The 57671-nt window shown below is 37.9% G+C and carries 50 protein-coding genes (1 of these 50 only partly in view); 44 read left to right on the forward strand and 6 right to left on the reverse strand.

Going from position 1 to position 57671, the window contains the following annotated elements; all coding sequences use genetic code 11:
- Positions 1-4 precede the first annotated feature (4 nt).
- Positions 5-583: a lytic polysaccharide monooxygenase auxiliary activity family 9 protein gene (locus IGJ11_RS03955; RefSeq protein WP_010719701.1), complete on the forward strand. Its 579-nt coding sequence runs from the start codon at positions 5-7 to the stop codon at positions 581-583.
- Between the two features lie 386 nt (positions 584-969).
- Entirely contained in the window at positions 970-1650 is a 681-nt protein-coding gene (locus tag IGJ11_RS03960) for a YcjF family protein (RefSeq protein ID WP_207433213.1), read from the forward strand.
- 163 nt (positions 1651-1813) lie between these two features.
- On the opposite strand, the gene rlmD is transcribed toward IGJ11_RS03960, so the two are convergent.
- Complete coding sequence (rlmD, locus tag IGJ11_RS03965) at positions 1814-3211, reverse strand: 23S rRNA (uracil(1939)-C(5))-methyltransferase RlmD (protein ID WP_010719699.1); 1398 nt, start codon at positions 3209-3211, stop codon at positions 1814-1816.
- A 107-nt stretch (positions 3212-3318) separates the two neighbouring features.
- Between rlmD and recX the strand changes: the two genes are divergently transcribed.
- The 3 genes from recX to ntdP all read left to right on the forward strand — a co-directional run bounded on the left by recX (position 3319) and on the right by ntdP (position 5917).
- Positions 3319-4116, forward strand: coding sequence for a recombination regulator RecX (gene recX, locus IGJ11_RS03970; RefSeq protein ID WP_207433179.1), 798 nt, complete (start codon positions 3319-3321; stop codon positions 4114-4116).
- On the forward strand, positions 4109-5290 hold the full coding sequence (gene mutY / locus IGJ11_RS03975; protein ID WP_207433181.1) for an A/G-specific adenine glycosylase: 1182 nt from the start codon (positions 4109-4111) through the stop codon (positions 5288-5290). The genes recX and mutY overlap by 8 nt, the downstream gene beginning before the upstream one ends.
- Before the next feature lie 93 nt (positions 5291-5383).
- Positions 5384-5917, forward strand: a complete 534-nt coding sequence (ntdP, locus tag IGJ11_RS03980; RefSeq protein WP_010719696.1) for a nucleoside tri-diphosphate phosphatase — start codon at positions 5384-5386, stop codon at positions 5915-5917.
- A gap of 128 nt (positions 5918-6045) precedes the next feature.
- On the opposite strand, the gene IGJ11_RS03985 is transcribed toward ntdP, so the two are convergent.
- Positions 6046-6480, reverse strand: a complete 435-nt coding sequence (locus IGJ11_RS03985) for a GNAT family N-acetyltransferase (protein ID WP_010719695.1) — start codon at positions 6478-6480, stop codon at positions 6046-6048.
- A 142-nt stretch (positions 6481-6622) separates the two neighbouring features.
- On the opposite strand from IGJ11_RS03985, the gene IGJ11_RS03990 reads away from it, so the two are divergent.
- The 6 genes from IGJ11_RS03990 to IGJ11_RS04015 all read left to right on the forward strand — a co-directional run bounded on the left by IGJ11_RS03990 (position 6623) and on the right by IGJ11_RS04015 (position 17621).
- Entirely contained in the window at positions 6623-7744 is a 1122-nt protein-coding gene (locus tag IGJ11_RS03990; protein WP_063626813.1) for an AI-2E family transporter, read from the forward strand.
- A gap of 151 nt (positions 7745-7895) precedes the next feature.
- Positions 7896-9272, forward strand: coding sequence for a hemolysin family protein (locus IGJ11_RS03995; RefSeq protein WP_010738146.1), 1377 nt, complete (start codon positions 7896-7898; stop codon positions 9270-9272).
- A gap of 634 nt (positions 9273-9906) precedes the next feature.
- Positions 9907-14250 carry a polysaccharide lyase family 8 super-sandwich domain-containing protein gene (locus IGJ11_RS04000; RefSeq protein ID WP_207433191.1) on the forward strand — a complete coding sequence of 1448 codons (4344 nt, stop codon included), beginning with the start codon at positions 9907-9909 and terminating at the stop codon, positions 14248-14250.
- A gap of 331 nt (positions 14251-14581) precedes the next feature.
- Positions 14582-16162: a peptide chain release factor 3 gene (locus IGJ11_RS04005; protein WP_010738143.1), complete on the forward strand. Its 1581-nt coding sequence runs from the start codon at positions 14582-14584 to the stop codon at positions 16160-16162.
- Positions 16163-16242: 80 nt separating this feature from the next.
- On the forward strand, positions 16243-17343 hold the full coding sequence (gene wecB / locus IGJ11_RS04010) for a non-hydrolyzing UDP-N-acetylglucosamine 2-epimerase (protein WP_010738142.1): 1101 nt from the start codon (positions 16243-16245) through the stop codon (positions 17341-17343).
- A gap of 104 nt (positions 17344-17447) precedes the next feature.
- A complete protein-coding gene (locus IGJ11_RS04015; protein WP_207433193.1) occupies positions 17448-17621 on the forward strand; it encodes a hypothetical protein in 174 nt (57 codons plus the stop codon).
- A gap of 98 nt (positions 17622-17719) precedes the next feature.
- Here IGJ11_RS04015 and IGJ11_RS04020 read toward each other — a convergent pair whose 3' ends face one another.
- Together IGJ11_RS04020 and IGJ11_RS04025 are read right to left on the reverse strand one after the other, a co-directional pair.
- Positions 17720-18040, reverse strand: coding sequence for a DUF1827 family protein (locus tag IGJ11_RS04020; RefSeq protein ID WP_010719687.1), 321 nt, complete (start codon positions 18038-18040; stop codon positions 17720-17722).
- Between the two features lie 203 nt (positions 18041-18243).
- Positions 18244-20481 (reverse strand): ATP-dependent Clp protease ATP-binding subunit, encoded by a 2238-nt coding sequence (locus tag IGJ11_RS04025; RefSeq protein ID WP_176581720.1) that lies wholly within the window; start codon positions 20479-20481, stop codon positions 18244-18246.
- A 553-nt stretch (positions 20482-21034) separates the two neighbouring features.
- On the opposite strand from IGJ11_RS04025, the gene IGJ11_RS04030 reads away from it, so the two are divergent.
- The 6 genes from IGJ11_RS04030 (at position 21035) to IGJ11_RS04055 (ending at position 26780) form a co-directional block, all read left to right on the forward strand.
- Positions 21035-21301 (forward strand): phosphocarrier protein HPr, encoded by a 267-nt coding sequence (locus IGJ11_RS04030; RefSeq protein WP_010719685.1) that lies wholly within the window; start codon positions 21035-21037, stop codon positions 21299-21301.
- Positions 21301-23028 carry a phosphoenolpyruvate--protein phosphotransferase gene (ptsP, locus tag IGJ11_RS04035; protein ID WP_010719684.1) on the forward strand — a complete coding sequence of 576 codons (1728 nt, stop codon included), beginning with the start codon at positions 21301-21303 and terminating at the stop codon, positions 23026-23028. The genes IGJ11_RS04030 and ptsP overlap by 1 nt, the downstream gene beginning before the upstream one ends.
- 173 nt (positions 23029-23201) lie before the next feature.
- The gene (locus IGJ11_RS04040) at positions 23202-24245 is read left to right on the forward strand and encodes a glycosyltransferase (RefSeq protein ID WP_014834761.1); all 1044 of its coding nucleotides are present in this window, start codon (positions 23202-23204) and stop codon (positions 24243-24245) included.
- A 17-nt stretch (positions 24246-24262) separates the two neighbouring features.
- Positions 24263-25486 carry a glycosyltransferase family 4 protein gene (locus IGJ11_RS04045; RefSeq protein WP_207433195.1) on the forward strand — a complete coding sequence of 408 codons (1224 nt, stop codon included), beginning with the start codon at positions 24263-24265 and terminating at the stop codon, positions 25484-25486.
- 89 nt (positions 25487-25575) lie between these two features.
- On the forward strand, positions 25576-26463 hold the full coding sequence (locus IGJ11_RS04050; RefSeq protein WP_088775583.1) for an NAD(P)-dependent oxidoreductase: 888 nt from the start codon (positions 25576-25578) through the stop codon (positions 26461-26463).
- A gap of 86 nt (positions 26464-26549) precedes the next feature.
- Positions 26550-26780 (forward strand): YkuJ family protein, encoded by a 231-nt coding sequence (locus IGJ11_RS04055; protein ID WP_010719680.1) that lies wholly within the window; start codon positions 26550-26552, stop codon positions 26778-26780.
- Positions 26781-27122: 342 nt separating this feature from the next.
- Here IGJ11_RS04055 and IGJ11_RS04060 read toward each other — a convergent pair whose 3' ends face one another.
- Positions 27123-27995 (reverse strand): GIY-YIG nuclease family protein, encoded by an 873-nt coding sequence (locus tag IGJ11_RS04060; RefSeq protein WP_088766128.1) that lies wholly within the window; start codon positions 27993-27995, stop codon positions 27123-27125.
- A 345-nt stretch (positions 27996-28340) separates the two neighbouring features.
- On the opposite strand from IGJ11_RS04060, the gene fabT reads away from it, so the two are divergent.
- The 25 genes from fabT to IGJ11_RS04185 all read left to right on the forward strand — a co-directional run bounded on the left by fabT (position 28341) and on the right by IGJ11_RS04185 (position 53044).
- A complete protein-coding gene (gene fabT, locus IGJ11_RS04065) occupies positions 28341-28781 on the forward strand; it encodes a fatty acid biosynthesis transcriptional regulator FabT (protein WP_010719678.1) in 441 nt (146 codons plus the stop codon).
- 9 nt (positions 28782-28790) lie between these two features.
- Positions 28791-29753: a beta-ketoacyl-ACP synthase III gene (locus IGJ11_RS04070; RefSeq protein ID WP_010738138.1), complete on the forward strand. Its 963-nt coding sequence runs from the start codon at positions 28791-28793 to the stop codon at positions 29751-29753.
- A 46-nt stretch (positions 29754-29799) separates the two neighbouring features.
- On the forward strand, positions 29800-30024 hold the full coding sequence (locus tag IGJ11_RS04075) for an acyl carrier protein (RefSeq protein WP_005876288.1): 225 nt from the start codon (positions 29800-29802) through the stop codon (positions 30022-30024).
- Positions 30025-30134: 110 nt separating this feature from the next.
- Positions 30135-31070, forward strand: a complete 936-nt coding sequence (gene fabD / locus IGJ11_RS04080; RefSeq protein ID WP_181914875.1) for an ACP S-malonyltransferase — start codon at positions 30135-30137, stop codon at positions 31068-31070.
- Positions 31061-31798 (forward strand): 3-oxoacyl-[acyl-carrier-protein] reductase, encoded by a 738-nt coding sequence (gene fabG, locus IGJ11_RS04085; RefSeq protein ID WP_010719675.1) that lies wholly within the window; start codon positions 31061-31063, stop codon positions 31796-31798. The genes fabD and fabG overlap by 10 nt, the downstream gene beginning before the upstream one ends.
- 17 nt (positions 31799-31815) lie before the next feature.
- On the forward strand, positions 31816-33051 hold the full coding sequence (fabF, locus tag IGJ11_RS04090) for a beta-ketoacyl-ACP synthase II (protein ID WP_010719674.1): 1236 nt from the start codon (positions 31816-31818) through the stop codon (positions 33049-33051).
- Between the two features lie 2 nt (positions 33052-33053).
- Positions 33054-33548: an acetyl-CoA carboxylase biotin carboxyl carrier protein gene (gene accB, locus IGJ11_RS04095; protein ID WP_010738136.1), complete on the forward strand. Its 495-nt coding sequence runs from the start codon at positions 33054-33056 to the stop codon at positions 33546-33548.
- A gap of 23 nt (positions 33549-33571) precedes the next feature.
- Positions 33572-33991 carry a 3-hydroxyacyl-ACP dehydratase FabZ gene (gene fabZ, locus IGJ11_RS04100; protein WP_010719672.1) on the forward strand — a complete coding sequence of 140 codons (420 nt, stop codon included), beginning with the start codon at positions 33572-33574 and terminating at the stop codon, positions 33989-33991.
- A 7-nt stretch (positions 33992-33998) separates the two neighbouring features.
- On the forward strand, positions 33999-35378 hold the full coding sequence (locus IGJ11_RS04105) for an acetyl-CoA carboxylase biotin carboxylase subunit (protein ID WP_094940947.1): 1380 nt from the start codon (positions 33999-34001) through the stop codon (positions 35376-35378).
- Complete coding sequence (gene accD, locus IGJ11_RS04110; RefSeq protein ID WP_010719670.1) at positions 35379-36248, forward strand: acetyl-CoA carboxylase, carboxyltransferase subunit beta; 870 nt, start codon at positions 35379-35381, stop codon at positions 36246-36248.
- Positions 36241-37026 carry an acetyl-CoA carboxylase carboxyl transferase subunit alpha gene (locus IGJ11_RS04115; RefSeq protein ID WP_010738133.1) on the forward strand — a complete coding sequence of 262 codons (786 nt, stop codon included), beginning with the start codon at positions 36241-36243 and terminating at the stop codon, positions 37024-37026. The genes accD and IGJ11_RS04115 overlap by 8 nt, the downstream gene beginning before the upstream one ends.
- Before the next feature lie 1030 nt (positions 37027-38056).
- On the forward strand, positions 38057-41725 hold the full coding sequence (locus IGJ11_RS04120; protein ID WP_438772353.1) for an immunoglobulin-like domain-containing protein: 3669 nt from the start codon (positions 38057-38059) through the stop codon (positions 41723-41725).
- Between the two features lie 981 nt (positions 41726-42706).
- Positions 42707-43534: a transporter substrate-binding domain-containing protein gene (locus tag IGJ11_RS04125; RefSeq protein WP_207433199.1), complete on the forward strand. Its 828-nt coding sequence runs from the start codon at positions 42707-42709 to the stop codon at positions 43532-43534.
- A 12-nt stretch (positions 43535-43546) separates the two neighbouring features.
- Positions 43547-44236: an amino acid ABC transporter permease gene (locus IGJ11_RS04130; RefSeq protein ID WP_010719664.1), complete on the forward strand. Its 690-nt coding sequence runs from the start codon at positions 43547-43549 to the stop codon at positions 44234-44236.
- A gap of 13 nt (positions 44237-44249) precedes the next feature.
- The gene (locus IGJ11_RS04135; protein WP_278250439.1) at positions 44250-44984 is read left to right on the forward strand and encodes an amino acid ABC transporter ATP-binding protein; all 735 of its coding nucleotides are present in this window, start codon (positions 44250-44252) and stop codon (positions 44982-44984) included.
- 276 nt (positions 44985-45260) lie between these two features.
- Complete coding sequence (locus IGJ11_RS04140; protein WP_010719662.1) at positions 45261-45788, forward strand: YqeG family HAD IIIA-type phosphatase; 528 nt, start codon at positions 45261-45263, stop codon at positions 45786-45788.
- Positions 45785-46894, forward strand: coding sequence for a ribosome biogenesis GTPase YqeH (gene yqeH / locus IGJ11_RS04145; protein ID WP_207433201.1), 1110 nt, complete (start codon positions 45785-45787; stop codon positions 46892-46894). The genes IGJ11_RS04140 and yqeH overlap by 4 nt, the downstream gene beginning before the upstream one ends.
- A 15-nt stretch (positions 46895-46909) precedes the next feature.
- Positions 46910-47221 (forward strand): ribosome assembly RNA-binding protein YhbY, encoded by a 312-nt coding sequence (gene yhbY / locus IGJ11_RS04150; RefSeq protein ID WP_010719660.1) that lies wholly within the window; start codon positions 46910-46912, stop codon positions 47219-47221.
- Positions 47222-47233: 12 nt separating this feature from the next.
- On the forward strand, positions 47234-47881 hold the full coding sequence (locus IGJ11_RS04155) for a nicotinate-nucleotide adenylyltransferase (protein ID WP_126344383.1): 648 nt from the start codon (positions 47234-47236) through the stop codon (positions 47879-47881).
- Positions 47871-48458, forward strand: coding sequence for a bis(5'-nucleosyl)-tetraphosphatase (symmetrical) YqeK (yqeK, locus tag IGJ11_RS04160; protein WP_096709466.1), 588 nt, complete (start codon positions 47871-47873; stop codon positions 48456-48458). Before IGJ11_RS04155 ends, yqeK begins: the two co-directional genes overlap by 11 nt.
- A 56-nt stretch (positions 48459-48514) precedes the next feature.
- A complete protein-coding gene (gene rsfS, locus IGJ11_RS04165) occupies positions 48515-48838 on the forward strand; it encodes a ribosome silencing factor (protein WP_010719657.1) in 324 nt (107 codons plus the stop codon).
- 1 nt (position 48839) lies between these two features.
- Positions 48840-49580, forward strand: coding sequence for a class I SAM-dependent DNA methyltransferase (locus IGJ11_RS04170; protein WP_010719656.1), 741 nt, complete (start codon positions 48840-48842; stop codon positions 49578-49580).
- A 373-nt stretch (positions 49581-49953) separates the two neighbouring features.
- Complete coding sequence (locus IGJ11_RS04175) at positions 49954-51108, forward strand: nucleotidyltransferase (protein ID WP_207433203.1); 1155 nt, start codon at positions 49954-49956, stop codon at positions 51106-51108.
- A 282-nt stretch (positions 51109-51390) separates the two neighbouring features.
- Positions 51391-52110 carry a YebC/PmpR family DNA-binding transcriptional regulator gene (locus IGJ11_RS04180; protein WP_063626840.1) on the forward strand — a complete coding sequence of 240 codons (720 nt, stop codon included), beginning with the start codon at positions 51391-51393 and terminating at the stop codon, positions 52108-52110.
- Positions 52111-52405: 295 nt separating this feature from the next.
- The gene (locus tag IGJ11_RS04185) at positions 52406-53044 is read left to right on the forward strand and encodes a hypothetical protein (protein ID WP_010719653.1); all 639 of its coding nucleotides are present in this window, start codon (positions 52406-52408) and stop codon (positions 53042-53044) included.
- A gap of 111 nt (positions 53045-53155) precedes the next feature.
- Here IGJ11_RS04185 and helD read toward each other — a convergent pair whose 3' ends face one another.
- Positions 53156-55435: an RNA polymerase recycling motor HelD gene (helD, locus tag IGJ11_RS04190; RefSeq protein ID WP_438772357.1), complete on the reverse strand. Its 2280-nt coding sequence runs from the start codon at positions 55433-55435 to the stop codon at positions 53156-53158.
- Positions 55436-55633: 198 nt separating this feature from the next.
- Between helD and IGJ11_RS04195 the strand changes: the two genes are divergently transcribed.
- The gene (locus IGJ11_RS04195) at positions 55634-57427 is read left to right on the forward strand and encodes a heavy metal translocating P-type ATPase (RefSeq protein WP_207433207.1); all 1794 of its coding nucleotides are present in this window, start codon (positions 55634-55636) and stop codon (positions 57425-57427) included.
- A 113-nt stretch (positions 57428-57540) separates the two neighbouring features.
- Positions 57541-57671, forward strand: the 5' portion of a protein-coding gene (locus IGJ11_RS04200) for a 2-hydroxymuconate tautomerase (RefSeq protein ID WP_002287649.1). Its footprint extends 49 nt past the window's final position; the window shows 131 of its 180 coding nt (coding positions 1-131); it begins with the start codon at positions 57541-57543; the stop codon falls past the right edge of the window.

Below are 57671 nucleotides of genomic sequence, written 5' to 3' on the forward strand. Positions count from 1 at the left end.
CATCATGAAAAAGGTTAATATCTTAATGTTTGTTGGCGTTGTTATGTTAGGTTTGTTTGGATTCGGTGCATCTGGCTATGCTCATGGCTATATTACCTCACCTGGAAGTCGTGCTTATTTCGGAACTGCAGCAGCTGGTAATTTGAACCAAAATGTTGGACGAGCAGAGTGGGAGCCACAAAGTATTGAAGCACCAAAAAATACCTTTATTGATGGGAAAATAGCAAGTGCTGGGGTTACTGGATTTGAGCCACTAGATGAGCAAACAGCAACTAGATGGCATAAAAATATCATCAATACTGGCAACTTGAATATTACTTGGTTTTTAACTGCGCAGCATAGTACAAGTACTTGGGATTACTATATCACTAAAACTGGTTGGAATCCTAATGCACCATTGAAAATCAGTGATTTTGAATTGATATCAAAAATTGATGACAAAGGTGCAAGACCGCCACAAACTGTCAAACAAACAATCAATATTCCAAAAGATCGCAAAGGCTATCACGTGATCTTGGCTGTATGGAATATTAGTGATACAACCAATGCTTTTTATCAAGTAATTGATGCGAATATTCAATAATAAAACATAAGAATCTTTTGGGTTCAATTTCAGCGAATATGTGCTAGAAATACCAATTATTCAAAGACAAGTGTAGGAGACTGAGGCAAAACTTGCTTCAGTCTCTTTATTTCTAAAAATGTGTAAATGGTGTTCAATCATCAGCTCCTCGAAATAAGCCTGAATTTTTCAAAACATGAGAAGCTGTTTCGAGATTTTCATCTTTAAATTTGAGAAGCAGTTTTCGGAAATTCGTTCTAAATTCTTGATGCTAAACATTGTTGTTTCAACCTTCTTTTGTTCATGAGTGAATGATTTTGGTTAAGGAAAGGTTTAATGTATGATAGAGCTACAACAATGCTTCATTAAATGGAGTATTGGTAGTTTTTAGTAGGGGGAAAAGTATGATGAGATTTTTTAAGAAGAATACGCAAGATACAAGCGATGAAACTAATCATGTTGCACCACTTGCTAAAGAAACACTTGACCAGCAAGAGTTCGACTCTTTCTTTGCTGAAGTGTTAAAAAAAATGCCACAAAAATCAGCTAGAGTGATCCTTAATGCTTATGACCAATCGAAAATCGTAGCAGAAAAAATCCTTGCAAAAAATCAAGCAAAATTTGATCATGTATTTAAAGATTTCTTAAAAGGAGTCGATGAAACGACACGCAAAAAAAGTCATAGGATCATTCACGCGGCTTCGTTAACAGCTGCAATCATCGGTTGCTCTCCAATCCCTTTTTCAGATGCGTTTTTATTAGTTCCAGTTCAATTGACTATGATGGCTCGGCTACATAAACTTTTTGGACAACCTTGGTCAGAAAGTTTAGGGAAAAGTGTTTCTAAAGAACTTGTAGTAGTCAGTTTAGGAAGAAGTGCTGTCGGAAATATTGTCAAATTTGTACCAGCAGTTGGAACTGTTACAGGGGCAGCGATCAATGCCACTGTTGCAAGTGCCATCACCGAATCACTAGGGTGGACCACCGTAAAGATGCTGAATGATGGGGAAGATATATTTGAACAAGTCATGTCATTCAAAGGACAATCCCAGACATTGTTTCGTGCATTAAAAAGTATCAAAAAGTAAATATTTAGTGGATAAATTGAATTAGTAAGAATTAAAAAAGTGGACAATCATGAACTATTGCATAACAAAAACATCCAAAACACAGAGCTGTGTTTTGGATGTTTTTTATTTACTTAGGTTGGGTTAAGTCAGACGAGCAGAAAAAGTACCGAAAAAAGTTCAGCTAATTTTTGCTGGTAACACTTGATCTTCTAGTCAATTTTACAACGACTTCACATCGAGCCGTTTGGGGAAACATATCCACTGACTGCAAATATTCCACTTTGAATTTCTTACTTAATTGTCCCAGATCTCGTGCTAAGGTTGAGACGTTGCAGGAAATATATACTAATTTCGTTGGCGGATAGTTGAGGATCGATTGAATCAACTGGGGATCAAGCCCTGTACGAGGGGGATCGACAATGATCCCATCTGGTTCAAATCCTTCTTCAAGCCATTTTGGTAATAATTCTTCAGCAGTTCCAACTTCATAATGGGTATTAGTATACCCTAAACGTTGAGCGTTTTTACGTGCATCATCAATAGCCTGAGGAATCACATCCATTCCACGGATTTCTTTCGCTTGTTTTGCTACACTTAAACCAATCGTTCCCACACCACAGTAAGCATCTACGATCGTTTCATTTGGTTGGATCGCGAGTGCTTTGATTCCTTCATTATAAAGGACTTCTGTTTGTTGCGGATTCAACTGGAAAAAAGCTCGTGGTGAGAGATCAAAAGTAACTTCATTGAGATGTTCTTCAATAGCATCTTTTCCCCAAAGGTGGATTGTTTCATCGCCCATTACGAGAGAAGTTTTAGCAGGTTGAACATTTTGCATGATTGAAACAACCTCTGGCAATTGTTGGTTAATGTCACGGATGATTGCATTTTTTTGTGGAAATTTTTGACTGCGAGTAATAAATACAACTTGTAATTCACCCGTTTTTATTCCAACACGTACCATGATCGTCCGAAAAATGCCACTATTGCTCCGTTCATCATAGATAGGAAGGTCATACTTATTCAATAACTCGACGACCGTATTCATCACTTTCTGTGTCTGTGGTTCTTGAACTAAGCAATCGATTAATGGCACAAGTTCATGGGAATTTGCTTGATATAGCCCAGCTTCGATTTGTTGTGTTTTCTTATTTTTTCTTAATTGGAATTGTGCTTTGTTTCGGTAATGCCATGGTTCTTCCATGCCAATCGTTGGACGTAATTCGTAAGAACGAAAGCCAGCCGGTTTGAATTTTTCTAGCGCTTGCATAAGCAAATCTTTTTTGAAATCAAGTTGTGCCTGATATGCTAAATGTTGAAGCTGACAGCCACCACATTCATAATACACTGGACAAGGCGCCACCACTCGATCCTTGCTTTGCTTTTTGACTTTGATTAACTGAGCTTCCGCATAGCGAGGTGTTGCTTTCGTGATCTTGACAAGGACTTCTTCTTTGGGCAGTGCATAAGGGACAAAGATGATCAAACGTTTGAAATAACCGATCCCTTCACCGTTGATACCCAGTCGTTTGATTTTTAAAGGGATGGTTTGGCCGTTTTTGACAATGGTTTCTGTCATAAGTATCTTCCTTTTTTCTAATAGTGTGGTTTTATTCTAACATATTATTAATAGCGATGGGGATTTTCTATGTTATGATAAGAATATACGTTCGAGGAGGTAACTCAATGATAACAGTTACTAGGATCAGTAAAGGCAAAGGTCCATTTTATCAAGTCGAATTATCTGAAGGAGATTCTTTGAAGGTTTCAGAAGATATCTTGGTGCGTTACCGCTTGTTAAAGGGACAAGAATTAACAGAAGAAACAGTTGAGGAAATCAAGAAAAGTAGTGGGTTTGACTTTGGTCTCCAACAAGCGCTCAATTATCTAAGTTATCAATTGCGTTCGGAAAAAGAAATTAGAACTTATTTGAAAGAAAAAGAGATTGAACTAGCTGACCGTAATAAGATCGTGGATCGTTTAAAGGAATTAGATTTGATCAATGACCTCGTCTATGGTGAAAGCTACGTGCGGACAAATGTACGACTAAGTGACAAAGGACCAAAAAAAATAGCTCAGCAATTACAACAAAAAGGTTTGAAACCGGAAATCATCGAGCAGGCGCTGTTGCAATATCCAGAAGAAGAACAAATAGTGATAGCATCGCAAACGGCAGAAAAATTATTCAATAAAAATCATGGGAAAAGTCATAAAGAACTTTTTAGAAAAATTCAACAAAACTTGATGACAAAGGGATTCACCCAAGAGGCGATCCAACAAGCCATCGCCCATTTACCACAAGAAACGGATGAAGACGCTGAATATGAAGCATTAGTTTCACAAGGGGATAAGTTATGGCGTAAAAATGAGAGATTTGAACCGAAAAAACGTAATTTAAAAATCAAACAAAGCTTATATCAAAAAGGATTTGATTTAGAAATGATCCAACGATTTATCGTAGAAAAGGAAGAAGCAAGTGAATAAAGAATGGGAAAAATGGACGGAAGAGGAAAACGCACAGTTTCAAACGCAATTTGTTGGCTGGTACGAAAAAGAAAAACGCAATCTACCTTGGCGCTATGATCGTGATCCTTATCGTATCTGGATTTCTGAAATCATGCTTCAACAAACCCGTGTAGATACGGTAATTGCTTATTTTTATCGCTTTATGGAATGGTTTCCGACGATTGAAGCGTTAGCTGCGGCACCAGAAGAAAAACTTTTAAAGGCTTGGGAAGGATTGGGGTATTATTCTCGCGTTCGAAATATCCAAGCTGCTGCCCAACAGATCATGACAGAATTTGATGGACGTATGCCACAAACACCAGAAGAAATCAGTTCATTGAAAGGGATTGGCCCTTATACTACAGGCGCTATTTCAAGTATTGCTTTTGGTTTGCCAGAACCAGCAATCGACGGGAATGTCATGAGAGTCGTGAGTCGCTTATTTTGTATTGAAGCTGACATCGCCAAAGCTTCTAGTCGGAAAATTTTTGATGAGGCGATGCGTAAGATCATTGATGAAAAGCATCCTGGTGAGTTTAACCAAGCAATGATGGATCTAGGATCGGCCATTTGTACACCTACTTCACCTAATTGTGAATCATGTCCGATCCAATCATTTTGCTTAGCTTACAAAAAAAATGAGCAAACCTCGTTTCCAGTAAAAACAAAGAAAGCCAAACCGAAAGATGTCTATTATGTGTGTGCAGCGATTCAAAATGAGGCGGGAGCCTATTATTTTGAGGAACGACATACGCAAAGGTTATTAGCAAACATGTGGACGTTCCCGATGGTCGAAGTCACAAAAGAGAAATACGAATGGTTGCAGGCTGAATGGGCTCAATCTCATGAACCAAGCTTATTCGATCAAGACAAAGTTGCAGAAGAAGAAACGGAGCTACCCTTTCATTTTAAAGAACAATTGATTTGGCAAAAGCGGCATTTGGGAGAGGTAACGCATATCTTTAGCCATTTGAAATGGCACGTATTACTATTTTACGGTCGAATACCTTCTCAATCAAATGACAAATTTCCTAAAACTGAAATAACACAATGGTTATTACCAGAAGACTTCGATAACGTGGCTTTTCCAAAAGTACAGGTCAAATTAAACGAACAATTAGAGAAAAATCGAAACAATAGTAATCCTTTCTAGGCAAAGCTCTTTTTTATTGATATAATAATTACGATGTCGGTGTAATGAACACCCAAACACAAAGCATGAGATGCTGCGTAAGGAAGGGTTGCTATGGGAGTCCCAAAAGAAGGTGAGTTTGTAACGATCCAAAGTTACAAACATGACGGCAAATTGCATCGAACGTGGCGTGATACCATGGTATTAAAAACAAGTGAGCATTCGATGATCGGTGTCAATGATCATACTCTAGTTACAGAGTCTGATGGACGTCGTTGGGTGACTCGAGAACCAGCAATTGTGTATTTTCACAAAAAATACTGGTTCAATGTAATAGCAATGATTCGAGAAAAGGGGGTTTCCTATTATTGTAATCTAGCTTCACCTTTTTTGCTGGACGATGAGGCATTGAAGTATATTGATTATGATTTAGATATCAAAGTTTTTCCTGATGGAGAGAAACGATTACTAGATGTCGATGAATATGAGATGCATAGCCAAATGATGAATTATCCGAATGATATCGACTTCATCCTAAAAGAAAACGTGAAGATCTTGGTTGACTGGATCAATAATGGTGAGGGCCCTTTCTCCGAAGGCTATATTGATATTTGGTATAACCGTTACAAGCAATTGTCGCGCAAGTAAACAAAAAAAAGCAGTAAGCGCAAAAGTTTTGCGCTTACTGCTTTTTTGCTATGGGTTCTTCAACATAGACACTGATGATGGAAGAAAAAGGACAAGGGATGATCCTTGCTTTGATAGCCTGTCAATAATTAAAAGACTTTTTTCATTGCGATATGAGCAATACCAGCATCTTCAAATGGTTCTCCATAAGCAGTGAATCCTAATTTTTTATAGAAATTCTCAGCTGTTGCTTGGGCGCCTAGCAAAATCGTATTATATCCTTGACTTTTGGCGAAAGCTTCAGCTTCAGCTACTAAAATTTGACCTAATCCTTGATGACGATAATCTGCAAGAATCGCCATTCGTTGTAACTTCATTTTTCCATTTTCTAATGGTAAAAGCCGAACGGTCCCACAAGGTAGATTTTGGTCTGAATAAAGAACAAAGTGGATGCAATGTGCTTCATTTTGATCAATTTCTCTAGTTATAGGAACGCCTTGTTCTTTGACAAAAACTTGGTTTCTAATACGAACGGCATCAAGGTAAATATCACTTAATGTATCTTTTGTTTGAACGACTTTCATCCGAAACCCACCTTTCATTCGTTTAGTATACTGTAAAGAAAATAAAATGAAAAGTGGATAAAAAAACAAATATCAGTAAGAATAAAAGAAATTTTCACACAAATAATATATACTAGTAAAAAAGACGAAAGGAGGAAGTATATTGTTTGAAAAATTGAAACAATCAAAATTGATGTTTTGGTCTTGCGAATTACTCATTATCGCCACGTTGATCTTGGTTTCTTCAAAAATCAATTTTATCTTTCAACCAATTGGAACGTTTTTCTCAACATTATTCGCACCAGTCTTGATTGCTGGATTTTTGTATTATTTGTTGAATCCTATTGTCAAACTATTGATGAAGATCAAAATCAAACGCATTTGGGCGGTAGCAATCGTATTACTTTTGCTTGTCGCAGCGATCATCTGGATTTTGCTCAGCGTGATTCCTAGCTTGATCCAACAAATTTCATCCATCGCATCGAATATTCCTGACTTTATTAGTCGTGTAGAGACTTGGTTAAATAATATGGCCCAACTACCGATCTTCAAAGAGGTAGATATCAATCATTATTTGAATCAATTAGATATTTCTTATGCTAAGATTATCCAACAGTTCCTCAGCGGGATTTCAAACAGCTTAGGATCGCTTGTCGGTACGATCGCTTCTGCTACAATCGTGATCATCACAGCTCCATTTATTTTGTTTTATATGTTGAAAGATGGAGAAAAAATGGTTCCGACAGTCAAGAAATTCTTTCCTGAAAAGAGAAGAGATCAAATTGTTGAATTACTTGGTCAATTGAACAAAACATTAGCTAACTACATTAGTGGTCAAGCGATTGAATGTCTTTTTGTCGGAACATTTACTTTTTTGGGGTATCTGATTATAGGGGTCAATTATGCCTTTTTATTTGGCGTCATCGCTGGTTTGACTAATTTGATTCCTTATCTAGGTCCTTACCTAGGCTTAGCTCCAGCATTTTTAGTGACAGTATTCAATGATCCTGTTAAAGCATTGCTTTGTTGTGTCGTTGTCTTGATCGTTCAACAATTGGATGGAAATGTGATTTATCCAAATGTCATCGGAAAATCATTAAAAATCCATCCGCTAACGATCATTATTGTGTTATTAGTAGCTGGAAACATTGCTGGTTTGATCGGTATTTTCTTAGGTGTACCGTTTTATGCCATTTGTAAGACGATTATTTCTTATGTCATCAAAATTGTTAAAGAAGACCAGCAAAATGAAAAAAAGAAAAAAATTGCAACAACATTGGAATAACGTATCAGCAATTCCGACTAATTGCTTCATAGTTGTTTTTATTGCAAAGAAAAATTCTTTGTGATAACATTTTAGCGTGGCTATCTTTATAGTCACGCTTTTTTTCTATCGTAAACAAAAAAATTAAAAAATATAAGGAGAGAATGCGATTATGAATGCTGACCCTGAGAGTCAGTCGCTGTTAGCGCAAATTTTATTACTGATCATTTTAACTTTGATCAATGCTTTTTTAGCTGCTTCCGAGATTGCTGTTGTTTCGATCAACAAAAATCGAGTCGAGCAAAAAGCGGAAGAAGGAGATGTTAAATCTCAAAAGCTTTTAAAAATATTGCAGAACCCAAATAACTTTCTGTCAACGATCCAGGTAGGAATCACGTTAGTCAATATCCTATCCGGTGCTTCGTTAGCCAATACATTATCAGAAAAATTAGCACCATTATTAGGTGGTAGTGTAGCAGCAAGAAATATTGCCAATATTATTGTTTTAGCTATTTTGACCTACGTATCGATTGTTTTTGGTGAATTGTATCCTAAACGAATCGCCTTGAACAAATCAGAAGAAGTAGCCAACTTTACTTCAGGAATCATCCGTCTGATCGGTGTGGTTGCCAAACCTTTCGTCTGGTTATTATCTGCATCGACTAGTTTACTAGCTCGTGTCACACCAATGACTTTTGATGATGAAGATTCAAAAATGACGAGAGATGAAATGCGGTATATGTTGGAAACTGAAGGTGTACTTGATAATGAAGAGTTAGAAATGCTGCAAGGTGTTTTTTCTTTAGATACCAAAGTAGCTAGGGAAGTAATGGTTCCTCGAACAGATGCTTTTATGATCGATATCAATGACTCCGTTGAAGAGAATGTCAATGAAGTTTTATCAGAAAATTATTCAAGGATTCCGGTCTATAATGAAGACAAAGACAAAGTTGTTGGGATTCTTCATACGAAAAACTTATTGAAAGCTGCTCATAAATTTGGCTTTGAACATTTAAATATTCAAAAAATCATGCAAGAACCTTTATTTGTACCAGAGACAATATTCATTGATGATCTCTTGTACGAAATGAAAAAAACTCAAAACCAGATGGCTATTTTACTGGATGAATATGGTGGAGTCGTTGGTTTAGCGACTTTAGAAGATTTACTAGAAGAAATCGTCGGTGAAATTGATGATGAATCAGATGAAGTCGAAAAATTATATGAAAAGGTTGCTGAACATGAATACGTGATCCAAGGACGAATGTTGATCGATGAGTTCAACGAAGTATTTGACAGTAACTTACACATGAGCGATGTTGACACGATGGCAGGCTATTTAATCACTGCTTTGGGCATGATCCCTGATGAGGGAGAAAAATTATCGTTTGATGTAGACAACATTACCTTGACTTCTGAAGAAATGGAAGGTTCTAGAATTTTAAAAATTCGCGTGGTGTTCCATGATCCTAAAGAAGAAATTGTGGAACCAGATGAGGACCGTCGTTTATTTTATAAAGATTTTGATGAAAATGAGCCGAGAAGATAAGATATGTTTCATCCTTGCACAGAAGAGATTTTGTGCAAGGATGTTTTTTTCTTTTTTTCAAAGTTGATACGTAAATCAGTGTGGTTCCCTAAGTTGAGGGGTAGTCAGAAGCAAGAGAGGCAGAGCTTTACCCTTTTGTAAAGATTACTAAAACATACAATAAGATCCTATGCTCCCAGTTAACTTATACATAATATAACCAGTATATTTAAATGTTTTGTTGGTTGACAATAAATTTTTGCTAGAGTATTATGAAAACGCAAACACAAGTTTCATGTGACTAGGTTATACTAGGCATGGAAAACACGTACGGAGTCTTCCGTCGTTTTTTCATGCCTATTTTTTTATATGTTTAAGTGAATCAGTGAGGAGGTGGGGAAAATGTAAAGTAGTGTTTTTAGTAGAAAGACAGATTTTAAATATTTTACGAATAAGCAGATATGAGCGATTCTTCCAATGATTTATCACAATTGAAACTAAAAAACTAAGAACGAATATTAGGTAGTTCTCTCAAGTAAAAGTAGTATGTACAAAAGTTGCAAAGAATGGATAAAAAATTGATGATCATTCATTTTGCCTCACGACTTAAAATTTTTTATCGACTATTCTATTTAACTAAAGGAGGAATTTTTTAATGAAGAAGGCAATCATTTTTGCTTTAACAGGATTGGCGCTTGTTGTTACATCTTTTTACAGTCCAATCGTTTGTGCTGAAGATACTGAAGATTTTTTGTTTCAAAAGAATGTTACCTACTCAGGAGTAGAAGGTGGGAAACAAGGAGATAATTGGAAATATCCGCAATTTGTAGGTGAAAAAGCGGTTGATGGGGATATATCGACGAGATGGTCAGCGGATAAAACAGATAATCAGTGGCTGACTGTTGATATTGGAGAAGAAAAAACAATTGGTCAGGTGGTTTTACACTTTCATGCGGAGAGTCCAGAATATGAGGTATTAGTTTCTAACGACAATCAAAATTATCAATCCATCTATAAGGAGGAGCGTGGAAGTGGCGGGAAAGAAGCAAAAAAATATATTGAAGTAGCGAATGTAACAGCTCGATATATTAAATACCAACAACTAAAAATGTGGAAGCACACGAATGGTCAATATTATGGTTCGAGCATTATTTCAATGGAAGCTTATCGTCAAGCACGTTTACCTGATGGGATAAAGTTTTCGATTGATTCAGCCGAAATCAGCGAGAAAAGATCTAAACAATTAACTTACATATTAACACCAACAGGCGTCCAAGTTCCTGAAAAACAAATTGAGTGGAGCAGTAGTGATCCTAGTATTGTCAATGTAGACAGTCAAGGAAGAATGAAAGCACTCAAAACCGGAGAAGCAAAGGTGACTGTGAGAATCAAAAATACGGATTTAAGTGATACGATTCCAGTTACGGTTATTCAAGAAAAAGCAGAGTATCGTGAAATGCGTGAGAGATGGAAAGCACGCTTGCTAGGATCTAAAGAAGATCATGAAGAATTTGATCAGGATTCGGACGTAAAAAAATATCGAGCGAGAATAGCCAAAGATAGTTTAGAATTATGGCAAACACTTAATAAGTCAGAAAATAGAACTTATTTGTGGGAGAAAAAAAGTTCAGACACATTATCAGCAGACTACACCACTCAATTTACCAACATCAAAAAATTGACATTAGGTTATTATGATCCTTCGAGTTCATTACATAAGAATCAAGAGGTTTTTACGCAAATTTTGAAAGCAATTGATTTTATGATTGAAACCAAAAACTACAATGGAACTTACTGGAGTGGGAATTGGTGGGATTGGCAAATTGGATCAGCACAACCATTAACAGACACACTGATTTTATTACATGATGATTTAATCGAAAAAGATGATGCAATCTTAACTAAATTTGTTGAACCTTTAAACCACTATGCGCAAGATCCTAAAGTTCAATGGCCTAGCTATACGGCTACAGGAGCGAACTTAACAGATATATCTATTACCGTCTTAGGAACAGCCATTTTATTAGAAAATGATTCCCGAGTAGAGGCAGTTCAAAGCGCTGTTCCATCCGTTTTAAAAATGGTGACAGGAGGAGATGGCTTATATTCAGACGGCTCATTAATCCAACATAGTCATTTCCCATATAACGGAAGTTATGGGAATGAATTGCTGAAAGGCTTTGGACGGGTTCAAACGATTTTGCAAGGGACACATTGGGAAATCAAAGATGACAATATAAATAACTTGTTTCAAGTAACCGATAAAGGTTATTTACAATTGATGGTAAATGGAAAAATGCCCTCAATGGTATCAGGACGAAGTATTTCTAGAGCTCCTGGGACGAATCCCTTTACCTCTGAATTTGAATCTGGAAAGGAAACAATCGCCAATCTTACATTAGTAGCGAAATTTTCGCCAGAAATTTTACGCAAGAAAATTGATTCGTCTATTAAAGCATGGCTTGAGCATAGTAGTTATTTTTATGATTTTTTTGAAAACCCAAGAGACTTTGAAGCGTTGATTGATCTTAAGAAAATCATGAATGAGCCTTCGATAACTAGTAAAGAAGAACGAAATCTCGTGAATGTTTATGGTTCAATGGATCGGGTGTTTCAAAAAAACGAGAGTTATAGTCTCGGAATAAGTATGTACTCTAGTCGTATTGGAAATTATGAATATGGAAATACTGAAAATAAAAAAGGATGGCATACGGCTGATGGGATGGTTTATCTTTATAACGGTGACCTCGCTCAATTTGATGAAGGTTATTGGGTCACTATTGATTCTTATCGCTTACCAGGTACCACTATAGACACAAAAGTGTTAGCAGAAGGTGCTTCTACTGGTAAAAAGAGTCCTCAGTCTTGGGTGGGAGGATCGAATAATGGCAAAGTAGCTGCAGTCGGAATGTTTTTAGATAAGAAAAATGAAAATATGGATTTGGTAGCAAAGAAATCATGGTTTTTGTTAGAAGATAAATTGATTAATTTAGGCAGTGGAATCAGCGGAACAACGAATGCGACAATTGAGACGATCCTTGATAATCGAATGATGGATTCAAGTAACATGCAAATTATCCAAAAGAAAACAGCTGATTCTACTTGGATCAATCTTACTTCGACAAATCCACTCAATAATTTAGGTTACATTTTTCCAAATACCATGTCGAACGTTGACGTTCAAAAAGAAATTCGATCTGGCAAATATTTGGATATCAACGAATATTTTGTCAATAATCAATCATATACAAAAGAATTTGTAAAAATCATCAAAAATCATGGAAGTAACGCTCAAAATGATACTTATGAGTATTTGACTGTTGCTGGAAAGACAGCAGAAGAAATGGCAGAAATGGCGCAACATAAAAGCTATAATGTGTTAGCAAACACACCAGAAATCCAAGCGATTGAGACAAAAGACTATCTCATGTTGAATGCTTGGAGTGGAAATCAACAGGCAGCTTTTGTTCACGTATCTGAACCTGCATCCATTATTGCAGAAAAATTGAGTAATGATACTTATCGACTGTCAATTTCGAATCCTGTTCAAAATAATAAGGTGATTGAATTTTCGATTGAGAAAGAGATCATTGAGGTTATCGAAAAAGAGTCCGAAATTACCATGGATTCAGGAGCATTTCTATTTGATAGCAAAGGGCTAAAAGGAAGTTCGAGATCAATTACTATCAAAGTTCCTTCAGAAGTAGATAAAACGGCATTAGAAAAAATAGTCGAAGAAAATCAAAACCGAAACGAAAGCGACTATACAAAAGAAAGTTGGAAAGTCTTCACTAAGGCAATGGAATTAGCCCAAGCGGTGTTAACAGATCCAAAAGCAACGCAAGCTGAAGTAGACGAAGCAATCCAAGCAGTGAATAAAGCCATCGAGCAACTGCAAGAAGTAACTAAGGTAGACAAAACAGCATTAGAAAAATTGGTCGAAGAAAACCAAAACCGAAACGAAAGCGACTATACAAAAGAAAGTTGGAAAGTCTTCACTAAGGCAATGGAATTAGCCCAAGCGGTGTTAACAGATCCAAAAGCAACGAAAAGCGAAGTAGACGAAGCAATCCAAGCAGTGAGTAAAGCCGTCGAGCAACTGCAAGAAGTAACTAAAGTAGACAAAACAGCATTAAAAAAATTGGTCGAAGAAAACCAAAACCGAGTTGCAAGTGGTTATACAGCGGAAAGTTGGCAAGTGTTCCGCAAAGCGCTGGAAGCAGCGCAAGCAGTGTTAGCTGATTCAAATACTACGCAAGCCGAAGTAGACGAAGCAATCCAAGCAGTGAGTAAAGCCATCGAGCAACTGCAAGAAGTAACTAAAGTAGACAAAACAGCATTAAAAAAATTGGTCGAAGAAAATCAAAGCCGAGTTGCAAGTGGTTATACGGCAGAAAGTTGGCAAGTGTTCCGCAAAGCGTTGGAAGCAGCGCAAGCAGTGTTAGCTGATTTAAATACTACGCAAGCTGAAGTAGACGAATCAATCCAAGCAGTGAATAAAGCCATCGAACAACTGCAAGAAGTAACTAAAGTAGACAAAACAGCATTAAAAAAATTGGTCGAAGAAAACCAAAGCCGAGTTGCAAGTAGTTATACAGCGGAAAGTTGGCAAGTGTTCCGTAAAGCTCTGGAAGCAGCACAAGCAGTGTTAACTGATCCAAATACTACGCAAGCCGAAGTCGAACTAGTGATGAACGATTTGGTGCAGGCCATCGAACAATTAGAGAATAAAGAAACTGCATCATCCTCTGAGGAAGATAAAAACATCAATAATAAAGCAGAGCAAGGTAAAAATACACAAGAGGGCAACAATGAAATAGGTAAATCTTCTATTAGTGAAGAGACTGGTAAGGAAGGTTTATTACCAAAAACAGGTGAAAAAAATAACCAAGTTATTCAAAAATTAGGATATACAATTTTATTAGTGGTATTCGTTAGCTTGTTCCTATTTAAAGGTAGAAAGGAATCTAAGAGGAGTCAAAATAAATTAGGCAAGTAATCTGATGAAAAACACAAGGTAAAATAAATAATCGTTTGTCTGTAGATGATTGAAATAGACAGTTGAACTTGGAACAAAAGCCTGTTCCAAGTTCAACTTTTTTCGTTTAATCTGTTTTCAGTTGTTATAGTAGCAGGAAAAGCTTTATTTTCTCTTATTGAAAAAGTCGTTTATATGATATTCAACAGAGAAAGAGAGAAGACTCATAACAAGTGTTTATTTTTTGATAGTTTCCATGATATACTTGGTAAGTTGAGATAGCTAGTTCGATCATTCCCTCGAACAGGATGACGAATAAGATGATAATGATGTAACAGAAATGGAGTAAAACATGAATAACCCTAACTTAAAACAACAAGTAGATAACCGACGCACGTTTGCGATTATTTCCCATCCGGATGCTGGTAAAACAACGATTACTGAACAATTACTTTTATTTGGTGGCGCAATACGTCAGGCAGGAACTGTCAAAGGGAAAAAGACTGGTAACTTTGCAAAATCTGACTGGATGGAAATTGAGAAGCAACGTGGAATCTCAGTTACCAGTTCTGTGATGCAGTTTGATTATCATGGTAAAAGAGTCAATATCTTAGATACCCCAGGGCATGAAGATTTTTCTGAAGATACGTATCGGACATTGATGGCTGTCGATAGTGCGGTTATGGTCATCGATAGTGCCAAAGGGATTGAAGCTCAAACAAAAAAATTATTCCAAGTCGTTAAAAAAAGAGGAATCCCTATTTTTACCTTTATCAATAAATTAGATCGAGATGGTCGCGAACCATTAGAACTTTTAGAAGAATTGGAAGAGTTGCTCGATATCGAGTCTTATCCAATGAATTGGCCGATTGGTATGGGGAAAGGCTTAGAAGGACTCTATGATATCCACCATAATCGTATTGAGTTTTATCGTCCAGAAAACTATAATGATGAGCGCCTTGTTGCCTTGGATGAAGAAGGATTGCTGCCAGAAGGCCATCCTTTGACGGAAAATTCATTGTATGAACAAGTTCTTGAAGAAGTAGAATTGTTGAAAGAAGCAGGAGATTCTTTTAATGAAGAAAAAATTGCTCGGGGAGATCAGACACCGGTCTTCTTTGGTTCAGCGTTAACAAATTTTGGTGTGCAAACATTTTTAGAAACCTTCGTGGAATTAGCCCCTTCACCTTACGGACATCAAACACAATCAGGACAAGAAGTTAGTCCTTATGAAGAAGAATTTTCAGGTTTTGTCTTTAAGATCCAAGCCAATATGAATCCAGCTCACCGAGATCGGATTGCTTTTGTGCGAATCTGTTCTGGAACTTTTGAACGTGGGATGGATGTTCAATTAGAACGAACAGGTAAAAAATTGAAGTTAAGTAATGTGACGCAGTTTATGGCTGACTCAAGAGAGAATGTCGAGAATGCTGTAGCAGGGGATATTATCGGGGTCTATGATACAGGAAATTATCAAATTGGCGATACTCTTTATGAAGGAAAATTGAAGGTGGCGTATGAAGAGTTACCATCCTTTACTCCGGAATTATTTATGAAAGTCACTGCTAAAAATGTGATGAAACAAAAATCATTCCATAAAGGTATCTATCAGTTAGTCCAAGAAGGTGCGATCCAACTCTATAAAACTTATTTGACGGAAGAATACATCATTGGCGCAGTTGGACAACTTCAATTTGAAGTATTCCAATACCGGATGCTAAATGAATACAATGCAGAAGTGATCATGTCACCTATGGGTCATAAGATTGCCCGTTGGATCGAACCAGAAGATTTAGATGAGAAGATGAGTTCTAGTCGTAATATCTTGGCACGTGACCGTTTTGATCAGCCATTATTCTTGTTCGAAAACCAATTTGCTGAACGTTGGTTTGCTGACAAGTACCCAAATGTCAAATTAAAAAGTTTAATGTAAAGCGCTCATCACATGGTGGTGCTTTGGGAGTACTATGAAAATAGCCGGGAGAGAATAACTAAATAATCCGGAGGAATTTAATGATGATTAAAGTAATGTCGATCTTTGGAACACGTCCAGAAGCAATAAAAATGGCACCTTTGATCAAAGCGCTGGAAAAAGATGAGCGCTTTGAATCAATCGTGACGGTTACAGGCCAGCACCGTGAAATGTTAGACCAAGTGTTAGAAGTGTTTGAAATTACTCCTGATCACGATCTAGATGTGATGAGTGTCAATCAAACACTCACCGCTATTACAACGAAAGTTCTTTTATCATTAGAACCAATCTTACAAGCAGAACAGCCTGATATCGTCTTAGTTCATGGAGATACGACCACAACATTTGCTGCAGCAACCGCAGCATTTTATCAACAAATTAAAGTCGGACATGTCGAAGCAGGATTACGAACTTGGAACAAATGGTCACCGTTTCCTGAAGAAATCAATCGGCAAGCCACAGATGTTTTAGCGGATCTCTACTTTGCGCCAACCAATGAAAGTGCTGATAATCTTAGAAGAGAGCACCACGATGAAGCAAACATCTTCGTTACTGGCAATACGGCGATCGATGCGATGAGGTACACCATCGTGGCGGATCAAAAAAGCGATCATCTTTCGAGCAGCTCTACTAAACAATTATTAGTAACAATGCATCGACGTGAGAACCTAGGCGAGCCAATGGCGAACGTTTTTCAAGCATTAGGAAGGATTGCTGAAGAATTTTCTGATGTATCCATTATTTTTCCGATGCATAAAAATCCTAAAGTACGAGAATTAGCTGATACTATTTTAGGACAATATGAGAATGTTCAGCTGATCGAACCATTAGATGTCATTGATTTTCACAATTGTGCAGCCAAAAGTTATCTTATATTAACTGATTCAGGCGGAGTTCAAGAAGAGGCACCTTCTTTAGGTGTTCCGGTTCTTGTCTTACGCGATACCACTGAACGACCGGAAGGTGTAAAAGCCGGAACTTTAAAACTCGTTGGTACAGACGAAGAGACAGTTTATGACGAGACAAAACAATTGTTAACTGATGTAAAGGCTTATGAAAAGATGGCACAAGCAAAAAATCCTTATGGAGATGGTTACGCAAGTCAACGAATCTTAGAGGCTATCGCAGCCTCATTTCATTGATTACAGGTTACCAAAAAAGCAAAAAAAAAAATTGGTAAATTCTTTGAAATAAAATGAATTAAAATAAAGATGTGTACATATAAAAAGAAAAAAGGGGGAGTCGGATGGAAACACTGGAGCAACGAAAACAACGTAAAGCAAGAAAAAAGTTAGAAATGCAGCGTTTATGCAGGCTGTTAGATGTTGAAGGTTGGGAGCATAATGAATCGATCGTTAACGAAGTAAGAGCAATCGTTCGACTAGGAAAAACACCAAAAAAAGAAACCAATCATTCTTAGAAGATCCAGCTCTATAAATGAGCTGGATCAAGGATAAAATCAAACATTATCCTTCGATCCTTCTAAAAAAGGTTTCTTTTTTTGTTTATTTGTAATCATCACATTGCAACCTCAGTGTGGGGATGATGTTTCGGAATCGAGATTTCAACTAAGTCATCTAATTCAATTACTTGGATTTCGTTTTCTTGATATAGGGCGTCATGGATTTTATTGAGGAAGTACGTTTTGACTTCTTCAATTTCTTTGGGTTGTATTTTTCGTTTTTCATTAATCAGTAAAATCTCGTTATGTTCCGGTGCTTCAGTGTAAACAATCATTGTATTGCCTGCAGTGTAAACCTTCACCATATGAGCATCTGTATTTTCCAATTGGTTTAAAACCAAACGTGAATGACTATTCGTTACATTGACAAATTTCATGGCGCTCACCTCTTTTATGTAGATTTTAGATACAACTTAATTTCATTATAATTTTTTTCTAATGAAAAGAACAGTATTTTGCTTTTTGTCAAAAAACAATCAAAAATCCGCTTTGAGCAATGAAGCACCCGTGAGAAAAGCTGTCGCTTTTTCATGGGTGCTTCATTTTTTATCAGTCGCAAAGCGAAGTTTTTGTCAGATGTTTAGTTTGCTGGCTCGTTTGTCGTTTCTTTGACTAAACGTTCTGGTTTAGAAGTGATCACAATTTTTTCTTCTTTATCCAATTTTGCTTTTAGTTCATGGATTGAAGGATGGTCTAAATAAAATTCAGCAATTCCATCTTCGATTTGTTCTTGGATCGTTCGACGAAGAGGGCGTGCGCCCATTGCTGGGTCATAGCCTAAGTCAACAAGTTTTTCTTTGACATTTGTCGGCACTTCGATATGCAGTTGTTGTGCTGCTAACATTTCATTGACTTCATCTAGCATCAAGGTAACGATGGTCATTAAGTTTTCTTTTGATAGCGCGCTAAATTCGATGATTCCATCGAAACGGTTCAAGAATTCAGGTGTGAAGTAATTGTTTAGTTGGTTTAAAACAGAACGAGTAACCCCTTCACGAGCTGCTCCAAAACCGACATTTGCTTCGACTTTACCTGTACCAGCATTACTTGTCATAATGATGATCGTATCTTTAAAGCTTACTGTCCGACCTTGTGCGTCAGTCAAACGGCCATCATCCAAAATTTGGAGGAACATGTGTAACACATCAGGATGTGCTTTTTCCACTTCATCCAATAAAATCAAGCTATAAGGATTACGACGTACTTTTTCAGTAAGTTGACCTGCCTCTTCATAGCCCACATAGCCAGGAGGAGAACCAATCAATTTAGATACACTGTGTTTTTCCATGTATTCAGACATATCAAAACGAATCATTGAATCTTCGGAACCGAATAATTCAAATGCCAGTTGCTTGGCTAATTCAGTTTTGCCGACACCAGTTGGACCTACGAATAAAAATGATCCGATAGGGCGGTTTTTCTTGCTCAAGCCAACCCGATTACGACGAATAGCTTTTGCCACACGATCTACGGCATCGTCTTGTCCAATCACATGTGCTTTTAGATCAGTTGCAAGATTCTTCAATTGTGTTTGCTCTTTTTCTTTTAGATCGCCAACGGGGATGCCCGTACGTTCTTCCACAATTTTTTCCATATCTTTTTCTGTGATAACAGGCGTTTCTTCATCTGTTAATTGACGTTCTTTCATCTTTTCTAATTTACTGATTTGGTCACGATAATAAGCGGCTTTCTCAAAGTCTTCTTCTTTAGAAGCTTGGATTTTTTGTTCCTGTGCTTCTTCAAGTTTTTTATCAATGGTTTTAGGATCAACGATTTGAATCGTTAAGTTTTTCTTTGAGCCAGTTTCATCAAGCAAGTCAATCGCTTTATCTGGTAAGAAACGATCTTGAACATAACGATTTGAGAGAATAGCTGCAGCTTCGATTGCTTCATCGGTATATTTGACGTGATGGTAGTCTTCGTAGCGTTTTTGCAATCCTTTTAAGATACTGATTGTTTCCTCAACAGAAGGTTCAACGACCCGAACCGGTTGCATCCGTCTTTCTAAAGCTGCATCTTTCTCGATGATGCGGTATTCATTTAATGTAGTGGCACCAACCATTTGTAGTTCGCCACGAGCTAGAGCTGGTTTTAAAATATTTCCCGCATCCATGTTCCCATCACCGGCAGAACCAGCACCGACAATTTCATGGACTTCATCAATGAATAATATGACATTTTCAGCCTGCTTAATTTCTTCGATCAATTTTTGCATCCGTTCTTCAAATTGTCCACGGATACCAGTTCCTTGAACCAAAGAAACCACATCTAAACGAATCACTTCTTTATCCATTAATTTTTGCGGCACATCGCCATCTACGATTTTTTGTGCAAGTCCTTCAACTACGGCAGTTTTACCAACACCAGGCTCACCGATTAATACCGGATTGTTTTTTGTTCGACGGTTTAAAATCTCGATCACACGTTTGATTTCATCATCACGGCCGATCACAGGATCAATGTCACCTTGACGAGCTTGTTCGGTGATGTTGATTCCGTATTCTCCTAAAAGACCTTCGGAATTTCCTTGTTGCGGTGGTTGACCGCCGTTAAAGTTGTTGTTACCACCAAATTGGGTCGGAGGAGTTTGTTCATAGTTTCCTTGCTGTTGCATTTGGCGGGACATGGAGCGGAATAAGTCGTCCAAGCTGCCAAAACCAAAAGGATCATTTTGAGCCATACTAGTCAGACCTCCATTTTGTTGATTTTTAATTTTTTGATAGCAACTTTGGCAGTAATCAAGTTGCGTTCTCTGTCCGTTTACTGTTGCATATAAGTGGATCGTTGCTTCATTTTTCCCACAATTTTGACAAAGCATAAATGATTCACGTCCTTTCACATGATTCACATGTTTCCATTCTATTTTACAACGCGTGACTACGAAGGTAAAAGAATAACCCTCATTTACTCAAAAGTTGAAAAGGTAAAAAATGTTATTGACCATTATTGACCTTTGGCTATAATTATACTAAATTTTAGGACGCGTGCAAGTATTTAGTTTTTCAAAATAAATGAAGAAATGAATAAGTCGTTCTTCGATAAAAATGATAAATAGAAGGAGATATTTCACTTGGCAGAGTCTATTTTTGTTTGCTTGTTTACTGAGGGATCAGTAAAGAGAATCAAAGCTACTAAAAAAAGAAGTGAGGTAGAATGAATACGGTTGTTATCCTATGTATTCATATTTTTAAAAGTAGTGCTAATTATTTTCCACACTTTTAGTTGAATTTAAATGAAAACTGTTGTATCTATCGGGAAAAAATGGTAATCTTTACAAATGAAAGGGTACTACTTATTAGTGTTCTTAGTAAACTGCTAAAAAAGAAAACCCTCACATAAAAACAACACTCACTTAAAGGAGACCGATTAATATGGAAAAGAAAGAATTTCACGTAGTAGCAGAAACTGGAATCCACGCACGTCCAGCTACATTATTAGTACAAACAGCAAGCAAATTTAACTCTGATGTAAACTTAGAGTATAAAGGTAAATCAGTAAACTTGAAATCTATCATGGGCGTTATGTCTTTAGGTGTGGGTCAAGGTTCTGACGTTACAATCACAGCTGAAGGTGCTGACGAAGCAGACGCAATGGCAGCTATCGTTGATACAATGAAGAAAGAAGGATTATCTGAATAATGGTTGAAATGCTAAAAGGGATTGCCGCTAGTGACGGCGTTGCCGTTGCAAAAGCTTACCTGCTAGTTCAACCGGATTTAACATTCAGTAAGACAACAGTAGAAGATACAGCAGCTGAAGCATCTCGTTTAGATGATGCTTTAGCAAAATCTACTGAAGAATTGCAACAAATTCGTGAAAAAGCAGCGCAAAGCTTAGGTGAAGCAGAAGCGCAAGTATTTGACGCACACTTGATGGTTCTGTCTGATCCAGAAATGGTTGGTCAAATTAAACAAAACATTAATGATAACAGCGTAAACGCTGAATCAGCATTAAAAGAAGTAACTGATATGTATATCAGTATGTTCGAAGCTATGGAAGACAACGCTTATATGCAAGAACGTGCGGCTGATATCCGCGACGTTGCGAAACGTATTTTAGCGCATTTACTAGGTGTGACATTACCAAATCCATCAATGATTAACGAAGAAGTAGTTGTTGTTGCTCATGATTTGACACCAAGTGATACTGCTCAATTAGATCGCAATTTTGTTAAAGCGTTTGTAACTGACATCGGCGGACGTACTTCACACTCAGCGATCATGGCACGTTCTTTAGAAATCCCAGCGATCGTAGGTACAAAAGAAATCACTGCTAAAGTCAAAGAAGGCGACATGTTAGCTGTTAACGGGATTGAAGGCGATGTAATCGTTGATCCTACAGCTGAACAAAAAGCTGAATTTGAAAAAATCGGTGCTGAATACGCTGCTCAAAAAGCAGAATGGGAAAAATTAAAAAATGCTGAAACTGTTACTGCTGATGGCAAACATTTTGAATTAGCAGCAAATATTGGTACACCAAAAGATTTAGTTGGTGTTCATAATAACGGCGGGGAAGCGGTTGGTCTTTACCGTACAGAATTCTTGTACATGGATTCTCCTGATTTCCCAACTGAAGATGACCAATATGAAGCATATAAAGCAGTTCTTGAAGGTATGGAAGGTAAACCGGTTGTCGTGCGTACGATGGATATCGGTGGCGATAAAGAATTACCTTACTTACAATTGCCTCATGAAATGAACCCATTCTTAGGCTATCGTGCATTACGAATCAGCTTGTCAGAACAAGGTGACGAAATGTTCCGTACACAAATGCGCGCATTATTACGTGCATCTGTTCATGGAAACTTACGTATCATGTTCCCAATGGTAGCGACTCTTAAAGAATTCCGTGCTGCAAAAGCAATCTTTGAAGACGAAAAACAAAAATTATTGAATGAAGGCGTGGAAGTATCTGATACGATCCAAGTCGGCATCATGATCGAAATTCCAGCAGCTGCTGTCTTAGCTGACAAGTTTGCTAAGGAAGTTGACTTCTTCTCAGTAGGAACGAATGACTTGATCCAATACACTATGGCAGCTGACCGTATGAACGAACGTGTTTCATACTTGTATCAACCTTACAACCCATCAATCCTACGTTTGATTAAAAACGTGATCGATGCAGCGCATGCTGAAGGTAAATGGGCTGGTATGTGTGGCGAAATGGCTGGGGATCAAACCGCAGTTCCGCTACTTGTAGGTATGGGATTAGATGAATTCTCAATGAGTGCAACATCAATCTTGAAAACACGTAGTTTAATGAAACGTTTAGATACAACGAAGATGGCTGAACTTGCTGATCGTGCTTTGAAAGAATGTGACACGATGGAAGAAGTCGTTGAACTTGTAAATGAATACGTAAAATAATATTACGAGTAAAAGCTGGTACAGCGATAGTAGCTGTATCAGCTTTTTACAATGGGATTTTTACATATAGGTAAAAATAAGGAATGAAAAATAGAGTTATTTTAAAATAGGGCTTAAGTTTGAGTGACAGGTTCAGCGCTATGTTATACTATATAAATGAAGGAGGACGTAAGGTGAAGGTATTATTATATTTTGAAAGTGAAAAAATACTTGCGAAATCTGGTATTGGACGAGCGCTTGACCACCAAAAACGTGCTCTAAAAGAAATGGGGATTCCCTACACGCTAGATAGTAAAGATGACTATGATATCTTACACATCAATACATATGGTATCAATAGTCACAATATGGTCAATAAAGCAAGAAAAGACGGCAAGAAGATCGTCTATCATGCTCACTCAACAGAGGAAGATTTTCGTAACTCATTTATTGGCTCTAATCAATTATCGCCATTAGTAAAAAAATATTTAGTGGGATTATATCAAAAGGCGGATTATCTCATCACACCTACGCCATATTCTAAAAGATTACTGGAAAGTTACGGCATAGATTTACCGATCCAATCGATATCAAATGGGATTGATCTAAAAAAATATCAACCAGATCCAATCAAAGAACAAAAATTTCGCGACTATTTCAAATTATCACCAGATCAGAAAGTGATTATCTGTGTTGGCCTTTTTTTTGCTCGTAAAGGGATCATTGATTTTGTAGAAATTGCAAAAAAACTCCCAGAATATACATTTATTTGGTTTGGACATGTACCTATGTATTCGATCCCAAAAAATATCCGACAGATTGTGAAAGAAGAACACCCAGATAATGTGATCTTTCCGGGATATATTCGGGGAGAAATTATTGAGGGTGCATACTCAGGCGCTGACCTTTTTTTCTTCCCATCTTATGAAGAAACAGAAGGAATTGTAGTATTAGAGGCACTAGCAAGTAAGCAAAATGTTCTTGTACGAGACATTCCAGTCTATGATGGCTGGTTAGAAGATAAAAAAAATTGTTACATGGGTCGCTCTAATGAAGAATTTACCGTATTGATCAAAAAGATCGTGGAAGAAGAAGTTCCTAGTCTAGTGGCAGCTGGATATCAGACTGCCCAAGCACGAAGTATTGAGAAAATTGGTGAGCAACTGAAACTGGTGTATACACAAGTGTTAGAAGAAGCAGATTCTTCCATAAATGAAAGACAAAATAATAAAGGGTAGTTTGGAGGCAAAAAATCATGAAAATTGGCTTTTTTACCGATACCTATTTTCCGCAGGTAAGCGGAGTTGCTACATCGATCAAAACCTTAAAAAATGAACTAGAAAAACATGGACATGAAGTCTATATTTTTACGACAACCGATCCAAATGCTGATAAAATAGAAAAAGACGTCATTCGTATGCCGAGTGTTCCATTCGTTTCCTTTAAAGATCGGCGAATAGTGGTACGAGGTATGTGGTACGCTTATTTAGTAGCGAAGGAACTTGAATTAGAACTGATTCATACTCATACAGAATTTGGTGCAGGGATTTTAGGTAAAATGGTTGCTAAAAAGCTGAAAATACCATTGATCCATACGTATCATACGATGTATGAAGATTATCTACACTATATTGCTAAAGGCAAAGTGATACGTCAATCTCATGTCAGATATCTCTCCCGCTTATTTGTTAACCATACAACAGGGGTTGTCTGTCCCAGTGAACGAGTAATTGATACATTAAGAAGTTATGGTGTTGTCGCACCACTTCGAGTGATTCCTACAGGGATCGATATTGAGAAATTTAAAAGGGAAGGAATCACGCAAAAAGCTATCAAAGAAATCAGAGAATCGCTGAATATCAAAGATGATGAGTTAATGATCTTATCTTTAAGTCGTATCTCTTATGAAAAAAATATTCAAGCATTGGTCCAGGGGTTTCCCCAAGTTCTAAAAGCGTATCCCAATGCACGAATGGTGATCGTTGGCAAAGGGCCTTACCTTGAAGAGTTGCAAGAGCTAATCAACGAACTAGCATTGGATGAATTTGTCCAATTTACTGGAGAAGTCGATAACGAAGATGTGGCATTGTATTATAAAGCAGCTGATTACTTTGTTAGTGCCTCAACTTCAGAAACACAAGGTTTAACTTATACGGAAGCAATGGCTTCAGGGACACCTTGTGTAATTGAGGGAAATGCTTATCTTAATCGTTTGTTTGATCATCCCTCCCTTGGGAAAACATTTGAAACCGATGAGGATTTCGCACCAGCACTTATTGATTATATAAAAAGTGAAGTCCCTCGTGACCAAAAAGTATTGGAATCAAAATTATATGATATTTCCTCTACGCACTTTGGCGAAGCGATGATTGAATTTTATGAAGATATGATTATCTATCATGAAAAAGAAATGCAACGAAAAGAAGAAGAGGCATCCATCGAAAGAATAAAAATCAAATTAAACTCATTTAAACGATAAATTTAGGTATTTATCCTAAAAAAATCTTTGTTTCTGGCGTATACTTAGCATAGAGACAAAGATTTTTTGATTTTTAGGAGGTCACGAATATGAAATTAGGTTTTATCGGGACAGGAGTCATGGGACGCGCAATCACTGAGCATCTTATGAACGCAGGACATGAAGTAACTGTTTATAATCGAACAAAAGCAAAAACGGATGAGCTAGTCAAAAAGGGAGCCATTTGGGCTGAAACACCTAAAGATGTCACTAAAAATAGTGAGATCATCTTTTCGATGGTTGGTTATCCCAAAGATGTAGAAGAAATTTACTATGGCGAAAATGGGATCTTTGCAACGGATGTCCAAGATCGAATTTTGGTTGATCTAACAACTAGTACCCCTACGCTTGCAGAAAAAATTGCAAAAACAGCCACAGAAAAAGGTGCAGCTGCTTTAGATGCTCCAGTTTCAGGTGGAGATCTGGGTGCGAAGAATGCCACTTTGACAATCATGGTTGGTGGTGAAAAAAGTGTCTATGAAAAAGTTTTACCTTTGTTTCAAGTGATGGGATCTACTTTTACTTTACATGGGACAGCAGGAAAAGGACAACATGCGAAAATGGCAAATCAAATCATGATTGCAGGGACTATGACAGGCATGACCGAGTTACTTGCTTATGCTTCAAAAGCAGGACTTGACTTTGAAAAAGTCATTGAAACAGTCTCAGGAGGCAGTGCGGCAAACTGGTCATTAAGTAATTATGCTCCTCGTATTTTAAAAGAGGATTATACGCCAGGATTTTTTGTTAAACATTTTATTAAAGATTTGAAAATTGCGTTAGATGAAGCAGATAAAATGGCATTGAAGTTACCAGCGACAACGCAAGCTTTAAAATTATATGAACAATTAGCAGATCAGGGATTTGAAAATGACGGTACTCAAGCATTGATTAAGCTTTGGTGGCCTGAAGGAAAGAACCCAGAAAAAAAATCTTAAAAAACTCGCTTTTTTTGGAGAAAATCAATGCAAGTCGTCTGTGCTTTTGTTACAATATAACAGAAATAAGAAAAGGAGGACCTCCGATGGCACATTCACAATTAGTTGCAATCATTAAACGACTGGAGGCAATGGTCGAATCAGCAGATAATGAACTGCAAGTCCGTCGTTTTGAAAAAGAGGGCGTTGAAAAATGTACAGTTACTTATGACAAAGCAACTGAAACATTTGAATTAACTGAAACAGATTCACATCAACAATATGAATTTGACAATATCGATATCGTTGCAATGGAAATTTATGACTTGATCCAATAAAAGATCATGAAAGAAGCGTTCAGCTCTGAGCAACCAAGAGAGGATTTTTTAGAAAATTTTCTCTTGGTGCTTTAGAGCTGCTTTTTTTATGGCTTAATGGATCAGGCTTCGTTCGTAAGAAGTCTTCTTGAAGTGACCAGGATGGGCGTGTTCTATCCACAAGCGTTTGTATCAGCAAGAGATTGCTCCGATGAACAGAAGAAAAAGTCTGACGCCTATTTTTCCTTAGATTTTTTTCGGCTAGTGAGAAGATTAGGGGAATAATTGGTTAAATGGATAAAACAACGAAAAGAAACCGTGAACTGTAGACCAATGTTTGGTAGTTCACGGTTTCTTTTTATTTTACAATTCATTTTGGGCGAGAATTTTCTTATGGTAACTCATTAGTATAAGGACGGGGTCAATTTCTTCTTTTTGCAACTGTCGCTTCAAGGACAAACCAGCTTTTGCATTTTCATAATAAAAATAAGGAGATTCATCATTAGACGTAATGGCCGTTTCAGCCAGTTGACCGTAACAAATCAAATAATGTTTTTGTTTCGTTTCGTCCGCTGCCAGAGGTAAATGGAAAGTGATTTTAGGCGTCCTTAGAAATAGTTTTTGCGCCTGTATTCTTTTAATGAAAGCTGTGGATAACTCAATATCTTGTTGGATTTGGGCAGCTTTTTCAAAATTCAATTGTTCGATAAAATGATTTTGCCTTTTCTTCAAGTAAGTGATTAGTTTTTTATTGCGCCCTTGCAACAGATTTTGAATCTCTTTTTTCTTTTGTTCAAATGACAACTGATTCATTTCCGGTAATTGTGTATTTAAAGCTAAAAGGCTGATTTCAGACAGCCACGGCATCTGATAGGTTTCTTCAATGATGCGTAAAATAGCCGGCATTTTTTTGTAAAGTCGAAAGGGACCGTAAGTACGGGCAAGTGGCATATCCGAAAGGGAAAAACCATTATTTGTAATATGTAAATAATTATAGTTACTAAAATAGTTCATTTGACGGTTGTAAAAAGGGCGGTAGTACTGGATTAATTGACATTCTAACAATAGTGCATCTAATTCAGTATCCACGACGACAAAATCAAAGTCAGCGATATGATGAATCAATCGGCGAACTTTTTTTGAATGTTGTTTACTATGACGAAAATAACTACTTACACGATTTTTTAATTGTTTTGCTTTTCCCACGTAAATCACAGTTCCGGTATGATCTTTCATCAAGTATACCCCAGGAAGCAAGGGGAGTTTTTTTACTTTTTCTTTCAACGTTCTTTCTCCTTTTTTATCAAAAAATACTATATCAAATTTACGGCAAAGGAACAACCTTTTCGTTTGCTGAGTCTTAAGTAAAAATAGTTTGATAATCAAAATATTTATTTGAGAAATATTTTTAATGTTTAAATGGGTGATTGTTGATTTAATAGGATTTTAAAATGAATTTTTTCTTAGAAAAAGTTCATAATCGAAAAAAATGAGCTTTTTAGGTTGCATTTTGAAAAAAGTTAAGATATAGTTTGAACATCAAATGATTTGATAATCAAACTAATTAGTGGATGGTGGAACATGGAACCAGATTTGAAAACAGTAAATGATTATCTTGTTAGTGTCTTCAATGATATTTTGACAATCGAAGAATCTGAATTAAAAAAATCTCAGTTCAAAGATTTGTCAATTACAGAGATGCATACGATCGAGGCAATCGGTATGTACAAGAAAAAAACGACTTCAGAAGTAGCCAAAGAACTGTCGATTACTGTTGGGACCTTGACCACTGCTATCAATAAGTTAGTAAAGAAAGACTATGTTGAACGCATTCGAAGTGAAGATGATCGACGAGTGGTGAAATTAGGACTGACAAAAAAAGGCAAACTTTTATATCGTGTCCATCAGCACTTTCATCGTGAAATGGTCAAAAATATCTTGGATGGCATGGCTACCGACGAACAGCAAGCTTTACTGGCTGCATTGAAAAACTTGCATGATTTTTTGCGAGATTACAAGTGAGGATTTTTAATGGAACAATTTGGAACGATCACAGCAACAGCTAGTGTCCTTCCCGAAAAAATCATTACCAATGATGATCTTTCCAAAATGATGGACACTTCAGATGAATGGATTTCATCGCGAACAGGTATCAAACAAAGGCGTTGCGTCACAGATCAAGAAACTTCTGATCTTTGCTATTTAGTAGCAGAAAAGCTCATCAAAAAAAAGAACATCGATCCGACAGAACTTGACTTCATTCTTGTAGCAACCATGTCTCCTGATTTTACGACACCCTCTGTGGCTGTCCAGGTTCAAGGTAAACTTGGTGCAACAAATGCAATTGCATTTGATCTTAGTGCAGCATGTTCAGGCTTTGTTTATGCTTTAAGCATGGCAGAGAAAATGATTCGGTGCGGTTCAAATAAAGGATTAGTGATTGGTGGCGAGACATTATCCAAATTAATCGATTGGTCTGATCGTTCAACGGCTGTCCTGTTTGGTGATGGTGCTGGTGGTGTGTTACTTGAAGCTGGTACAGAGCAGAAAATAATTGCAGAACATCTGGAAGCAGATGGCACTCGAGGATCGTCACTCACAGCTGGCTATCATTCGAACGGATCACCGGTGTATGTAAAGGATGCAAAAGGCTCTTTTTATTTATCAATGATAGGAAGAGATATCTTTGATTTTGCTGTAAGAGACGTTGCAAAAAACATTAAAGACATCACTCAAAATGTGTCAGTTGATTATCTGCTTTTACATCAAGCAAATCTTAGAATCATTGAGAAAATTGCACGCAAGGTAAAAATACCGCAAGAAAAATTCTTAACCAATATGGATAAATACGGAAATACCTCTGCTGCAAGTATTCCAATCCTATTAGATGAAGCGGTAGCTAGTGGGCAAATCACTTTAGGAAAAAAACAAAAAGTAGTATTTACAGGTTACGGTGGAGGTTTAACATGGGGAAGTATCCTCATGGAACTGTAAGCTGATAAAACATAAAATTGTAAACAATATCGGAGGAATATATATTATGGTATTCGAAAAAATTCAAGAAATTATTGCAGAAGAGTTAGGAAAAGAAACAGAAGAAATCAAATTAACAACAAACATCCAAGAAGACTTAGAAGCTGATAGCTTGGATTTATTCCAAATCATTAATGAAATCGAAGACGAATTTGACGTGAAAATCGAAACAGAAGACGGCATCAAAACAGTTCAAGATTTAGTAACTTATGTTGAAAAACAAACTGCATAATCATTTAGATTAGGTTGGGGGCTGGGACATTTTCCTTAAATAGGAGTGTCTTGGTCCTTTTTAATAAATCAAGACATGAGCATATATCCTAAAAATATTGGAGAAAATACATGAAGACAGCATTTTTATTTAGCGGACAAGGCGCTCAGTATCCAGGCATGGGACAAGATCTCTATCAAGAAACTATCGTCAAAGAAACGTTTAATGAAGCAAGTGATATTCTAGGCTATGATATGGCGGAATTGTGTTTTTCAGAAAATGAACGACTCAATCAAACCGCTTATACGCAACCAGCAATCTTAACGGTCAGCATTGCTTTTTATCGTTTGTTGAAAGAAAGAGGGATTACACCTCAAGCTGCTCTAGGATTAAGTTTAGGCGAATATTCCGCTTTAGTAGCTAGTGGAGCTTTGTCGTTTAGTGAAGCAGTCGCTTTAGTGGCAAAACGAGGGGCTTTTATGACTGAGGCTGCACCACTTGGTAGTGGGAAAATGGTAGCTGTTATGAATGCACCTGTAGAAGTGATTGAAGAAAGCTGTTTGGAAGCTCAACGATTAGGAATTGTTTCGCCTGCAAATTATAATACACCCCAACAAATCGTAATTGGCGGTGAAGAACAAGCAGTGGATGAAGCAGTAAGAATCATGCAAGAAAAAGGCATCAAACGAATGATTCCACTTAATGTGAGTGGTCCGTTTCATACAGCAATCTTAGCGCCAGCAGCAAAAAAATTAGCCGTTGAGCTAAAAACGATCACTTTTAATGAGCCAACAATTCCTGTCATCAGTAATACGACAACTGAAATCATGAACAAAGATCGGATACCGACTCTGCTTGAACAACAAGTGATGAAGCCGGTACATTTTTATGAAAGCATCCATCAATTAAAAGAACTTGGTGTGGAACGTGTGATCGAAGTTGGACCAGGTAAAGTATTAAGTGGCTTTATGAAGAAAATCGATAAAACGATTCCGGTTTTAAGAGTAGAAAATCAACAAACTTTAGAAGAAACAATGACAAGTATCGGAGGCATGTTATGGAGCTAACAGGAAAAAACGTATTTATAACAGGTAGCACAAGAGGAATTGGTGCTGCTGTGGCGCTAGCTTTTGCAAAAGCAGGCGCAAACATCGTTTTAAATGGACGAAAAGCAATTCCAGAAGAAAAAATCAATGAGATCAAAGCTCAAGGTGTGAACTGCATCGGTGTTTCTGGCGATATCTCAGATTATGAAAAAGCTGGTTTGATGGTAGAAGAAGCAGAAAAACAATTAGGATCAATCGATATTCTAATCAATAATGCAGGGATTACGAACGATAAATTATTGATGCGCATGTCAGCAGAAGATTTTAAAGCTTGTTTAGATATCAACCTAACAGGAACATTCAATATGACACAACACGTTTTAAAGAAAATGATGAAAAAACGTGAAGGTGCAATTATCAACTTGTCAAGTGTTTCAGGCTTGATTGGTAATGTCGGACAAGCAAATTACGCAGCAAGCAAAGCAGGTGTCGTTGGTTTTACAAAATCTGTTGCTCGTGAGGCGGCTGCACGCGGTGTTACATGTAATGCCATTGCTCCTGGTTTTATCGCTACGGATATGACCGAAGTGTTATCTGATAAAGTCAAAGAGCAAGTAGTAAAACAAATTCCAATGCAACGTTTTGGCAGCGTGGAAGATGTTGCGAATGCTGCGATTTTCTTAGCAGAGAGTCCTTATATCACAGGACAGGTCATCAATGTTGATGGCGGTCTCGTGATGCACGGATAAAAAGGAGGAAAACAATAATGAATCGAGTAGTAATTACAGGCTATGGTGTCACTTCACCAATCGGTAATGATGCTGAAAGCTTTTTAGATAGTTTGCAAAAAGGAACGAATGGGATTGCTCCCATTACTAAATTTGACGCCACAGAAACTGGAATCACACTAGCAGGTGAAGTCAAAGATTTCCCATACGATAAATATTTTGTAAAAAAAGACAGCAAACGGATGGACATGTTCTCGATTTATGGGATCTATGCAGCACTAGAAGCATTAGGGATGAGCGGTCTAGATAAAGAGAAAATCGATCAAGATCGTTTTGGTGTCATTGTTGGTTCCGGTATCGGCGGATTGCCAACGATCGAAAACCAAGTGATCCGATTACACGAAAAAGGCGCGCAACGTGTCTCACCAATGTTTGTTCCAATGGCTATTGCAAATATGGCTGCCGGCAACATTGCACTACGTGTAGGTGCTAAAGGGATTTGTACAGCAATCGTTACTGCTTGTGCGAGCGGAACGAATGCTATTGGTGAAGCTTACCGCAATATCAAACATGGTTATTCAGATGTCATTCTAGCTGGTGGGGCAGAAGCAACAATTTGTGAAATGGGAATTGCTGGCTTTGCTGCACTAACAGCTCTATCGAATGCTGAAGACCCTACTCGTGGTTCGATTCCTTTTGATGAAGAACGTAACGGTTTTGTGATGGGCGAAGGAGCGGGTATCTTAGTGATCGAATCTTTAGAACATGCTCAAGCTCGTGGTGCAAAAATCTATGGAGAAATCGTTGGTTACGGCGCTAATTGTGATGCGTTCCATATGACTGCTCCTACACCAGATGGTTCAGGCGCTGCCAAAGCAATGAAATTAGCCATGGATGAAGCGGGTATTAAGCCAGAAGATGTTGGCTATATCAATGCCCATGGGACAAGTACACCCGCTAATGATCAAGCAGAAGCAAAAGCGATCCAACTAGCATTAGGTGATTCATTCAAAGAAACATATGTCAGCAGTACGAAATCCATGACTGGACACTTATTAGGTGCAGCTGGAGGGATTGAAGCGTTAGCTACTTTAATGGCGCTAGAACATCAATTTATTCCACCAAACATCAATGTCCAAAAACAAGATCCGGAAATTGACTTGAACGTTGTCATCAATGAAAGCAAACCAGCGCAATTGACTTATGCAATGAGCAATTCGTTAGGCTTTGGTGGTCACAATGCGGTCTTGTGTATGAAACGCTGGGAGGAATAATCTTGAATATCAATGAGATCAAGGAATTAGTCAGTCAATTCGATCAATCTACTTTAACTGAATTTGATTTAAGAGAAGGTCAATTTGAATTATATATGAATAAAAATGAATCTAGTCGTGGAATGGGAACGATGGCTCCAATGCCAGTAGCCACAGAAGCGCCTAGAGATACGGTAGTACCTCAAACACCAATCCAACAAACGCCAGTTAGTGAAGCACCTCAAGCATCTGTCGAAGCATCACAAGAAAGTTTCGAAGGTGTCGAGGTAAAATCACCGATTGTTGGAATCGTCTACTTACAACCTGCCCCTGATAAACCACAATTTAAGTCAGTGGGAGATAGTGTCAAAAAAGGTGAAGTGATTTGTATCATTGAAGCAATGAAATTGATGAATGAAATCACAAGCGAAGTCGATGGGAAAATCGTTGAGATTCTTGTTGAAAATGAAGCGGTTGTTGAATACGATCAACCACTATTTAGAATTCAACCAAATTAAGCAAAAGAGGAAAGAGGAGCAATATGAACATTCAAGAAATTAAAGAAATCATACCACATCGTTATCCGCTATTGCTGATTGATCGTGTCGAAGAAATGGTGGAAGGCGAACGAATCATTGCAAAGAAAAATGTGACGATCAACGAACCATTTTTCCAAGGGCACTTTCCAGAAGAACCTGTGATGCCAGGTGTCTTGATCGTTGAAGCGATGGCACAAGCAGGAGCAGTTGCGTTATTATCCTTGGAACAATTTAAAGGAAAGACTGCTTATTTTGGTGGTTTAGACAAAGCAAAATTCCGTCGAAAAGTCACTCCAGGGGATACACTGTATCTTGAAGTAGAAATTACGAAAATCAAATCTTCTGCTGGTATTGGTAAAGGAATTGCAAAAGTGGATGGCAAAAAAGTTGCTGAAGCTGAATTAACTTTTATGATTGGATAGGTGAGTTATGTTTTCAAAAGTTTTGATAGCTAATCGTGGCGAAATCGCCGTACGAATTATTCGCGCTTGTCGTGAGCTTGGTATTCAGACTGTTGCTGTTTACTCACAAGCAGATGCTGACGCATTGCATACTCAATTGGCAGATGAAGCAATTTGTATTGGTCCTGCAAAAGCGACGGACTCCTATTTGAATGTCCAAGCAGTTTTGAGTGCAGCCATCGTGACCAAAGCAGAAGCGATTCACCCAGGTTTTGGGTTCTTATCTGAAAATAGCCGTTTTGCTTCTATGTGTGAAGAATGTAATATTGCTTTTATTGGTCCAAAGAGTCGAACGATCGATGCGATGGGGAATAAAATCAATGCACGTCGCTTGATGCAAGAAGCCAATGTACCTGTTATTCCAGGAAGTGATGGCGTATTATCAACAGTTGAAGAAGCACTAACAGTAGCGGATAAGATTGGTTATCCGGTCATGCTTAAAGCTGCCGCTGGCGGTGGCGGAAAAGGGATTCGTAAAGTTTTATCAAAAGAAGAATTACCGCAACATTTTTCTTCTGCGCAGCAAGAAGCAGCAGCGGCTTTTGGAAATGATGAAATGTATTTAGAAAAAATCATTTATCCAGCAAGACATATTGAAGTACAGATCCTTGGTGATCATTATGGGCATGTCCTTCATTTAGGCGAACGAGATTGTTCTCTTCAACGAAATAATCAAAAAGTATTAGAAGAATCCCCTTCAGTGGTCATCTCTCAGAATAAAAGAGATGAATTAGGAGCTGCGGCAGTTCGTGCAGCCAAAGCGGTTAATTATGAAAATGCTGGAACGATTGAATTTTTAATGGATGAAGCGGGAGAATTTTATTTCATGGAAATGAATACGCGGATCCAAGTCGAACATCCGGTAACTGAGATGGTTACAAACATTGACTTGGTAAAAAAACAAATTGAAATTGCTGCGGGACAACCGTTGGAAATCAAACAAGAAGATGTGCGATTCTCTGGTCACGCTATTGAGTGTCGAATCAATGCAGAAAATCCGGCTTTTCATTTTGCACCATCACCTGGAACAATCAAAAACCTTTTGTTACCAGCAGGAGGCATGGGCGTTCGAGTTGATAGTGCCGTTTATTCCGGCTATACGATTCCACCTTATTATGATTCAATGATCGCTAAGGTGATCGTTCATGCAGACACTCGCTTTGAGGCGTTGATGAAAATGCAGCGAGCGTTGAGTGAAGTGGTCACCGATGGAGTGATCACGAATGCGGAGTTCCAAATGGATTTAATCAGTCATCCAGCAGTTATCGCAGGGGACTATAGTACCGCCTTTTTACAAGAAGATTTTTTACCGAACTGGACACCTGAAACAGAGATAGGAGAAGAGTAGATGGCTTTATTCAAAAAGAAAAAATACATTCGAATTAATCCTAATCGAGCAGAACAACCAACGAATGCGCCGTCTATTCCAGATAATATGTGGGCTAAATGCCCTAATTGTAAACACATCATTTATACAAAAGATATTGGTGATGAGAAGGTTTGCCCTCATTGTAGTTATAACTTTCGTATTGGTGCTTGGCAACGATTAGCATTGATCATCGATGAAAAAAGTTTAGAAGAATGGGACACGGATTTAGTAACAAAAGATCCCTTGAACTTCCCTGATTATCAAGAAAAGATCCAAACTATGCAAGAAAAAACAGGATTGCATGAAGCGGTATTGACAGGAAAAGCAACGATTCACGGTCTGCCATTTGCGATTGGTGTCATGGATTCTAATTTCATCATGGGCAGTATGGGAACCGTTGTAGGTGAGAAAATCACCCGTTTGTTTGAACGGGCTGAAAAAGCTGGCTTACCCGTTGTCTTGTTTACTGCTTCTGGAGGAGCCAGAATGCAAGAAGGTATTTTTTCTTTGATGCAGATGGCAAAAATCTCAGCAGCTGTCAAACGTCATAGCAATGCCGGTTTGTTTTATCTAACAGTATTGACCGATCCAACTACAGGCGGCGTAACAGCGAGTTTTGCAATGGAAGGCGATGTGATCTTGGCTGAACCCCAAAGCTTGATTGGTTTTGCCGGTAGACGAGTGATCGAACAAACGATCAAACAAGAATTACCGGAAGATTTCCAAAAAGCAGAATTTCTACTTACCCATGGATTTGTTGATCAAATCGTTCCTAGAAAAGAACTAAAAGAAACGATCCATCATTTGTTGGAAATGCATACGCAGAAAGGTTGGATAAATCATGGATAAAACAGCACATGAGATCGTTCAACTGGCGCGTGAAAAGGATCGTTGGACGAGTCTTGATTTTTTTGAAGATATCTTTGAGGGGTTTCAAGAATTTCATGGCGATCGTTTGTTTGGAGACGACGAAGCAGTCGTTGGTGGGGTTGCCAAATTAGATGGAAAACCTGTCACAGTTATTGGGATCCAAAAAGGACGAGACCTTCAAGAAAATATTCGCAGAAATTTTGGTTCGCCTCATCCAGAAGGCTATCGTAAAGCACTTCGTCTGATGAAACAGGCAGAAAAATTCCATCGTCCTATTATCACACTGATTAATACTGCTGGTGCCTATTGTGGTGTCGGTGCAGAAGAACGTGGTGAAGGAGAAGCGATTGCCAGAAACCTATTAGAGATGTCTGATCTAAAAGTACCGATCATTGCAATCATCATCGGTGAAGGTGGAAGCGGAGGAGCATTGGCTCTTGGCTTAGCTGATGAAGTTTGGATGCTTGAACAGACGATTTATGCTGTCTTATCTCCTGAAGGTTTTGCATCGATTTTGTGGAAAGATGGTAGTCGAGCAGCTGAAGCGGCTGAATTAATGAAAGTTGCGGCAGCTGAATTATTAGAATTAGATGTCATCGATCGTGTGATACCGGAAACAGTAAATGGGCAAGCTTTAAGTAAAGAAAAAGTCAGTCGAATGTTACAAAAATCATTGATTGAAAAATTGACCGAACTATGTCAAACTTCCACTGAAGAGTTGCTTGAACGACGTTATCAAAGATTCCGTAAATTTTAAACAGTTATAAAGAATAAAACAAACAGTTATGCACCAAATTGAATGAATAAAGCAATCGACCTACCCACCGTTTCCTGTTAGATGACAGGAGTAGCTTTGGAGGTCGATTGCTTTTTGAGTTTTTCGACTCTTTGTCATTAAGGACTGATGAATGGTGTGAAATCAAATCTGGGTCAGAATGAATCTCATTCTGTCTCAGATTTTTTTGTTAGTTCACGTTGATAGTTTTTTTATTAACCTGTCTGCTTTTTTAAAAAACATTGGAATACAAGGATTGGAAATTATCCTCTATCATTCATCAGAGATTTCATAAATGGGAATGCGATAATCGCTCTGTTGAATATAATTATGTGTCTACCATTTGGTTGGCATGAATATGGGCTCTATAATTTTTTAAGGAGACTGGGACAGAACTTGTCTCAGTCGCTTCTAGTATCTCTAAAAACGAATAAACATGAGACAAAAGCAGCGTATTCGGAAAATCTGCTGAAATTTACGAAAAATTTGAGAAGCACCAAGTAGGTAACAATCAACAGCAAAAAACTAGTTTTTGTGTTTCTTGTCAATTTTCGGGAATCCCTTCTTATTTCTTGATGCTAACTACTTTTGTCTCCACTTCCTTTTTTGATATATTTAAATCTTTCTCCTGTCTAAAAGGTTGCAGGTTATTCTGCCACTTATGAACCTTTACATAAATCGTAACATGTAGATGCAAAATTTCTTCAGATGATAAGTAGTAGAGAAAGCTTGAATGATTTCCTCAATCAATGAAAAAAATACATACAACAAAACAGTTATGGTAAACGATCAAAATTCAAGAATATTAATTAGTTATATTGAGCGTTTACTCTTGATTAGAACAAGTAAAATAAATGCTACAGGGGAGATGATCCATACGATTTTGTCAGCTTCGTAACAAAATGGACATTGGGAAGAGACATCAATTGAAAACAGGGGAAACACCTAAAGCTGATGAAGTGGTATTGACGAGAAAATAATGATCAAAAATAAGAGCAAAAAAGGAGTAAATATGAGTAAGAAAAAATTAACAGCAAAACGTAAGAAACAGCTATTAACGATGTTTGCGGTGGCTGGTGTGATGGGAAATACCGGGATCGCACCAACGATGGCATTAGCGGATACTTTGACACCAACAGCTGAAACTGCTACTGAACAAACACAGGCGAATGAAGCAAAAGAAGTCATCGATCAAACGATACAAAACGTCACAGATCCGTTAGTAAACCCAACGGATTCAACCACTACAGCTAGTGATTCGTTAGCAACAACCGATGAAGCAGCTGATGAAACAACGGATGACACCCAAGACCAAGCAAAAGAACAAGAGCAAGCAACAGCACCGACTGCCGACAGCGAAGGGGATGCAACTAATCCAACAGTTGAAGCACCAAAAGTAGCGCAAAAAGCGAATGTGGCAGCTGCTTCTAAGATAACAGGCACGTGGGGTACCAGTCCGTATACTTTTGATGAAAACACAGGAGTATTGACAATCGGAGCAGGTGAGTTAAGTGGCTATAAAGAATCACCATGGATCAGTGGAACAGTGGATCTTGAAGCCATCAAAAAAATTGTCTTGGCTGGGAAAGTAGTTGCTCCGGAAGATTCTAGCTACTTATTTAGTACAGGTACCCCTGGTAAGGATCTTACGAATGTAACTGAAATCGAAGGGTTAAGTCAACTGGATACCAGTAACGTAACAACTATGAGTAATATGTTTTATGGTATGAGCAGTGTAACAAGTTTAGATGTAAGTAGCTTTGATACCAGCAAAGTAACAGATATGGGTTTTATGTTTAAAGATATGAGTAACATAACAAGTTTAGATGTAAGTGGCTTTGATACCAGTAACGTAACATATATGACTTATATGTTTAAAGATATGAGTAACATAACAAGTCTAGATGTAAGTGGCTTTGATACCAGTAAAGTAAACGATATGGCTGATATGTTTGCTGATACTTCACTTAAGAAATTAATTCTAGGAGATACCTTTAAATTTGTAGAATCATTTTACGGAAAAGCAGGACTTACTTCTGCCTGGAAGCGAGAAGATGGTAAAGGGAAGGTTTATACAGCAGAAGATTTCATGAACAACTATGGCACCGGTGACTTGACTGCTGGCACGTACGTTTCTGCTACAGGATGGTGGGGTACCAGTCCGTATAATTTTGATGAAAACACAGGGACATTGACGATCGAAGCAGGTGAGTTAAGTGGCTATGAAAAATCACCATGGAACAGCGGAACAGTGGATTATGAAGCAATCAAAAAAATTGTCTTGTCTGGGAAAGTAGTGGCTCCAAAATATTCTGGCTATTTGTTTAGTTCAACTTACACTGGTAAGCAACTTAAGAATGTAACTGAAATCGAAGGGTTGAGTCAACTAGATACCAGTAACGTAACAGATATGCGTTGTATGTTTTCCGATATGCGTAGCGTAATAAATCTAGATGTAAGTGGGTTTGATACTAGTAACGTAACATCTATGAATTATATGTTTAAAAATATGAGTAGCATAACAAGCCTAGATGTAAGTGGGTTTGATACCAGTAATGTAACAGGTATGTATATGATGTTTCAAGGTTTAAGTCGCGTAACAAGTCTAGATTTAAGCAACTTTGACACTCACAAAGTGACAGATATGCGTGATATGTTTGTTGATACTCCACTTAAGAAATTAATTCTAGGAGATACCTTTAAATTTGTAGAATCAGGCTCCGAAAATGCAAAACTTACTTCTGCCTGGAAGCGAGAAGATGGCACAGGGAAGGTTTATACAGCAGAAGATTTCATGAAAAACTATGGCACCGGTGATCTGACTGCTGGCACGTATGTTTCCGTTGAAACAGGCACGTGGGGCACTAGTCCGTATATGTTTGATGAAAATACAGGGGTATTGACGATCGAAGCAGGTGAATTAAGTGGCTATGAAGAATCACCTTGGAACAGCGACAAAGTAGATAGTGAAGCCATCAAGAAAATTGTCTTGGCTGGAAAAGTAGTGGCGCCAGAAGATTCTAGCAACCTATTTTCTTATTCGTACCTTAAAAATGTAACTGAAATCGATGGGCTGAGTCAGCTGGATACCAGTAACGTAACAGATATGCGTGAAATGTTTCGTGGTATGAACAGCATAACAAGTTTAGATTTAAGTGGGTTTGATACCAGTAACGTGACAAATATGAAGTGGATGTTTGGCGGAGGACTAAGGAGCGTAACAAGTTTAGATTTAAGTGGGTTTGATACCAGTAATGTAACAGATATGTATGCTATGTTTTACGATATGAGTAACTTAACAAGTCTAGATTTAAGCAACTTTGACACCAGCAAAGTAACAGATATGAGTTATATGTTTGAAGGTATGAGTAGCGTAACAAGTTTAGATTTAAGTGGGTTTGATACCAGCAAAGTAACAGATATGAGTGATATGTTTCTTATAGTTCCGCTTAAGAAATTAATTCTAGGTGATCACTTTAAAGCGGTTGAAGACACTAAGTTATCAGCACCGAAAGCACTGAACGATGGAGATCAGCTGACAGGAAATTGGATTCGTGAAGATGGTCAGTCCAAAGGCTATTCACCTGCTGACTTTATGGCAAATTACGGCACTGGTGATTTAACGGCAGGAACTTATGTGGCAGAACTAGTGAAAAGTGAGTTGAAACCACAAGAATATCATGTAGGAGATGTCAATATTACTGGAACCTACACAGGGGATATGTCTCTCGGCCGATTAACCGTTAATGGCAAAGTTGTCAGCTGGGGCGGTAGCTTCAAGGATGGTCAATTCAGCTATTATGTTGGTGCTGGCAAATTAAAATTCGGCGACAAAGTCGTATTAGATGGCTACAACAAAGAGAAGAAATTGATAGATTCCAAAGAGATTGAAGTGATTTCCGAATCTTCAGGATCAATTGATCAAGTGGACGAGTATCAGTTGGGTGATTCAACCATTACTGGAACTTACACGGGGGATATCCATAAAGGGAAATTAGTAGTAAATGGAGAAGTCGTTAGTTGGGGCGGAACCTATAAAGATGGCAAGTTTAGCTATTATGTGAACTCTCAAATCATCAAAGCAGGGGATCAAGCAACGATTCAAGGCTATGATAAATTCGATACACCACTAGGGGACCCACAACCAGTGACTATAGGAGAACAACTGGGTCAATTAACAGAAGCCCATCGTGTGGGAATCAGTACAGTGATCGAAGGAAACTACACAGGCGATGTTTACCAAGGAATCTTGTTGGCCAATGGCGAAAAAGTTAGTCAAGGCGGTAGCTTCAAAGATGGCAAGTTCAGTTATTATGTAGGAAACCTTAAAGTGTCAGAAGATGATCAAGTAGTCTTGATGGGTGCCAACAATCGAGGACAGCAAATTCCAGGATCAGAGATTGATGTCACTATTCAAACACCAACAGCTGAAATCAACGAATTGACTTATAAAATCGGCACACAAACGATCAAAGGAGCCTATGGTTCTGATACTCAAGTTCACCAAGGGCACTTGTTTGTCAATGGTAAACTGATCAGTAAAGGTGGGAGCTTTAAGGATGGGGCAATCAGTTATTATGTGAAGCCAGACCTAATCAAAGCTGATGATCAAGTAACAATGAATTTCTATGATGGCAGTGGCAACTTATTGGCTGAAAACCAAACAGTTTCTGTTAATTAAGGAAAAAACAAATTAATGTAAGTCTAAAAACTGGGGCATTGATTAGAAAAAATCTGATCAATGTCTCAGTTTTCTTGATTTAAGATACGCTCAAAATTCAAACAGGTTGAGCTAAATGAGGAATACCGGAATGTGTACAGAGGTTTATATTTAGTAAAATAAGATCTGTTTAGAGACCATACGATGATTCTAAGATTATTTAGAATTAATCAGCTGCATAATTAGTTGGTCAAACAAGCTGATTGAGAATTACTTAGAATAGGAAACTTAGTTGAGCACAGAAGGGGTTGAAACAAACATGTTTAGTATCAATTAATTCCGACTAATTTTCCGAAGATGCTGCTTTTGTCTCCGTTTCTTTTCTTTGGATAAGTGCAAGGTTCTACTAGCATTCCAATAGTGTGAATGAATTTTGCGCAAACAATCCAACTGCAGACTAGAATACACTCAGAGTGAACGGCGGTTATAACGGACTAGATTCCCGCTGTTTTTGTTATCAAGATAAGGATTCTAATGTGAGTGTAGATAGGATCTAGAAGACAATAATCTAACTGATTTTAATCCTATTATCAGTAGAACAATGAAAAATACTAGTAATCAGACATGGAATTTGATTCCCAGATCTAATTGAACTCTGATAAATATTATTTGCACATAAAGAGTGTTTCGCATCAAGAAGTAGAATTTCCAAAATTTCCTTCTTGAATGTTTGATGACTTTTGTCTTCTTGCGGGAGATTAACTAATCTTATCTGTGGTTACATCTGTAAAAGAGCTAAGGATGACTTTTTCGTTCTTGGCTCTTTTTCATTTTATTGAAAACTATTCTAAAATAATTATTCTTTTATTTGTTTTATATACAATATATTCGCCTTAAAATACATTTTTTTAAATAAATATACAAAAAATGCTTTTTTTTTGAAAGTTTCATGCTATAATTACTTCACTTAATACAAAAGTTTTAACGTAGGAGGAAAATGACATGAAAAAATTCTTTGGGATGTTAACGGTACTGTTTACACTAGCGACTTTAGGTGCATGTGGCAGCAGCAATACGACTGCTCAAGGTCAGGAAAAGGATCAGTTAGCAGCGATTAAAAAAAGCGGGGTACTAAAAGTAGCTACGTCGGCTGATTACGCGCCGTTTGAGTTTCATACGATGGTTGACGGGAAAGATAAAATCGTAGGATCTGATATTGACTTAGCTAAAGCAATCGCAAAAGAACTAGGAGTAAAAGCTGAAGTATCAGATATGAATTTCAATACCGTTTTAGCTTCCTTAAAAGAAGGGAAAGCAGATCTCGCTATCTCTGCGATTTCTGCCACAGATGAAAGAAAACAACAATTAGACTTCACAGACAATTATTACAACCCACCACAAGTGGTGATCATCAACAAAAAAAATAAAGAAATCTATCGCAATGCGAATGACCTAAAAGATAAAAATGTGGGTGCTCAAAAGGGATCAATTCAAGAGGAATTAGTTAAGACGCAACTGAAAGGTGCGAAGCTTGTGACAATCGACAAAGTTCCCAACATGATCGTTGAAGTTAACCAAGGCTCATTAGCTGCGACAGTCGTTGAAAAAACGATCGCCGAATCATATATCGCCCAAAATCCTGATCTGATGATCGCTGATATTTCACTTGAGCCAGCTCCTGATGAAGCCTTTGCTATTGCGTTACCTAAAGAAAGCAGTGAATTACAAAAAGAATTAAACCAAATCATCAAAAAGTTGAATGACGAAGGAAAAATTGAGGAATTTATTCAAAAAAATAACGAATTAGCTGAAAAAACAGCGGCAGAATAGAGGTCAGTCAGAGTGGATTTTTCTTTTTTAGATAAATATTTTCCTTATTTTTTATCAGGTACAGGAATAACAATCATGATTTCGATCGTCACAGTGATCTTGGGAACGGGTATCGGTTTACTGATGGCGTTACTAAAATTGTCCAAAAAGAAACCGTTGAATGTTTTAGCTAATGTCTATATCGAAGTGTTACGAGGAACACCGATGCTTCTACAAATCATGATCGGCTTTTTATTGCTTCAAGGATTTTTTCCTTCAAAAGATCTAGAAGTAGGTGTTTTAACTGTTGATCTTGGCCGCCTGCTTCCAGGAATGATCGTGTTATCTTTAAATTCCGGTGCCTATGTGGCAGAGATCATCCGTGGGGGGATCCTGGCAGTGAACAACGGTCAAACAGAAGCCTCCTATTCATTAGGGTTGCGTCCAGCACAAACGATGCGTTACGTGATTTTACCACAAGCATTAAGAAATATTTTGCCTCCTTTAGGCAATGAATTTATTACGTTGATTAAAGATTCTTCCCTATTGACTGCGATCGGAATCAATGAACTGATGGGAGCGGCGCAAATCGTCATATCCAATTCGTATGTTCCATTAGAGCCTTATTTTATAGCAGCAGCCGTTTATTTCATCATGACGTTTGCTACTTCTCGGTTACTAAATCGCTGGGAGAAAAAATTAGGTAAAGGATACCAAGGATGAAGGGTGAAAATAAATGGCCAAATCATTGATCAAAATTACACATTTAAATAAAAAATACGGTGAACAGGAAGTACTGAAAGACGTTTCCGCTGAAATTTATCCAGGAGAAGTCGTGGTACTTTTAGGACCATCAGGCTCGGGAAAAAGCACTTTACTAAGATGCATCAACTTATTAGAGATACCAACTTCTGGTGAAATCAAGTTTGAAGGAATGACAATTACCGACAAGCAAAATGATATTTTTAAAACAAGAGAAAAAATGGGAATGGTTTTCCAACAGTTTAATCTATTCCCTAATATGACGGTTTTAGAAAACATCACTTTGTCACCAATCAAAGTCAAAAAGCAATCAAAAGAAGAAGCAACAAAGATTGCTAGAGATCTGCTAAAGAAAGTAGGTCTGCTAGAAAAAGCCGATACTTATCCTCAGTCTTTATCTGGGGGACAACAACAACGGGTCGCCATTGCGAGAGCTTTAGCCATGCAACCCGACGTCATGCTATTTGATGAGCCGACTTCAGCTCTTGATCCGGAAATGGTCGGAGAAGTGTTAGAAATCATGCTGCAATTAGCTCGTGAAGGGATGACTATGATCATTGTGACTCACGAAATAGGCTTTGCAAAAGAAGTCAGTGATCGAGTTCTATTTATGGATGGAGGAACCATTCTTGAAGAAGGTACACCGACGGCTATTTTTGAACAAACCAGTCATCCACGAACAGTCGCATTTTTATCCAAAATATTATAAAAGTCAGTAACATCCAAAGAATAAAAAATCGAATGAAAACTCTCGAAACAGTTTCTCGTGTTTGGAGAGTTTTTATTTTATCAGTGTAGTCAGACGGATGATTTCTTCTCTTTTAAAAGTGTTTGGTGACTTCGGTCTGTTCATCATTTCAGTTTAATAGTTGTTTATTCAGAAGGATTCAGGTGTAGAGGTAGTTTTTTTGGAAAGAATGAAGTATAATATAGGGCTGAGGAGTACATTTCGTGCTCCTTCATTTTTTGCAGATGAGGAGACAAAATGTTTTCAAAATATAAACCAACATGGATGGTCGATGCCATCTACAAGATAACCCCTGCACAATTAAAAAACTTAGGGATTAAAGCAGTTTTGACTGACTTGGACAATACGTTGATCGCTTGGAACAATCCTGATGGGACAGAGGAATTACTCGACTGGATCTTAGAAATGAGAAATGCTGGTATTCCAGTAGTGGTTGTTTCAAACAATAGCTCTGAACGAGTAGCACGAGCGATCGATAAATTTGAATTGACGTATGTTGCTCGGGCATTAAAACCTTTAGCCGTAGGAATGAATCGAGCAAAAAAAATGTTGAATCTTTCAGATGATGAAATTGTGATGATCGGTGACCAAATCATGACAGATATCCGAGCAGCTAATCGTTCGGGTATCAGAAGTATCTTGGTTAAACCAATTATTGAAACGGATAGTTGGAAAACACGATTCAATCGTTTTTGGGAACGCAAAATCATGGCCTATTTATTAGCACACAATCCTGATATGGGCTGGCGAGGTGGAATTGAATGAACGAAGAACTACAGTGTATTGGGTGTGGAGCAACGATCCAAACCGACCATCCTAATGAATTAGGGTATACACCAAAAGCAGCATTAGAAAAAGGACTAGAATCAGGTGAGGTCTATTGCCAACGTTGTTTCCGGTTAAGACATTATAATGAGATCCAAGATGTTTCACTGACAGATGATGATTTTTTGCGCCTGCTGAATGAACTAGGACAAGAAGATGCCTTGATCGTCAATGTTGTCGATATCTTTGATTTTAATGGTTCTTTGATCCCTGGACTACATCGCTTTGTAGGTAATAACCCAGTGCTCTTGGTCGGAAACAAAGTGGATATTTTACCTAAATCACTGAAGAAACCAAAAATGATCCAATGGATGAAAGAGCGTGCACATGAAGCTGGATTGCGTCCGGTTGAAGTATTATTGACAAGCGCAAAAAAAGCGAATGAAATGGAAAATCTACTCAAAAAAATCGAAGAGTATCGTGAAGGTCGCGACGTCTATATCGTTGGCGTGACAAATGTCGGTAAATCGACATTGATCAATCAAATCATCAAGAACACAGCAGGTGTCAAAGATGTGATTACGACTTCTCAATTTCCAGGGACAACTTTAGATAAGATCGAGATTCCTTTAGATGATGGTCACTTCTTGATTGATACTCCTGGGATTATCCATCGACATCAAATGGCGCATTATCTTGGAAAAAAAGATTTAAGGATCATTGCACCAACGAAAGAAATCAAGCCTAAAGGATACCAATTGAATGAAGGACAGACACTCTTTCTCGGCGGTTTAGCAAGGTTTGATTTTATCAGTGGGCAACGAGGTTCATTTATTGCTTATGTTTCAAATGATGTCATTATTCATCGAACGAAATTAGCAAAAGCCGATGAATTTTATGTGAAACACGTCGGTGGATTATTACAACCACCTCGTCCCGATGAAGTAAATGAATTTCCCGAATTGGTTCGTTTTGAATTTTCGGTAAAAGAAAAAACAGATATCGTATTTGCTGGCTTAGGATGGATCACAGTGACACAACCGGCAGTCGTAGCAGGTTGGGCGCCAAAAGGTGTGAATGTGATGAAACGAAAGGCCTTGATTTAAGGAAGAAGGAAGAATATGACTTTAAGAGGAAAACAAAAAAGATTTTTACGAAGCCAGGCACACCACTTACAACCGATTTTTCAAATTGGTAAAGGTGGAATCAATTCTGCCATGATGGTTCAGATTGAAGAAGCGCTGGAAAAACGTGAGTTAATCAAAGTAACGTTATTACAAAATACCGATGAGATTCCTGAAGAGGTAGCTGGTATTTTAGAAGAAACAGTCAGATGTCAAGTTGTTCAAATCATTGGACGAGTTCTTGTATTATATAAACCCTCTTCAAAGGAAAAATATCAACGTATCTCTAAAGAAGTAAACGCAATTTAAGGAGTGGTTAATATGAAATCGCAAGCGGAAGCTTTTGTCGAATCTCAAGTATTTCCTCAAGAGATGCCTCAAATTTTTGAAAAACGCAAACAGGTGGGGATTTTAGGTGGTACTTTTAATCCAGTTCACCTGGCACACTTAGTTATGGCAGAACAGGCAGGGAAAAATTTAGGGTTGGATGAGGTCTATTTAATGCCCTCTTATCAACCACCACATGTGGATGAAAAAACGACAATCGCTGCCAATCATCGCTTAAACATGCTTGAACTTGCGATAGCAGATAATCCTTTTTTAGCTATTGAACCGATCGAGTTATCTCGAAAAGGCAAAAGCTATACTTATGATACGATGAAAGCTCTGACACAAAACAACCCTAATACCGATTACTATTTTATTATCGGTGGCGACATGGTAGAATATCTACCAAAATGGTATAAAATCGATGAACTAATGACAATGGTCAATTTTGTTGGTATTCGTCGAGCAGGTTACTCAACCGAAACGCCTTACCCAGTGATTTGGGTCGATGTGCCAACCATTGATATCAGCTCAACTAAAATACGGCAGAAGATCCAGCAAGGTTGTTCCGTTCGTTATCTAGTACCTGATAAGGTCATTGAGTATATCGAGAAAGAAGGGCTATATCAAGATGGACTATAGTAATAAATACACAACTTACTCAAGAGAAGAGTTGATGCAAAAAGTCCAAATGCGAATGAGTGAACGACGTTTCAAGCATGTTCTTGGTGTGGAAGAGACGGCGATTGCCCTTGCCGGCAAATACGGCTGTTCATTAGAAAAAGCTAGTATTGCTGCTTTGACACATGATTATGCGAAAGAACGGCCTGATGATGAATTTATTTTAGTTATCAAGCGAGATGGCTATGACCCAGCGCTTCTTCATTATGGAAATGCGATTTGGCATGGTTTAGTTGGCGCCTCTTTTGTTGAAAGAGAGCTTGGTATCACAGATGAAGAGATCCTTCATGCCATTCGGGTTCATACCACTGGTGCGGCTGAAATGTCTTTATTAGATAAAATCATCTATGTAGCAGATTATATTGAACCTGGTCGCTCGTTTCCTGGAGTCCAAGATGCGCGTGAAATAGCGTTGATCGATTTAGACGAAGCGGTAGCTTTTGAGACAAAGCACACATTAGCTCACTTGATTGAACAAGAACAACAGATTTATCCAAAAACAATTGAAACATATAATCATTGGGTAGCTAAAAAATAATCTCTACCCATTAGGAGGAAATTACTATAAATAGCAAAGAACAACTACAAATTGCAGTGCAAGCTGCCGATTCAAAACGTGCAGAAGATATCGTTGCTTTAGATGTGAGAGAAGTATCTTTACTAGCAGATTACTTCATGATTTGTTCGGCAAACAGTGAACGACAACTAAATGCAATTACAGAAGAAATCATTGAAAAAGAAGAAGAAAACAATTACGAAGTAAAACGTATCGAAGGAAAAGAAGGCGGAAAATGGATCCTGATCGACTTAGGAGATCTGATCATCCATGTTTTCCATGCGCCAGAAAGAAGTTTCTATAATTTAGAAAAATTATGGTCAGATGCACCACTTGTTGACCTAAATGAATGGATCGATTAATATGGCTTACGAAACATTTGCTTTCGTTTATGATGAGGTAATGGATGAAACCTTATATCAACAATGGTTAGATTTCTCAAAACGACACTTACCAAGTGAAACATGTAATATTTTAGAATTAGCTTGCGGAACAGGTGCTCTAGCTGTTGCCTTTGCTAAAGCTGGGTACCATGTCACAGGGTTAGATCTTTCAGAAGAGATGTTGATGATTGCTAGCCAACGTGCGTTTGAAGAGGAAACACCAATCCAATTTGTTGAAGGAAACATGCTTGATCTGTCAGAAATTGGTCAATACCAAGCAATCACTTGTTTCTCAGATTCTTTGTGCTATATGAAGAATGAGCAAGAAGTGCAGCAAGTATTTGACGAAGTGTATCAAGCGTTGGAAGAAAATGGACGTTTTATATTCGATGTTCATTCTATCTATCAAATCGACACGGTGTTTCCTGAATACAGTTACCATTATCAAAATGATCAGTTTGCCTTTTTATGGGATAGCTACCCAGGTAAGGAAAAGCATAGTATTGAACATTTCTTGACTTTCTTCGTGGAAGATCCCGAAGAAGCAGGTAAGTTCATTCGAGAAGACGAACTGCATCAAGAGCAAACTTATTCTTTGGATAATTATTTAAGAATGTTAGAAAACAGTGGCTTTTCTAAGGTAGAAGCGTTTGGTGATTTCACCGATGAACAACCAAAAGAAGATACAAAACGTCTCTTTTTTGTGGCATATAAGGAATAGGACACGAAAAAAGTCTTTTGCTGAATACGAAATATTACCTTATCGCGAGGTGTAATCGCAAAAAAACTGCCGTGAATCGCGTTGTTTCAGATAGTATTATAATAGTTTAAAAGTAACGAATAATGGCCGAGACGAGTAAATCATCAACAAAGTCTACGCCAAATAGTGACGTTTTTCTGCTAAAAAACGAAAAAAATACTTTAGAAATATCTTGATGAAAAATAAGCTGAAGCGTCATTTGAAAAGCAGGAGAAACGATTTTTCGATTTCTCCTGTTTATTTTTTTACAGTTAAAAACCGAATTGATCATTTTGGGATTGACCGAAAGAATGAACTGTTTGTTTTATTCCTATTAAGAAATGGAGGAAATGCGATGAAAATTTGTGGCATTATTGTTGAATATAATCCTTTCCATAATGGGCATCGCTACCATGCGGAAATGGCTCGTGAACAAACGGGCGCAGATATCGTGATAGCAGTGATGAGTGGAAATTTTTTACAGCGTGGTGAGCCTGCAATTATCGACAAATGGTCCAGAGCAACTGCTGCCCTCCAAAACGGAGTGGATTTGGTCATTGAACTACCGATAGAATGGTCTGTGCAATCAGCAGATTACTTTGCCAAAGGAGCTGTGCGATTATTACAGATGCTCGGCTGTACACATCTTTGTTTTGGTACAGAAGAAGAGTCGACATTTAATTACGAAGCTTTTGGGAAATTTGTACAGCAAAACCAATTAAGGATTGACCGTGAATTTCAACGTTTATCTGACCAAGGAATGAGCTATCCGCAGAAGATGACAGCAGTGTTCAACACACTTTATCCAGAAATCGCTCTCGATTTTTCTTCTCCTAATCACATTTTAGGGTTAAGCTATGCGAAAGAAAATGCCCAGTATGCCCAGCCAATGAAATTAGTACCGATTACCAGAAAAAGTGCTGGTTATCACGATGAAGAATGGAGCAGTTCCTCCATCGCAAGTGCGACCGCTATTCGCAAAGCGCTCAGTGAACAACGCTCCGTAACGAATTTTATACCTGCTGCCACCGCAGCGATGATCGAAGCAGGTTCGCAACAAACATGGGCGAATTACTGGCCCTTGTTACGTTATCGTTTGCTTTCTACGGAGCTAGCCAATTTGAAAACTATCTATCAGATGACGGAAGGACTTGAAGTGAGAATGCAATCGGCTGCGAAGAAAGCCACTTCTTTCGAGGAATTTGTCACTTTAGTCAAGACGAAAAGATATACTTGGACGAGAATCCAACGTTTAGCTTGTTACGTATTATTGAACATCCATCATGAGGAAATCCATGACCAACAAGACAAATGTTACTTGAATATTTTAGGATTCACCAAGGCAGGACAACAGTTTTTAAAAGAAAAGAAAGAGATACCCTTGATCTCAAAAATCGGCAAAAAAGAAGCAGAATTGGCACATCTTTTGGTTCGGAGTGATCAAATCTATCAACTCGGTGGGGCGATACCTGAACAAAATTTTGGAAGAAGACCTTATGTTTCGAAATAAACCTGGTTGGTGGGAACAAAGTGAAATGACTAACCTGAATGAAAGTTTAGTTCAATATTTTGAATATATCGCTTTGTAAAAAATTCTTTGTCTAGCTTGTTGAGTAGCTATTCCAAGAGACGACTATAATCGATCATACAAGGAAACACCTCCCTAAAAAATGACTAGATTTAGAAAAAATACTTCACAGAATCCAGATTCACAAGTATAATGGAACAGGACGTTTTTGTGCTTAACCACTATCAGAAATGAACGATCAAAATTAGAAAGCGAAGTGAGAATATGGGACGTAAATGGGCAAACATCGTAGCGAAAAAAACCGCAAAAGATGCAAATAATAGCCGAGTTTATGCGAAATTCGGGATTGAAATCTATGCAGCAGCAAAATCAGGTGATCCAGACCCACACGCTAACCAAAAACTACGTTTCGTCATTGAACGCGCGAAAACTTATAATGTACCTAAACATATTATTGACCGTGCAATTGAAAAAGCAAAAGGTGCGGGAGATGAAACTTATTCTGAATTACGTTATGAGGGATTCGGACCAAATGGCTCAATGGTCATCGTTGATACCTTAACAAACAACGTGAACCGTACAGCTGCTGATGTACGTGCTGCTTTTGGTAAAAACGGCGGAAATATGGGTGTTTCTGGAGCTGTTTCTTACATGTTCGACAATACAGCGATTTTTGGTTTTGCCGGCGAAGATGCAGATGAGATCCTTGAATATTTGATGGATAAAGAGATTGATGTACGTGATGTCATGGAAGAAGATGGACAAATCATCGTTTATGGTGAAGTTGCTGATTTCCATAGTATCCAAGAAGCATTGAAAGAAAAAGGAATCACTGATTTTTCAATTGCTGAGATCCAAATGATTCCTCAAAATGAAGTGACACTTTCACCAGAAGACCAAGAAACATTTGAAAAAATGATTGATGCGTTGGAAGAGTTGGAAGATGTTCAACATGTTTTCCATAATGTAGCATTGGAAGACTAAACGATAAAAACGAATGAAGGTTGTGAAAGCATCGGATAGCTTTCGACTTGCGATTTATCCGTTTTTCGTTTTTACACCTGCTAATAGTCTGGGACGATTCGTCTCTCAGACTATTTTTTTACGCTTAAAAGAAGATCATTCGTTCTGAAAAAACAGTAGTTTATGACGAATCAATGATTTTATCTTTTTTTCGTATGTTTTATTTTTTATTCTGTTTCGTCCTGTGTTATTATTGATATAGACGTATTATTGAAAAAATGATACATAGGAATGTGGATGTAGGCGGGGAAATTTTATGGAAGCAAAAATTAGTTTAGAGCCTTTTGAACGTATTTTAAGCGGTTACCAAAAGATCGAAGAATTAGCTGTGAATATCACAGACTGTTCAAAATTAGCAAAAAAATATGCCCATTATGGTGTAGAAGGTTATCGTTTAGGAAATTACGTAGGTACTGGTTACCTTAATCGCTATTTGGAATGTATGGTTGATCGCGTCCCCATGTTGATTTACAAAAGAAATTATTTAATCCCTTTACTTTTTAGACGTTCAGATTCAACCTTTCGATTATTTGAAGAAAATTATCGTATGGAAGCTTTCTTTCGTTTGTTAGAATGGAGCTTAAAACATCAACCAACAAAAATCTTAATTGAAAAAAATGAAAAATATGATTCTAAAAAAGTAAAAGTGATCGACAGTGCTTATCTAGCTTTTCGTTTATCAGAAATCCTTGATAGTGGAGGCTATCCGATCAGTAACTTCCGATCAATCGAACAGTTTATTGATTGGAATCGAATTTATCGGCTGATAGATAACGGGGGGATTGGGCGTCATAGTAAAGTCTTTGATCCTGAGTATCCTGAAAATATAGAAGAATTGCGAATGATTATTTCACTAGTTAAATTAAAGTATCCAGATACTGAATCATTTGTTTAAAAGGCGAGGTTGTGACTAAGTGGTTAGCTTCTTATTCTTGAAGCTACTTCTTTAACACCGTTTATTAAGAATAAAGGGCTGTGACAAAAATTTTGTCACAACCCTTTATTTTTATATATTGATAGTGGTATATAATGCTGGGTCCATGGATTCAATCAAAGGACTTTCAGATTCAGAAGTAACTAAAACGAGTTCGTGCATGGCTCTTGTACACATGGTGTAAAGAACTAATTGATCTTGGTCAGTGGCAAAGTTTGTATCATCGATTCCCCATAAGAAAACGCGATCAAACTCGAGCCCTTTTGCCAAGAATGCTGGTAGTAGGACGATTTGTCGTTTCATAAAATCTGTTTCATCAGAAATCAATTGGACACGATCTTTTAAGTATTCGGGCAACTGTTCATAGAGTTGTTCACACTCAGTCTGTGTTTTACCAATGATTGCGGTACGCCAGTAACGGGTATTTTCTTGAGTCGTTTCAAGCGTAGTTTTTAACCAATTTAATCGTTCTTCTAAGGAGGAACCTTTCACGATAGAAGGAAGCGTACCTTTGCGAGCCGTCGTTTCTACTTGATTTTCCTCAGTAAGAAAATGATTCGCAAAATCCGTGATCTCTTTTGTTGAACGATAGCTGGTCGTTAACTGGAAGTGTGTGATTTCTTGGTCTTTGAATAGTTGATCCAAAGAGCCAGTAATCGTTTCATTGCCGAAAACATTTTGATTTAGATCACCACAAAAAGTGAGATTAGCTTTTGGATAGATCGCTTGTAAAAGAGCTACCTGAGCGGGAGCGAAATCTTGCATTTCATCGATAAAGATATAGCGAGCTTTTTGTATCACAGACACTGGATGGATGCGACGCATCAGCAAGAAGAATAATACTGCATCTTCTTGTCGTAGTTCTCGTTGACGAAGCTTCTCTTTTAATAAGGCTGAATGATCGTTCCACATCGTTGCGCTAATGTCATTTTTAGCCAACAGCGCCTGAGGTACGGTTTGTAAAAAGTGAAGGTATTGTTTGGTCAAATTGACAAATTGAAACTGATTGATACCGCGGTAGATTCGACGGAATCTTTTCTTCACGATTTGATTCGCTAGTTTTTTCCGTAAAGACTGTTCTTTTTGCTCCGTATACTCAAGGTTCGGATCATTCGCATATAAGTCTTGCAATTGTTCTTCTGCTAATTCTTTGACCCATTTTTGACGCATCTCATCTTTTTGGAGTCCACCCAATTTTTTTAATAATTTTGTTTGCAACAAGGAGAGACGTTGATGTAACGGTAAGAGTTCATTGGTTTCTTGATACCATTTGCGGATCGATTCTTTTGCTAAAATCGTCCGACCGTTAATTTTCATATCTCTAAACAAGGGACCAAAACCAGTAATATGATCGATATAACGATCAATCTGATGGATTAGTTGAAGACCGCTTTTGAAGGTTTGGATCGGGTCCTTGTCTCCAGATAAAAAACCAACTTCTTGTTGCTCTTCTTCTAACAATGAAAATTCAGGTAATAACTGTTCCAAATAAGACTTGAAGGTTTGCGTAGGTACACCACTTTCACCTAAAGAAGGCAAAACAGTCGAAATATAGTCAGAGAAAAGATGATTAGGAGAAAAAAGTAAAACGTTCTCGGCATCTAACCATTTTCGATTGTGATAAAGTAAAAAGGCGATCCGTTGTAATAAAGCGGATGTTTTTCCACTACCAGCGATTCCTTCGATCAACATCACTTGACTTGTTGTATCACGAATAATGGCATTTTGGGCTTTTTGGATCGTAGAGACGATATTTTTCATATGCGCACTTGAGGCATCGTCTAGGATCTCTAGTAAGAAATCATCGTTGATCACTTCAGAAGTATCCACCATCGAAATAATTTTTCCGTCTAAGATTTTAAACTGACGTTTCAGCAGTAATTCAACATTGATTTTTTCAGTATCTGTTTCATAGAAGGCTGGTCCAATTTCCCCTTCGTAATAAAGGTTAGCAATTGGGGCACGCCAGTCGATTACGATTGTTTCTTCAGAGAGATCTCTTAAAGAAGCGATTCCTAGATAAAGTGTCTCTGCGTCTGTTTCTTCTTTAAAATCGATTCGGGCAAAGTAAGGGTTGTCTTCCATAACTGTTAACGTTTGGAGCCTTTTTTGCTGCGATTCAAGCGTATGGTATTTTAAAAGCAATTCTTGCTCATGTTGGCGGTATTCGACAGCTGATTCATAAAAGGATTCATTAGACCCACCTCTGATCTTATGGCTGGCGGTGTCTTTCGTAGAATCTTGCATCTCTTGGGTAAGAGATTGTTGTTTAGTGTTTAATAGCTTTTGTTCAAGCTGGATCAACTGAATGGTTTCATCCACGTGTTGTTGTTCTAGTTGTCTTTCATTCATTGCGTATATTACTCCTTCCGCCGTAAATAACGAATTAAAAGTATAGCACAAAAAGTGAGAAAAAGGTATCTTTGACTATTCGTTTGAAGGAAAGTGAAAGAAGAAAATCAATGAGAGTGAGAGTTGTTTTCAGTTAAGTGTAAATAATTTTCATTCTAGTTCTAAGTCAGTATCCTAAAATTGTAGGGAGTGAACAATATGACACATTTTAAAAAATTTTCAATCACCGTTTTGATAGGAATGACGGCACTTATTTGCGAATTTATTTTTAAACGACCCACACTTGCATTTCTGATTATCGCGATCACGGGTGGTATTTTGGCTTTCTTTATGTTTATTGAGATGATTAAAACATTACGTTCAGGTAAATATGGTGTGGACATTCTTGCTATCACAGCGATTGTTGCGACATTAGTGGTAGGAGAGTACTGGGCCAGTTTGATGATCCTGATCATGTTGACTGGCGGAGACAGTTTGGAAGACTATGCCAATAAAAAAGCTAGTCGAGAATTGCAAACGTTATTGGACAATACACCACGCACAGCGCATCAATTGATGAATGACCAATTGAAAGATATTCCAGTAGAAGCTGTTGAGATCAATGATTTATTAGTGGTGAAACCAGGAGAATTAGTGCCCGTTGACGGAAAAGTAGTGAAAGGTGAGTCGCAATTTGATGAGTCTTCATTAACAGGTGAAGCCAAACTTGTATTAAAAAAAGCAGGCGATGAACTGATGTCTGGCTCAGTCAATGGGGACGGTTCCGTTCAAATGATCGTTGAAAGAAGAGCAGCTGATAGCCAATACCAACAAATTATTAAATTGGTCGAAGAATCAAAAGAAAAACCAGCTCATTTTGTACGCTTAGCGGATCGTTATGCGGTGCCTTTTACATTGATAGCTTATTTGATCGGAGGTATTTCCTGGTGGGTCACGAAGAATCCTGTTCGTTTCGCAGAAGTTCTCGTTGTTGCTTCACCTTGTCCTTTGATTTTAGCTGCACCGATTGCCTTAGTGGCTGGAATGAGTCGTTCAAGTAAAAACGGAATCGTCATCAAAACAGGAACCGCCTTGGAAAAATTAGCACGAACCAAGACAGTTGCATTTGATAAAACGGGTACCATCACTAAAGGGGTCCTCGAAGTAGCAAGTATTCACCCAGAAGCTGGTGTAACATCAGAAACGCTCTTGGTCTATGCGGCAAGTGCCGAACAAGAATCAAGTCATATCTTAGCCCGATCACTAGTCCATGAAGTCGATAACGAAAAGTTAATGCCAGTGAATGAATTAAAAGAGATCACGGGGCAAGGAATACAAGCTAGAGTAGATGGACGTTTCGTTAAAGTTGGCAGAGCTTCATTTGTCGGTGCCAAAGAAAGCCAATCTACTAAAACAGCTATCTATGTTGCAATTGATGACCATTTTTCGGGTACGATCTTATTTTCAGACGTGCTGCGTCCAGAAGCACAAGCAACGATTGAACAATTGAAAACAATGGGTGTAGCGGATTTGATGATGATCACAGGGGATGGACCGGCTATCGCTGAATCAATTGCAAAGGAGGTTGGGCTCACGGCTGTTCATGCTCGTTGTTTGCCGCAGGACAAATTGAATATCCTTGAGAGTATTCCCGAAAGTGAACGTCCCGTAACGATGGTGGGCGATGGGGTCAACGATGCTCCAGCTTTGACGATCGCAGATGTTGGAATAGCCATGGGCGCACACGGATCAACGGCAGCTAGCGAAAGTGCTGATGCGGTGATACTAAAAGATGATTTGACAAAAGTTGCTACTGCTATAACGATTTCCAGAGATACGATGAAAGTAGCGAAACAATCTGTTTTAATCGGTATTTTTATTTGTGTTTTTTTAATGCTGGTTGCTAGTACGGGGGTAATCCCCGCTTTGTTTGGAGCGGTTCTCCAAGAAGTGGTAGACACTGTTTCGATTTTAAGTGCATTGCGGGCTAAAAATGAGCGATCCCACACGTAACATCAGAAAAGACCTTTTCTCTTTGCTTTTTTTGCGGTATGATCATAGCATAGAAGAAGGGTTGAAAAGACCACTTACATTTAAGATAGCAATCATTAAAAGGAGACGAGACAATGCCATTTGTACACGTAGAACTAGTTGAAGGACGTAGCCCAGAACAATTAGAAAATATGATGAAAGATATTACAGAAGCTGTTCATAAAAATACCCAAGCACCAAAAGAACATATCCATGTGATTATCAA

The sequence above is a fragment of the Enterococcus sp. DIV0691 genome, from assembly GCF_051711145.1.
GTDB lineage: Bacteria > Bacillota > Bacilli > Lactobacillales > Enterococcaceae > Enterococcus_B > Enterococcus_B hirae.

Excerpts from the sequence above, each read along its gene's own strand:
- IGJ11_RS03955 (WP_010719701.1), top strand. The coding sequence starts at position 5 with ATGAAAAAGGTTAATATCTTAATGTTTGTTGGCGTTGTTATGTTAGGT.
- IGJ11_RS03960 (WP_207433213.1), top strand. The coding sequence starts at position 970 with ATGAGATTTTTTAAGAAGAATACGCAAGATACAAGCGATGAAACTAAT.
- rlmD (WP_010719699.1), bottom strand. The coding sequence starts at position 3,211 with ATGACAGAAACCATTGTCAAAAACGGCCAAACCATCCCTTTAAAAATC.
- recX (WP_207433179.1), top strand. The coding sequence starts at position 3,319 with ATGATAACAGTTACTAGGATCAGTAAAGGCAAAGGTCCATTTTATCAA.
- ntdP (WP_010719696.1), top strand. The coding sequence starts at position 5,384 with ATGGGAGTCCCAAAAGAAGGTGAGTTTGTAACGATCCAAAGTTACAAA.
- IGJ11_RS03985 (WP_010719695.1), bottom strand. The coding sequence starts at position 6,480 with ATGAAAGTCGTTCAAACAAAAGATACATTAAGTGATATTTACCTTGAT.
- IGJ11_RS03995 (WP_010738146.1), top strand. The coding sequence starts at position 7,896 with ATGAATGCTGACCCTGAGAGTCAGTCGCTGTTAGCGCAAATTTTATTA.
- IGJ11_RS04000 (WP_207433191.1), top strand. The coding sequence starts at position 9,907 with ATGAAGAAGGCAATCATTTTTGCTTTAACAGGATTGGCGCTTGTTGTT.
- IGJ11_RS04005 (WP_010738143.1), top strand. The coding sequence starts at position 14,582 with ATGAATAACCCTAACTTAAAACAACAAGTAGATAACCGACGCACGTTT.
- wecB (WP_010738142.1), top strand. The coding sequence starts at position 16,243 with ATGATGATTAAAGTAATGTCGATCTTTGGAACACGTCCAGAAGCAATA.
- IGJ11_RS04015 (WP_207433193.1), top strand. The coding sequence starts at position 17,448 with ATGGAAACACTGGAGCAACGAAAACAACGTAAAGCAAGAAAAAAGTTA.
- IGJ11_RS04020 (WP_010719687.1), bottom strand. The coding sequence starts at position 18,040 with ATGAAATTTGTCAATGTAACGAATAGTCATTCACGTTTGGTTTTAAAC.
- IGJ11_RS04025 (WP_176581720.1), bottom strand. The coding sequence starts at position 20,481 with ATGCTTTGTCAAAATTGTGGGAAAAATGAAGCAACGATCCACTTATAT.
- IGJ11_RS04030 (WP_010719685.1), top strand. The coding sequence starts at position 21,035 with ATGGAAAAGAAAGAATTTCACGTAGTAGCAGAAACTGGAATCCACGCA.
- ptsP (WP_010719684.1), top strand. The coding sequence starts at position 21,301 with ATGGTTGAAATGCTAAAAGGGATTGCCGCTAGTGACGGCGTTGCCGTT.
- IGJ11_RS04045 (WP_207433195.1), top strand. The coding sequence starts at position 24,263 with ATGAAAATTGGCTTTTTTACCGATACCTATTTTCCGCAGGTAAGCGGA.
- IGJ11_RS04050 (WP_088775583.1), top strand. The coding sequence starts at position 25,576 with ATGAAATTAGGTTTTATCGGGACAGGAGTCATGGGACGCGCAATCACT.
- IGJ11_RS04055 (WP_010719680.1), top strand. The coding sequence starts at position 26,550 with ATGGCACATTCACAATTAGTTGCAATCATTAAACGACTGGAGGCAATG.
- IGJ11_RS04060 (WP_088766128.1), bottom strand. The coding sequence starts at position 27,995 with ATGAAAGATCATACCGGAACTGTGATTTACGTGGGAAAAGCAAAACAA.
- fabT (WP_010719678.1), top strand. The coding sequence starts at position 28,341 with ATGGAACCAGATTTGAAAACAGTAAATGATTATCTTGTTAGTGTCTTC.
- IGJ11_RS04070 (WP_010738138.1), top strand. The coding sequence starts at position 28,791 with ATGGAACAATTTGGAACGATCACAGCAACAGCTAGTGTCCTTCCCGAA.
- IGJ11_RS04075 (WP_005876288.1), top strand. The coding sequence starts at position 29,800 with ATGGTATTCGAAAAAATTCAAGAAATTATTGCAGAAGAGTTAGGAAAA.
- fabD (WP_181914875.1), top strand. The coding sequence starts at position 30,135 with ATGAAGACAGCATTTTTATTTAGCGGACAAGGCGCTCAGTATCCAGGC.
- fabG (WP_010719675.1), top strand. The coding sequence starts at position 31,061 with ATGGAGCTAACAGGAAAAAACGTATTTATAACAGGTAGCACAAGAGGA.
- fabF (WP_010719674.1), top strand. The coding sequence starts at position 31,816 with ATGAATCGAGTAGTAATTACAGGCTATGGTGTCACTTCACCAATCGGT.
- fabZ (WP_010719672.1), top strand. The coding sequence starts at position 33,572 with ATGAACATTCAAGAAATTAAAGAAATCATACCACATCGTTATCCGCTA.
- IGJ11_RS04105 (WP_094940947.1), top strand. The coding sequence starts at position 33,999 with ATGTTTTCAAAAGTTTTGATAGCTAATCGTGGCGAAATCGCCGTACGA.
- accD (WP_010719670.1), top strand. The coding sequence starts at position 35,379 with ATGGCTTTATTCAAAAAGAAAAAATACATTCGAATTAATCCTAATCGA.
- IGJ11_RS04115 (WP_010738133.1), top strand. The coding sequence starts at position 36,241 with ATGGATAAAACAGCACATGAGATCGTTCAACTGGCGCGTGAAAAGGAT.
- IGJ11_RS04120 (WP_438772353.1), top strand. The coding sequence starts at position 38,057 with ATGAGTAAGAAAAAATTAACAGCAAAACGTAAGAAACAGCTATTAACG.
- IGJ11_RS04125 (WP_207433199.1), top strand. The coding sequence starts at position 42,707 with ATGAAAAAATTCTTTGGGATGTTAACGGTACTGTTTACACTAGCGACT.
- IGJ11_RS04135 (WP_278250439.1), top strand. The coding sequence starts at position 44,250 with ATGGCCAAATCATTGATCAAAATTACACATTTAAATAAAAAATACGGT.
- IGJ11_RS04140 (WP_010719662.1), top strand. The coding sequence starts at position 45,261 with ATGTTTTCAAAATATAAACCAACATGGATGGTCGATGCCATCTACAAG.
- yqeH (WP_207433201.1), top strand. The coding sequence starts at position 45,785 with ATGAACGAAGAACTACAGTGTATTGGGTGTGGAGCAACGATCCAAACC.
- yhbY (WP_010719660.1), top strand. The coding sequence starts at position 46,910 with ATGACTTTAAGAGGAAAACAAAAAAGATTTTTACGAAGCCAGGCACAC.
- IGJ11_RS04155 (WP_126344383.1), top strand. The coding sequence starts at position 47,234 with ATGAAATCGCAAGCGGAAGCTTTTGTCGAATCTCAAGTATTTCCTCAA.
- yqeK (WP_096709466.1), top strand. The coding sequence starts at position 47,871 with ATGGACTATAGTAATAAATACACAACTTACTCAAGAGAAGAGTTGATG.
- IGJ11_RS04170 (WP_010719656.1), top strand. The coding sequence starts at position 48,840 with ATGGCTTACGAAACATTTGCTTTCGTTTATGATGAGGTAATGGATGAA.
- IGJ11_RS04175 (WP_207433203.1), top strand. The coding sequence starts at position 49,954 with ATGAAAATTTGTGGCATTATTGTTGAATATAATCCTTTCCATAATGGG.
- IGJ11_RS04180 (WP_063626840.1), top strand. The coding sequence starts at position 51,391 with ATGGGACGTAAATGGGCAAACATCGTAGCGAAAAAAACCGCAAAAGAT.
- IGJ11_RS04185 (WP_010719653.1), top strand. The coding sequence starts at position 52,406 with ATGGAAGCAAAAATTAGTTTAGAGCCTTTTGAACGTATTTTAAGCGGT.
- helD (WP_438772357.1), bottom strand. The coding sequence starts at position 55,435 with ATGAATGAAAGACAACTAGAACAACAACACGTGGATGAAACCATTCAG.
- IGJ11_RS04195 (WP_207433207.1), top strand. The coding sequence starts at position 55,634 with ATGACACATTTTAAAAAATTTTCAATCACCGTTTTGATAGGAATGACG.